Here is a 49,850-nt window from a genome sequence, read left to right as displayed (position 1 = left end):
GGAGGACCACTTCCTGCCGCTCGAACTGGGCGGTGCGCCGCGGGACCCGAAGAACCTCTGGCCCGAACCGCACGACGGCGACCAGAATTCCTACACCAAGGACTCCGTCGAAAACGCGGTCAAGAAGGCGGTCTGCGCGGGGAAGGCCACCCTCGCCGACGCGCAGCACGCCATGCTGACGAACTGGACCACCGCGGAGTCCGTGCTCGGCATCGAGTAAGCGGAGGTCCGTTCACCGCGCCCCGTGACGTACGTGAAGGGCTCCTTGCGGGAATCAGATTCCCGCAAGGAGCCCTTCACGGACTCCGCGGCGGATCAGCCTTCAGGCGGCCGCGAAAGCATGGCCAGCCGGGGACGTCGCGTGTCCCCCAGCCCGGGACCCGGCCGGTGGGCACGGCATACCGTGCACACGACCGCGTGGCTGACCGGCGTCCCGTCCTCCTGGACCAGCCGTCCCACGTGCACCGCCTCGCGCCCGCACTGTCCACACGGGACAGTCGCGCTTTCCGGGTCCACCAGCAGCCTGCTCATTGATGTGCTCCCTCCGGTGAGTGCGCCTCGCCCGCCCGGTTACCCGCCGGGTTCCCGGGCAAACCGGACGCTTCCGCGGTTCCGGTTTGGCCTGGCCGGAAGCGGGTAAGCCGTCGGTCAGGCGGAAGGGAGCAGGCGATGGCCGCGCACCGGCAGCCGGATCCCCACCGGGCGCTGCGGTCGATGGAACGAGAGCTTCTCGCCACCGGCGCGCTGTGGGTCCGGCGCGCCTTCGGGCAGACGGCGTGGCCGCTGCGCCGGGCGTGGCCGGTGGCGTGCTGGGCCCTCACCGCGCTCGCGGCGGGCCTGGTCGTCTGCGGGATCGTCTTTCCGCCGGAGGTGCCGCTCGCGCTGCTCGGCTTCGTGCTGGCGGCGATCGCGGTGTGCGGGCACGTCGCCCGCCAGGAGTGTCTGCGTCCGCCGACCCGCCGGACTCCTGGTCCGGGGAAAGGATTTCCATGCCGCCCGTCGTAGTCGTCACCGGGGCCAGCGCCGGAGTGGGCCGGGCCGTCGCCCGCGCTTACGGGAGCCGCGGCGCGAAAGTCGCCTTGCTCGCGCGGGGCGAAAAGGGACTCGCCGCCGCGGCGGAAGACGTCCGGGAAGCCGGGGGCACGCCGCTGGAGCTGCCGACGGACGTGGCCGATTTCGACCAGGTCGACGCCGCCGCGTCCCGCGCCGAGGAGGAACTCGGGCCGATCGACGTCTGGGTGAACGTCGCGTTCAGCTCGGTGTTCGCCCCGTTCACCGAGGTCAAACCCGACGAGTACCGCCGGGTCACCGAGGTCGCCTACCTCGGTTTCGTGCACGGCACGATGGCCGCTCTCGCCCGGATGAAGCCGCGGGACGCGGGCACGATCGTCCAGGTCGGCTCGGCCCTCGCGTATCGCGGAATCCCGCTGCAGAGCGCGTATTGCGGGGCCAAGCACGCCATTCAGGGCTTCAACGAAGCGCTGCGCTGCGAACTTCTGCACGAGCACAGCGGCGTCCGCACGACCATGGTGCAACTGCCCGCGGTCAACACGCCGCAGTTCACCTGGCTGCTGTCGCGGCTGCCGGAGCACGCCCAGCCGGTCCCGCCGATCTACCAGCCCGAACTCGCCGCCCGCGCGGTGCTGCACGCCGCCGACCACCCGCGCCGCCGCGAGTACTGGGTCGGCACGAGCACCGCCGCGACGCTGCTGGCCAACGCCGTCGCGCCCGGGCTGCTCGACCGGTACCTCGCCCGCACCGGCTTCGGCGCGCAGCAGACGGGGCAGCCGCAGCGGCCGAGCCAGCCCGCGAACCTGTGGGAACCGGCGGACGGCCCGCGCGGGTACGACTACGGCGCGCACGGAGAGTTCGATCAGCAGGCGAAAGCGCACGACGTCCAGCCGGTGCTGAGCCGCCATCACGGCGCGGTGGCGGCCGGAGCGACCGCGGCCGCGCTGGCCGCCGCGCAGCTGCTGCGCCGCACGAAGAAGTCCACAAAGGACCCTCGGTCCGCGGAGAAAGACCATTCCCCGCTCAGCCGCTATACCGGTGCCGTAGCTGCCGGTTTGCCCGTCGCCAGCAAGGTATTGAGCCGCGTCCTCAAGAAGCGCCGCAGGTGAGACCGTTCCGGAACCGTGCCGACGCGGGCACCCAGATCGCCGCCGCCTTGGCCAGGCGCGAATGGACGGATCCGGTGGTCTACGGGCTCGCCCGCGGCGGGCTTCCGGTCGCCGCGCCCGTGGCCGAAGAACTGCACGCGCCGCTGGAACTCCTGGTCGCCCGCAAGATCGGCGCCCCGGGACAGCCGGAACTCGGGCTCGGCGCCGTCGCGGCGGACGGGCCGCCGTACTTCGACCGCGCCGGGCTCCGAGCGCTCAGGCTGACGCCGGAGGACGTCGCCCGCCAGGTCGACCACGCCCGCACCGAGGCGCGCGACCAGGTCCGCCGGTACCTGGGCAGCCGAGTCCCGCACTCCCCGGCGGGCCACGACGTCGTGGTGGTCGACGACGGCGTGGCCACCGGGGGGACCGCGATCGCCGCGCTGAGAGCCCTTCGCTCGCACGCACCGCTGCGGCTGCTCTTCGCCGCCCCCGTCGGCGCGCCGTCCGCATTGGACAAGCTCGCCCGCGAGGCCGACGAGGTCGTCTGTCTCCGCGAACCAGAGGATTTCCGCGCCGTCGGCGAGTTCTACGCGGATTTCAGCCCGACCAGCGACGCGGAAGTTCTCGCCCTCGTGCCCAGGTGATCAGCCGAACGCCGACAGAAGCCAGAAGACCAGCGCCGCGACCCCCGCCGCGGCCGGGAACGTCAGCACCCAGCCCAGCACGATGTCCCGCGCGATCCCCCACCGCACCGCCGAAAGCCGCCGCGTCGCGCCCACGCCCATCACCGCGGCGGTGATGACGTGCGTGGTCGAGATCGGGGCCTTCACGGCAAAAGCGGTCAAGTACAGCACCGAAGCCCCGACCGATTCCGCGACGAACCCGTGCGGCGGATCGAGCGGAAAAACCCGGCGGCCGAGCGTTCGCATGATCCGCATGCCGCCCGAGCAGGTGCCGAGCGACAGCGCCCCGGCGCAGACCAGCGTCACCCACAGCGGCACCGAGAACGTGTCCTGTTTGCCCGCCGCGATCAGCGCCAGGACGAGCACGCCCATCCCCTTCTGCGCGTCCTGCAAACCGTGTCCGAGCGCGAGCGCCGAGGCCGACACGATCTGCATCCGGCGGAAGACCCGGCCGCTGCGGTGCGGATTCGCCCGGCGCAGCAGCCACAGCACCGCCACCATCGCCGCGTAGCCGAGCACCAGCCCGAGCAGCGGCGACGCGACCATCGGCACCAGCACCTTCTCCACGATGCCGGTCCAGTGCACCGTGCTCGCCGCGGCCAGCGCGGCCCCGACCATGCCGCCGATCAGCGAATGCGACGACGAGGACGGCAGCCCGAAATACCAGGTCACGAGGTTCCACGCGATCGCGCCGACCAGCGCGGCGAGCACCACGGTCAGCGCGCCCGGACCGGCCGGGACGTCGATGATTCCTTTCGCGACGGTCGCGGCGATCCCGGTCGACAGCAGCGCTCCGGCCAGGTTCATCACCGCGGCCAGCACGAGCGCGGTGCGCAGCGGGAGCGCCCGGGTCGACACCGCGCTGGCGATCGCGTTGGCGGCGTCGTGGAAACCGTTGGTGTAGTCGAAGAAGACCGTCAGCACCACGACGGCGACCAGCGCGGCGGTGCTGTCCACTCAGGACTCCTTGACCGCGATGGTCTGCACCACGTCCGCGACGTGCTCGAAGCCGTCGGCCGCCAGTTCGAACTGCTCGACGACTTCCTTCGCCTTGAGCACCTCGAGCGCGTCGGCTCCCGGCTGGAAGAGGTCGGCGAGCATCCGCCGGTAGGTGTGGTCCGCCTCGTTCTCCAGCGCGTTGATCTCGATCCAGTACGGCGACAGCTCGCCGACCTTCGCGAGCCCCGGCATGGATTCCGCGGTCAGCTCCGCGGCGCGGCACAGCACCCGCAGCATGCCGTCGGTCCCGGGCGGGAACTTGTCGAGCCGGTACAGCACCGCGAGGTCGGCGGCGGTGTCCAGGAAGTCCAGGACGTCGTCGATCCGCGCGGCGAGCGCCTGGATGTCCTCGCGGTCGAACGGCGTGACGAACGTGCTGTTCAGCTCGACCATGATGGTGTGCGTCAGGTCGTCGCCGGCGTGTTCGACCTCGTGCAGCCGGGCCGCGATGGCCTCCCGGTCCGGAGGAGCCGCCTCGGTGAGGTCCCGCAGGAGCGCGGTGGCGGTGACGAGGTTCGCGGCCGCGTCCGCGAGCAGCTGGAAGAACTGGCTTCCGCGAGGTTTTATGCGCATCGGAGCAGAAGCTACCCCGAATCCCCCTCGCTTACACCGGCGCGGTGTGCCGAGAGCCCGTTTTGGGTACCCGCTGGGCACCAGGGAGGAAGGAGCGCCGATGCGTCCGGTGTGGCAGGGTGCGCTGTCGTTCGGGCTGGTCAACGTCCCGGTGCGGATGTACAAGGCGGTCGAGGACCACGCCGTGCACTTCACGCAGTTCCAGCGCGGGACGCGGGACCGCATCCGCTACCGGCGGGTCAACGAGCGGACCGGCGACGAGGTGCCCTACGACGACATCGTCCGCGGCCGGGAGGTCGGCGACGACGAGTACGTGCTGGTCGAGCAGGAGGAACTCGACGAGATCGCGCCGGGCCGGTCGCGGTCGCTCGAGGTGGAGAGCTTCGTGGACCTCGAGGAAGTCGACCCGATGTACTTCGACCGCGCCTACTGGCTCGCGCCCGCCAAGGAGGAAGCGCAGCGCCCGTACGTGCTGCTGCTCGACGCGCTCGCCCGCCGCGACAAGGCAGCCGTGGCGAAGTTCGTCTTCCACGGCCGCGAACACCTCGCGCTCGCCCGCGCCGGCGACGGCGTGATCGTGCTCAACACGCTGCATTACGCCGCCGAGATGCGCAGCGCGGACGACGTGCCGCAGCTGCCGGCCAAGGCCAAGACCAACCAGAAGGAGCTGGACCTCGCGGTCAAGCTGATCGACGCGATGTCCGAGCCGTGGAAGCCGGAGCAGTTCACCGACACCTACCGCCAGCGCGTGGACGAGCTGATCGAGGCCAAACGCGCCGGGAACACCGTCACGCCCGCCGCCGAGCCGGAGCAGCCGACGAAGGTGGTCGACCTCATGGAGGCGCTGGCCAACAGCGTGCGCAGCAGCCGCAAGCCGCGCGCCGGGGGCAAGGGCAAATCCTCGGACAGTCGCACATCGAGCGGCCCGGACCTTTCCGAGCTGTCCAAGACGGAGCTGCAGAAGCTGGCGAAGGAACGCGACGTCAAGGGGCGTTCGAAGATGTCCCGCGCCGATCTGGAGGCCGCGCTCAAGGCCTCCTGAGCCTCAGTGCAACGCTCGCGCCAGCTGCGGAATCCGCCCGCCGGCCAGCAGCACGTCCACTTGGCGCGGCGACAACTGGTGCCTCGCCCGGTACTCCTCGCCCCGGGTCTGGTTGCGCACCGTGAACTCGGCCTTCTCGGCCAGCCGGTGCAGCCCGGACACGCACAGCACGTCGTCGCGCTGGATCTTGTCGCTGTCGTCCGGGTCGGCGAACTCCAGCGGCAGCACCCCGAAGTTGACCAGGTTCTGCCAGTGGATCCGCGCGAACGACCGGGCCAGCACCACGCGCAGGCCCAGGTACCGGGCGGTGATCGCGGCGTGCTCGCGCGACGAGCCCTGGCCGTAGTTCTCCCCCGCGACCACGAAATGCTCCGGGCTGTCCGCCGCGCGCTTCGGGTAGTCCTCGTCGATCCGGGTGAACGTGAACTCGGCCAGCTTCGGGATGTTCGACCGGTACGGCAGCGCGCGGGCCCCGGCGGGCGAGATCTCGTCGGTCGACACGTCGTCTCCGGCCTTCAGCAGGACCGGGCCCTCGATCTCGTCCGGCAGCGGGTCGAAGTCCGGCAGCCCGGCGACGTTCGGGCCCTTCACCAGCTCCTCCCGCAGCGCCTCGTCCTCCGGCGGCGGAGCGGCGAAGACGCGCGGATCGGCCGCGGAACGGGCCGGTCCGGAGACGCGCGGGTGCGCGAGATGGTGGACGGCGGCGTAATCGCGCGGATCGGTCAGCACGCCGGTCAGCGCCGACACCGCCGCGGTCTCCGGCGAACACAGCCAGACCGCGTCGTCCGCGGTGCCGGAGCGGCCGGGGAAGTTCCGCGGGAACGTGCGCAGCGAGTTCGTGCCGGGCGCGGGCGCCTGGCCCATCCCGATGCAGCCGAGGCAGCCCGCCTGGTGCACGCGGGCCCCGGCGGCGACGAGGTCGGTGAGGTGCCCGCTGCGGGCCAGTTCGACGAGGATCTGCCGCGACGTCGGGTTGACGTCGAAGCTGACCGAATCGGCGGTCTGCCTGCCCCGGACGGTGGCCGCGGCGACGGCGAAGTCCCGGAACCCGGGGTTGGCCGACGAGCCGATGACGACCTGCCCCACCGGCGTCCCGGACACCTCGCGCACCGGGACGACGTTGCCCGGCGACGACGGTTTTGCCACCAATGGCTCCACAGTGGACAGATCGATCTCGTCCTCGATGTCGTACGAAGCCTCGCGTCCGGCGCGCAGGTCGCGGAAGTCGTGCTCGCGCCCCTCCGCCCGCAGGAACGCGCGGATCGCCTCGTCGGCGGGGAACACCGTCGCGGTCGCGCCCAGCTCGGCGCCCATGTTCGCGATCACGTGCCGGTCCATCGCGCTCAAGCACGCGAGCCCCGGGCCGTGGTACTCGATGATCCGGTGCCGTCCGCCGCTCACGCCGTGCCGCCGCAGCATCTCCAGCACGACGTCCTTCGCCGACACCCACGGCGGCAGCTCGTTCTCCAGCCGGACGCCCCAGATCTCCGGCATCCGCAGGTAGAGCGGCTCCCCGGCGATGGCCAGCGCCACTTCGAGGCCCCCGACGCCGACGGCGAGCATGCCCAGCGCCCCCGCCGCACACGTGTGCGAATCGGATCCGGCGAGGCTCTTGCCGGGCACGCCGAACCGCTCCATGTGCGTCGGATGCGACACCCCGTTGCCCGGTTTGGAGAACCACAGCCCGAACCGGCGGCACGCCGAACGCAGGTACGCGTGGTCCTCGGCGTTCTTCTCGTCCGCCTGCAGCAGGTTGTGGTCGACGTACTGGACGCTCAGCTCGGTCCGCGCGCGGTCGAGCCCGAGCGCCTCGAGCTCCTGCATCACGAGCGTGCCCGTGGCGTCCTGGGTCAGCGTCTGGTCGACCCGCAGGCCGATTTCGGTTCCTGGTTCCAGCCGGCCGGCGACCAGGTGCTCGGCCAGCAGCCGCCCGGCGAGAGTCTGTTCGCGTCCCACTCGCGAACGAGTACCCGTTTCCCGCGCGCCGAACCGCGATGTTTCCGCCCCGTCCGCGCGGGCAACCCGGGGATCAAGAACGGCGGAAGGAGACTGGGATGCCGCAGCAGGCTTGGAGTTCGAAACGCGAACGGCAGTACCAGCACATCGAGGAGTCGCAGGAAGAGCGCGGCGCGAGCAAGAAGCGCGCGAAGGAGATCGCCGCCCGCACGGTGAACAAGAACCGGGCGCAGTCGGGCGAATCGGACCGCGCGAGCAAGTCCTCGGTGCAGGACAAGTCCCCGCAGCAGCGCGGCGGGCACCGTTCCGGCAAGCGGCTCGGCCCCGGCGGCCCGACGCGCGACCAGCTGTACAACGAGGCCAAGAAACGCAATATCCACGGCCGGTCCACGATGACCAAGAAGGAACTGGCGAAAGCGCTCGGCCGGGACTGACTCCGTCGCGATGAACCAGCGCCCGATGGAGGATTACGCCCTGCTCGGCGACCTGCACACCGCGGCGTTGGTCTCGCGGGAAGGTGCGGTCGAGTGGCTGTGCCTGCCGCGGTTCGACTCCCCCGCGTGCTTCGCCGCGCTGCTGCACGACGAACGCGCGGGGGTCTGGCAGCTCGCGCCCGCGGACGGCGGACCGGCGACGCGCCGCGGCTACGTCGGCGATTCCCTGATTCTCTCCAGCGAATGGGAAACCGCCGACGGGGTTGTCCGCGTGCTCGACTTCATGCCGCCGCGCGACGGGGCGGCCGATCTCGTCCGCATCGTCGAAGGCGTGCGCGGCCGGGTCCGGATGCGGACCTGCCTGCGGCCGCGGTTCGACTACGGGTCGGTGCGGCCGTGGATCCGGCACATCGACGGGCGGTTCGACGCGGTCGCCGGCCCGGACGCGGTCCGGCTGACCACTCCGGTCGAAGTGTCCGCCGAGGGGTCGGCCGAATTCACCGTCGCCGAGGGCGAGCGGGTGCCGTTCGTCCTGACCTACCACGCCTCCTACCACGAACGGCCCGAGCCGGCGGACCCGGAGAAAGCGCTGGCGCACACCGAGCGCTTCTGGGCGGACTGGATCGGCCGCTGCCAGTACGACGGCCGATGGCCGGACGCGGTGCGCCGCGCGCTGATCACCCTGAAAGCGCTCACGTACGAGCCGACCGGCGGCATTCTCGCCGCGCCGACGACGTCGCTGCCCGAACAGCTCGGCGGCGAACGCAACTGGGATTACCGCTACTGCTGGCTGCGCGACGCCACCTTCACCCTGCAGGCACTCGTCGGCACTGGCTATCCGGACGAGGCGCGCGCGTGGCGCGAATGGCTCGTCCGCGCGGCCGCCGGCGATCCGGCCGAACTCCAGGTCCTTTACGGACTCGACGGTTCCCGCCGCGTTCCGGAGTCCACAGTGGACTGGCTGGACGGATACGCCGGTTCCGCCCCGGTGCGCATCGGCAACGCCGCCGCGGGCCAGCTCCAGCTCGACGTCTGGGGCGAAGCGCTCGACGGCCTGCACCTCGTCCGCGAAGCCGGGCTTCCGGTGACGCATCCGGCGTGGGACCTGCAACGCGGGCTGCTCGATTTCCTCGAAGGCCATTGGGACGAACCCGACCGCAGCCTGTGGGAAATACGCGGCGAACCGCAACATTTCGTGCATTCCAAGGTAATGGCGTGGGCGGGCATCGACCGAGCCGTCCGCACCGTCGAACGCCATCGCCTCGACGGGCCGGTGGACCGCTGGCGCGCCCTGCGCGACCGCATTCACGAGGAAGTCTGCCGCAAGGGTTTCGACGCCGGCCGCAACACGTTCACCCAGTTCTACGGCTCTCGCGGCCTCGACGCGGCTTTGCTGCTCATCCCCCGCGTCGGCTTCCTTCCCGGAAGCGACCCGCGGGTGCGCGGAACCGTCGACGCGGTGCGGAACGAGCTGTCGCGAGACGGTTTCGTCCACCGTTTCGACCCGGACGCCGACTCCGATCCCAGCGAATTGCAGGGCGGCGAAGGCGCGTTCCTGCCGTGCAGTTTCTGGCTCGCCGACGCCTTGCACGGCACCGGCCGGACCGACGAAGCCATCGAGGTTTTCGAGCGGATGCTGGAGGTGCGCAACGACGTCGGACTGCTGAGCGAGGAATACGACGTGGCCGCCGGACGCCAGCTCGGGAACATGCCGCAGGCCTTCACCATGGTCGGGCTCGTCAACACCGCGCGCCATCTCGACGGCGCGGAAACCACCACCAACGCGACCGGACCCGAACAGAGGCTGCGGTGCCACGTGTAACGCCCCCGGACGCCGGGTAGCCGGGGAGGACTCAACGCACGGGAGGACTTGTCATGACCGAGACCGTCGGCGACTACCTGCTTTCGCGACTGCGTGACTGGGGCGTGGAACAGGTGTTCGCGTACCCCGGGGACGGGATCAACGGTCTCGTCGCCTCCTTCGGCAAGGCGGACAACCAGCCGCGCTTCGTCCAGGCCCGGCACGAGGAGATGGCCGCGTTCTCCGCGGTCGGCTACGCGAAGTTCAGCGGGGCCGTCGGCGTGTGCATGGCGACGTCCGGGCCGGGCGCGATCCACCTGCTGAACGGGCTTTACGACGCGAAACTCGACCACGTGCCGGTCGTCGCGATCGTCGGGCAGACCGCGCGCACCGCGATGGGCGGCAGCTACCAGCAGGAAGTCGAACTCCAGGCGCTGTACCGGGATGTCGCGAACGAGTACTGCATCGAGGTGAACGTCGCCGAGCAGCTGCCCAACGCGCTCGACCGCGCGTTCCGCGTCGCGCAGGCCTCCCGCACGCCGACCGCGCTGATCATCCCCGCGGACCTGCAGGAAGAGCCGTACGAGCCGCCGCAGCACGCGTTCAAGATGATGCCGTCGAGCCCGCCCGGGACCGCGTGGCCGAATCCGGTGCCGCCCGAACCCGCGATCAGCGAGGCGGCCGACGTGCTCAACGCCGGCGAGAAGGTCGCGATACTCGTCGGACAGGGGGCCCGGCGCGCCGCCGACGAGGTGCAGCAGGTCGCCGACCTTACCGGGGCCGGAGTGGCGAAAGCCTTGCTGGGCAAGGACGTTCTCCCCGACGACCTGCCGTACGTGACCGGCGCGATCGGGTTGCTCGGCACCCGGCCGAGCTACGAGATGATGCGCGACTGCGACACGTTGCTGATCGTCGGCTCCAATTTCCCGTACAGCCAGTTCCTGCCGGAGTTCGGCCAGGCCCGCGCGGTGCAGATCGACCTCGACGGCCGGTTCATCGGCATGCGCTACCCCACCGAGGTCAACCTCGTCGGCGACGCCGCGGCGACCCTGCGCGCGCTGCTGCCGAAGCTGAACCGGAACGAAAACCGGTCGTGGCGCGAGAAAATCGAGAAGAACGTCGCCGACTGGTGGACGACGATGGACCAGCAGGCCGGGGTCGACGCCAAACCGGTCAATCCGATGCGGATCGTGCACGAGCTGTCGAAGCAGATCCCGGGCAACGCGATGGTCACCGCCGATTCCGGCTCGTCGACCAACTGGTACGCGCGCAATCTCCGGATCCGCGAAGGGATCCGCAGCACGCTGTCGGGCACGCTCGCGACGATGGGCCCCGGCGTGCCGTACGCGATCGGCGCGAAGTTCGCGCATCCCGACCGGCCGGCGATCGCGCTCGTCGGCGACGGCGCGATGCAGATGAACGGGATGGCCGAGCTGATCACCATCGCCCGCTACCACGGGTTGTGGACGGATCCGCGGTGCATCGTCTGCGTGTTCCACAACAACGACCTCAACCAGGTCACGTGGGAGCTGCGCGCGATGGGCGGCGCGCCGAAGTTCGAGGAGTCGCAATCGCTGCCGGACGTCGACTACGCCGGGTTCGCGCGCAGTGTCGGCCTCGAAGGCGTGAACGTCGACGACCCGGGCGATCTCGCTTCGGCCTGGCGGACCGCGTTCGCCGCGGACCGGCCGACGGTGCTGGACGTGCGCTGCGACGCCGAGGTCCCGCCGATTCCGCCGCACGCGACGTTCGAGCAGATGAAATCGGTGACCGAGTCCGTGCTCAAGGGCGATCCCGAAGCGTTCCACCTGATGTTCCAGGGTGCGAAGACGAAGCTGCAGGAGTTCCTGCCCGGACGGTCGCGGTGACCGTCGCCGCCCCGCACATCGAACGGATCGACGCGCGCGCCTACCGGGTGCCGACTCCTTCGCCGGAGGCCGACGGCACGCTCTCCTGGGACTCCACCACGCTGGTGGTGGCCCGGGTGCGGGCCGGCGGCGCCGACGGACTCGGCTGGACGTACGCCGATTTCTCCTGTGTCCCGCTGATCGAAGGCAAACTGGCCGCCGCAGTCGAGGGCAAACCGGTCCTGGACCCGCCCGCGTGCTGGATCGCGATGCAGCACGCGATCCGGAACCTCGGCCGCGCCGGACTGGTCTCTTGTGCACTGTCCGCTGTGGACATCGCGATCTGGGACGCCGCCGCGCGATTGCTCGATCTTCCGCTGAGCCGCCTGCTCGGCCGGGTGCACGACGAGGTCGACGTCTACGGCAGCGGCGGATTCACCTCGCAGGACGACGACGAACTGGTCGCGCAGCTGGACCATTGGGTCCGCGAACAGCGCATTCCCCGGGTGAAGATCAAGATCGGCGAGTCGTGGGGGTCCGCGGTCGCCCGCGACATCGGCCGGGTCCGGCTGGCACGCGAGACGATCGGGGACGACGCCGCGCTGTACGTGGACGCGAACGGCGGCTATTCGGTCGGCCGGGCCCGCCGGATCGCGGACACGTTGCGGGAGTTCGGCGTGACGTGGTTCGAGGAGCCGGTGTCCAGCGACGACCTGCCCGGACTTGCGCAGCTGCGCACGCCGGACGGACCGGACATCGCCGCCGGCGAGTACGGCTACGACCTGCCGTACTTCGCCCGGATGCTGCCCTCCGTCGACTGCATCCAGGTCGATGTGACTCGCTGCGGCGGGTACACGGAATGGCGTCGCGTCGCCGCGCTGGCCGCCGCGGCGAACCGGGAGGTTTCCGCGCACTGCGCGCCGAATCTGTCCGCGCACGCGGCGGCGGCGACCCCGAACTTCCGGCACATCGAATGGTTCGCCGATCACGACCGGATCGAACGGGAACTGTTCTACGGCGGCCTCGACCCGAGCGGCGGCCGGGTCGCCCCGTCGATGTCCACCGCCGGGCACGGGCTGCGCCTGCACGCCGACGCCGCGGCCGAATATGCGGTCAAGGAGGGCCGATGAGCACCGCTGAACTCCCCAATCCCGTGGTTCGCGTGCCGGAACCGGCCGAAATCGACGCCGAAGCCCTCGCCGCGGCTTTGCGCGAGCGGATCGAGGGCGAGGTCCGCTTCGACGACGGCAGCCGCGCCGCCTACTCCACCGACGCGTCCAATTTCCGCCAGGTCCCCATCGGCGTCGTCGTGCCGCGCTCCATCGACGACGGCGTCGAAGCACTCGCGGTAGCGTGGGAATTCGGCGCGCCGGTGCTCTCGCGCGGCGGAGGGACGAGCCTCGCGGGCCAGTGCACCAACACCGCCGTGGTGCTCGACTGGTCGAAGTACTGCTCCGAGCTGGAATCCGTCGACGCCGACAACCGAACCTGCGTCGTACAGCCGGGAATCGTTCTGGACGACCTCAACCGGCAGCTCGCCGACACCGGGCTCCGGTTCGGCCCCGAACCCGCCACGCACATGAACTGCACGCTCGGCGGCATGATCGGCAACAACTCCTGCGGCGCGACCGCCCAGCGCACCGGCAAGGTCGTGGACAACATCGTCCGCCTGGAAGTCCTGCTGGCGGACGGAACCCGGTTCTGGTGCGGCAAAACCAGCGACGCCGAGTACGCCGAAATCGAGCACCACGGAGACCGCCGCGCCGCGATCTACCGGCAGCTGCGCCGGTTGCGCGACGAGTACGCCGACGAGATCCGCCGCCGTTTCCCGGACATCCCGCGCCGCGTGTCCGGCTACAACCTCGACTCGCTGCTGCCCGAACACGGCTTCGACGTCGCGGGACTGCTGGTCGGCAGCGAATCGACGCTGGTCACCGTCCTGCGCGCGGAACTGAAGCTGGTGCCGGTGCTGCCGGAGCACGCGATGGTCGTGCTCGGCTACCCGGACATCGCGACCGCCGCCGACGCGGTGCCGGACATCCTGCCGCACGAACCGATCGCGCTCGAAGGCGTCGACCACCGGCTGCTCTACGACGAACGGCTGAAGAACCTCAACGAAAAAGCCCGCGAGGAACTGCCGCGCGGCCGGGCGTTCCTGATGGTCCAGTTCGGCGCGAAGACCCTTGCGGAGGCCGACAAACAAGCTCGCGGACTGCTCGACTCCGTCGAAGGCGCCGAGGTCGCTTTCCTCGACGATCCGGCCAAGGAAGCCGAACTCTGGCAGGTCCGGGAGGCCGGGCTGGGCGCGACCGCGCACGTCCCCGGCGAGCGCGACACCTTCGAGGGCTGGGAAGATTCCGCGGTGGCGCCGGAGAAACTCGGCGACTACCTCCGCCGGCTGGAAGCGCTGTACGAGGAATTCGGCTACGCGGACGAAACCGGGCCGAGCCTGTACGGCCACTTCGGACAGGGCTGCGTGCACACGCGGATCCCGTTCGACCTCTACACCTCGTCCGGCGTCGCGACCTACCGCAAGTTCATGGAGCGGGCCGCCGACCTGGTCGCGGAGTTCGGCGGCTCGTTTTCCGGCGAGCACGGCGACGGGCAGAGCCGCGGCGAACTGCTGCCGCGCATGTTCGGCAACGACCTGGTCACCGCTTTCGGCCAGCTGAAGGCGATCTTCGACCCCGCGGACCGGATGAATCCGGGCAAGGTCGTCGCGCCGTACGCGCTGGACGAAAACCTGCGGCTCGGCGGCTCGTGGTCCCCCGCCGAGCCGCAGGACCTCTACTTCCGCTTCCCGAACGACGGCGGCTCGTTCTCCCAGGCCGCCAACCGGTGCGTCGGCGTCGGCCGCTGCCGCCAGTCCACTTCGGACAACGGGGACGTGATGTGCCCGTCGTACCAGGTCACCGGCGAGGAGGAACACTCCACGCGCGGACGCGCCCGGTTGCTGTTCGAAATGCTCAACGGGCACCACGACAGCCCGATCTCCGACGGCTGGCGCTCCACCGAGGTCCGCGAGGCGCTCGACCTGTGCCTTTCCTGCAAGGGCTGCAAATCGGACTGTCCGGCCGATGTGGACATGGCGACCTACAAAGCGGAATTCCTCGCCCACCATTACGAAGGGCGCCCCTGGAAACGGCCGCGCTCGGACTTCAGCATGGGCTGGCTGCCGCTCGTCGCCCGGCTGGTGGGGAAAACCCGCACGGCTCGGCTGGTGAACCTGCTGACCAAAACCCGTCTCGCGACGCGGGCGGCCGGGGTCGAGGACCGGGAAATCCCCCGGTTCGCCCCGAAAACGCTGCCGCGGTGGTTCGCCCGGCATCAACCCGCCGGAACCGGCGCGCGCGGCACGGTGCTGTTGTGGCCGGACACCTTCACGTCGTACTTCCATCCGCACGTCGCCGAGGCTGCGGTGCGGGTGCTGGAAGACGCGGGGTGGCGGGTGACGCTGCCGGAACCGTCCGCGTGCTGCGGCCTGACCTGGATTTCCACTGGCCAGCTGGGAGTCGCGAAGCGGGTTCTCGCGCGTACCGTGCGGACGCTGGCCCCGCACCTTCGCGACGGCGGTCTCGTGCTCGGCCTGGAACCCAGCTGCACCGCGGTCTTCCGCTCCGACGCGGCCGAGCTGTTCCCCAGCGACCAGGACGTCCGGCGGCTTCGGGACCAGACGGTGACGCTCGCGGAGCTGCTCACCCGGCACTCCCCCGGGTACCGGCCGCCGCGGATTCCGGGGCACGCGCTCGCGCAGGTGCATTGCCACCAGCACGCGGTGCTGGGCTGGGACGCGGACCGCGAGCTGCTGGAGGCGGCCGGGGTGGACGTCGAAAAACTGGATTCCGGGTGCTGCGGTCTCGCCGGGAACTTCGGCTTCGAGCGCGGGCACCTGGAAGTCAGCAAGGCCTGCGCGGAACGGGTGCTGCTGCCCCGGGTGCGCCAGGCGGACCAGCGGACGGCCGTGCTGGCGGACGGGTTCAGCTGCCGGACCCAGCTGCACGAACTGGACAGCGGCGGGCGCGAGGGCATCCATCTCGCCGAACTGCTGGCAGCCGGTCTCGACTCGGAAGACCGCTGACCGTCCGTGAAGGGCTCCTTGAGGGAATCAGATTCCCTCAAGGAGCCCTTCACGGACGGCAACTCATCCGCCCGGCATGGTCTCCCCGCCCACCGCGGCCAGCACCTCGCCGCTGTAGTACGAAGACAGCCGGTTCGAAGCCAGGAACACATACGAGGGCGCGAGATCGTCCGGATGCGCCGCCCGCTGCATCGGGGCCTGCAATCCGAACTTCTCCACCTTCTCCGGCGGGAACGTGGACGGGATCAGCGGCGTCCACACCGGACCCGGCGCGACGCAGTTCACGCGGATTCCCCGGTCGGCCAAGGCCTGCGCCATCGCGTACGTCCACGCGTGGATCGCACCCTTGGTCGCCGAGTAGTCGATGAGGCTCTTGTTGCCGCGCAAGCCGTTCACCGAACCGGTGTTGATGATGACGTCCCCGTCGCCCAGATGCGGCAGCGCGGCGGCGGTCACCCGGAAGTAGCTGTGGAGATTCACGTCGAACGTGTGCATCCACTGCTCTTCGGTCAGGTCCTCAGGACGGTCGACCGGCCATTGCGTCGCCGCGTTGTTGACTAGGATGTCCAGTCCGTCCAATTCGGACAGAGTGCGCTCGACGATGTCCCGGCACTGTTTCGCCTCGGCGAGATCGCCGGGCAGCAGCACGCATTCCCGGCCCTCGGCGCGCACCCGGTCCGCGGTGTACTCGGCGTCCTCGTGCTCGTTGAGATAGGAGATCGCGACGTCCGCGCCCTCTTTCGCGAAGGCGATCGCCACCGCGCGGCCGATTCCGGAATCGCCGCCGGTGATCAGCGCGCGCTGTCCGGCCAGCAGGCCGCGGCCCTCGTAGTCGGCCATCGAATCGCGCGGCCGGGGGTCCATGTCGGCGGTGGTGCCCGGCGGGTCCTGCTGCTGCGGAGGTCGGATGCGGTCTGCCACGGGAATCCTCCCCGGAAAGTCGGTTCTGTTCCTTTCCGGCTACCCGCTGTGCCGCGGTTCAATCACAGAAGAGGCCGCGCAACCGTCCCCCTGCGACGGTTGCGCGGCCGTCAGCCCCCTGGCCCGCACTGCGCGTGCGCACCGGTTACCCCGGTCCGCACGCGGCAAACCCGGGGACTGTCAGTAATCGTGCGACAGGGCCTCGACCAGCACCCCGGTGTCCGGATTGGGCAGCGCACGGGCGACGTCCGCCTGTGCGACGACGCCGACCAGGTCGTGGCCGTCGATCACCGGCAGCCGGCGCACCCGGTGCTGCGACATGGTCTGCAGGATCTCGGCGACGTCGTCGTCCGCGCCGATCGTCACCGCTTCGCCCTGCGCCAGCTCGCCGGCGTGCACCGCGCGCGGGTCCTTGCCCTCGGCGATCACCTTCACGACGATGTCGCGGTCGGTCAGCATTCCCTTGAGCCGGTTGTCCTCGCCGCACACCGGCAGCGCGCCCAGCTGTTCGCGCGCCATCGTCCGCGCGGCGTCGTTCACCGTGTCGGACTCCCGCACGCAGACGGCGTTCGGAGTCATCAAATCGCGGGCAGTGGTCATGAGATCGTCTCCTTCCTCCCGGTCACTCCCCGGCTACCCACGTTCCCGGCCGTTACGCCTCCGCCAGCTGTTTCTCCTTCCCGTGCCCGGGTAACCGGAGGCGCGTGGAAGGAGCCGACATGCCCGAACCGTTCCCGTCCGACCCGGTCCGCGCGGAAGGGCCGCCGCTGGTCACGGCGGGCCGGTCCGGCGCGCCCCGGCTGGTCGTGCTCGACCCGGCCGGCGCGGCCAAACACGACGGCCTGCCCGCGACCTGGCGGCCGCTCGCCGAGGACCACGAGATCCTCTGGTACCGGATCCCGGTCGAGGGCGCGTGGCGCGAGGCCGCGGAAACCCTTGCCGCGCCGGAGGCCAGCGACCTCGTCACGAGCGGGCCGCTTGCCGCCGACGCGCTGCGGCTGGCCGCCGAGCACACCGGGTCGGTCCGGTCCGTCCTGCTCGTCGACCCGGCCGCCGAAGGCGTGCTCAGCCCCGGGGACGCCGCCGTCGCGGACGAAGCCTGGCTGGTCCGGCACGACGCCGAGATCGCCGCGCTGCGCGAGTCCGGCGTCGAAGTCGAAGTGCTCGCACACAGTTCCGACGATCCGGCCGACCAGGTGCCGAGCCCGCTGCCGCTGGGCCACGAGTGGGTGGTCGACGCGCTCCGCGAAGCCCTCGCCAGGCGGTGACCGGTTTCGCCGCTCAGGAGCCGGGTACGCCTCGAAAAGGAAGGGAGGAAGCCGTGCTGGAGGAAATGAACCGGACGCCCGCGCGCGAGAAGTCGACCGCGGACCTCGCGGCCGATCTGACCGCGTCCATCAAGCGCCTGCTCCAAGACGAATTCCGCTTGGCCATGGCCGAACTTCAGGCGAAGGGCAAGCGCTTCGGCATCGGAGCCGGGCTCGTCGGTTTCGCCGGCGTTCTGGCGCTCCTCGGCGGCGCGACCCTGATCGCCGCGGCGGTGCTCGCCCTGGCGCTGGTGCTCCCGGGCTGGCTCTCCGCCCTGATCATCGGGGGCGCGCTGCTGCTCATGGCGGGGCTCGCCGCGCTGGTCGGCGGCAAGGAAGCACGCCGCGCCGGGCCGATCGTGCCGGAGGAATCCGTCGAAAGGGTCCGCGAGGACGTCGAGACGATCAAGCACGGGGGCAGCCATGACCGATCGCAAAGTTGAGCAGGCCCGGGCGGACCGGGACGTGACGCGCGAGGAACTGGCCGAGGCGCTGGACGCGCTTTCGCAGAAGCTGGACGTCCGCACGCGGGCCGGCGAAAAGGTCGACGCGACCATAAACCGGGCCGCCGAGCAGGTCGAGAAGACCATCTCGGCACCCGCCGCGGAGAAGGTACGGGCGGGCGCGCAGGCCGTCCGGAGCAACCCGCTCCCGCTGTTCGCCGCGGTCTTCGGCGGGGTGTTCGTGCTCCGCTTCCTGATCCGCCGCCGGCACGCGCACCGGAAGCAGGGTGAGGCATGCTGACCGACCGGGAACAGCGTGCCCTGAACGAAATCGAACGCGGTTTGGCCGCCGCGGATCCGCGGCTCAGCGCCAAGCTGGCCCGCGGATCCGGGCGTCCGCACCGGAGCCGCTCCGCGCTGGAGGTGCTGGCGATCCTCACCAGCGTGGTGCTGGTCGCGACCGGAGTGTTCGACTCGCGGCCGGGCATGATCGTGGCCGGAGTGGTCGGGCTGGCGGTGCTCTTGGGCGGGCCGTTCGCGGTGCGGCACTGGAAAGCCGGGCCCGTTCGCTAGATCGGGCCGTTCGCTAGATCACTGTCAGGAAAGCGTCAACGACCGCCGCGGGAACGCGTCCCGGGGGCCAGCCTGAGCGGGTGACCGCGACTCTGTTCCGCCCGGAAACTTCGCACACCGCCGACCGGCACCGGCTTTCCGTCGTCGGCGGCCTCGCCGCCCTGTCCCTCGACGCGATGGCGTCGGTCGCTTACGGCCCTGAGGCGATCGTGCTCGTCCTAGCCGTCGCGGGCGGGACAGGGCTCGGCTTCACGCTGCCGGTCACGGTCGCGATCGCCGTCCTGCTCGCCGTGCTGACACTGTCGTATCGGCAGGTCATCGCCGCCTTTCCGGACGGTGGCGGGGCCTACGGCGTCAGCCGCGCCCAGCTCGGCCGCCGCGCGTCGCTCGTCGCCGCGGCGTCGCTGATCGTCGACTACGTGCTGAACGTCGCGGTCTCGGTCGCCGCCGGGGTCGCCGCGTTGACCTCGGCGTTTCCGGCGCTGCTGCCCTACCGGCTGTGGCTCTGCCTCGGCGTGCTCGCGCTGATCACTGCCATCAACCTGCGCGGCATCGCCGAAAGCGCGCGAGCGTTCATCGTGCCGACCGCGGTGTTCGTCGGCTCGATCCTCACCGTCGTCGTGGTCGGCCTGTTCCGCAGCACGCCCGCCGCGACGGTCGCCAGCGGCCATCTCCAGAACCTCCAGACTGTCGGAATCCTGTTTCTGCTCAAGGCTTTCGCCAACGGCTGTGCGGCGTTGACCGGTGTCGAAGCGATCGCCAACGCCGTCCCGTCCTTCCGCACACCGCGCGTGCGCCGGGCGCAGCGAGCGGAAGTCGCGCTCGGCGGACTGCTCGCGGTGATGCTGCTCGGGATCGCCGTGCTGATCGGGAAGTTCTCGATTCACCCGGTGGACGGCGTGACCGTGCTGTCGCAGGTGACCGCCGCGTCCCTCGGGAACGGTTTCGGTTACTACGTCGTGCAATTCTCCACCGTCGTCCTGCTGGCGCTGGCCGCGAACACGTCCTTCGGCGGACTTCCGGTGCTGGCCCAATTGCTCGCGAAACACCACAATCTTCCGCACGTTTTCGCGCTGCGCGCCGAACGCCAGGTGTACCGCTACGGTGTCGGTTTCCTCGCGCTCGCTTCGGCCTTGTTGCTGGTCCTCGCGAATGGCGACATGAACACCCTGGTGCCGTTGTTCGCGATCGGAGTGTTCGTCGGGTTCACGTTGTCGCAAACCGGAATGGTGCGGCATTGGTTCCGTTCCCGTCCGCGCGGCTGGCGCGGAAAAGCCGCGCTCAACGGTTTCGGCGCGCTGCTGACCGGACTCGCCGCGATCGTGGTCACCGCGACGAAGTTCGGCGAAGGCGGCTGGCTGATCGTCGTCGCGCTGCCGGTGCTCGTGCTGCTGATGGAATGGGTCCACCGCAATTACCGCCGCATCGGCGACCGCCTCGGACTCGGGCGCGTCCCGCCCCCGCCGCGCCCCAACCGGTCGCTGGTCGTCGTCCCGGTCCACGCGGTCTCCCGGCTGACCCGCGACGCGCTCGCCGCCGCGCTTTCGCTCGGCGAACACGTCGAGGCTGTCCACGTGACGCATCCCGAGGAGGAAGCGTCCGCGCGCGAGTTCGTCGAAGCGTGGGAACGGTGGCATCCGGACGTCCCGCTGGTCCAGGTGTACGACGAACGCCGCCGCCTCGGCGAGCCGATCGTGGAGCACCTTCGCCGGCACGACGGCTGCCATGTTTTCGTCCTGATCGCCGAAGTCGAACCGGAACACGTGTGGCAACGCGTCCTGCAGAACCGCCGCGGCGCGGTGCTGGCCCGGGTGCTGCGCCGCCGTTCCGACGCGGTCGTCTGCCGGATGCGTTTCCGGATCAGGGCTTAACGGCGCCCGTTTCCGCGGCGCCGCCGGCGAATTGCCCGGTAGTACTTTCGGCCGACGTCCGCAGGGCGAAAACCCGCCGAAAGGCGTGGGCCATCCCGGGGTTCTTTGCCTCGCCGCGGTTTCCGCGCCCAAGATCGTCTTAGGGTGGCGGTACTTGGTGATCTTGAAACCGGAATGAGGGGCCCATGCGAAAACGGACCAGGATTCTCGGCAGAACGCTCGCCGCGGCGGGCGCCCTCGCGGCGCTGACGGTGGCCACGGCCGTCCCGGCGACCGCGGCGCCGCAGGCGAAGGCGGCCGAGCCGACGTCGGTCGAGCAGGACATCGCGCAGCTCTACCAGGACGTCGAAGACCTCTACAACGGGCTGCCCGCGAACGCGCTGCGCGGCGTCGACCCGCTGTTCGACTCGCCGGTCAAGCGGCCGGGCCAGCAGGCGCACGCCGCACAGGGCCCCATCCCGGGCTGCACCGAAGGATCGCTGCTGACCTACGCGAACAAGCTCGCGTCCTCGCTGACCCCGACCGAAGGCAAGGCGCTCAGCGCGCTGAGCGCGATCGGCCAGCTCTACACCCAGGCTGTGGCCAGCGACAAGACGCCGCAGGTCTTCGGCACCGACGGCCAGTACACGCCGCGCGCCGGCGCGACGATCGACAAGCTGCGCGGGTTCTGGGACATCGAGAGCTGGAACATCCAGCTGGTCGCTTGGAAGGGCACCGACCTGGGCAGCCAGGAACGCACGACGCAGACGTTCAAGCTCGGCCTCGACCCGAAGCGGGCCGCCGCGGCGGGCGCGCTCGCGACCAAGGTGCTCTACGAGGTCCCGGCCCTGCAGGGCGGCCGCCACCCGCTGCTGACCCTGAACGCGTTCTCCGCCCCGGCCGACAGCCTCGGCGGCAAGCGCATCATGCTCGGCGACGGCCTGCTCGACGTGGTCAACCACCTCGGCTTCGACGACGTCTCGGTGGAAGCGGTCGTCGGCCACGAGTACGGCCACCAGGTCGACTTCGCGCACGACAACTACCCGCGCAACGAATCCGGCGAAATGGGCCCGGACGCCTACGGCGGCTACTTTGCCGCGCACGCCAAGGGCGAGGCGTACAACGCCCGCACGCAGCAGGAGGTCACCTACCTCGACGCCTCGATCGGCGACTGCTACCACAGCCACGGGACGCCTGACCAGCGCAAGGCCGCCAGCGCGTGGGGCGAGAAGCAGGCCGTGAACCAGAACAACCCGAACCGGATCATCCCGTCCGCGAAGATGATCGAGAAGTTCCAGAAGGAATACCCGAAGCTGATGCCGCCCGCCCCGGCGGCACTGGCCGCGGCGCACTGATCTCCGCCTTGGGCCCCGCCTTCCTTCGGGAGGCGGGGCCCCTTTCGCGTAATTCGACCCCGGTTCGCCGTCGCCGTCCGATAGGTTGACCCGCGTGGAGTTCGCGATCGCCGAGGACGAGGTGTGGTTCTCCGCTTTCGACGTCTTCCCCCGGACGGAAGCGACGCCGGGCGACGACTTCGTGCGGGGTATCGGGATCCCGCTCTCCGAAACCGAGGAACTCCACGTCAGCTGGGACGTGCGCCACCACAGCGTCCGGATCCGGTACCAGCGGGGGCCGGGTGTCGTCGTCGATGTCTTCCGCGAACTCGTGACCGTGCTGACGGTCGAGAGCCGCGAGACCGGGCCCGTCATCGCGATGGAGTACCGCGCGGAAGGCTGCGGCGGCAGGACGTGCGTGGAAACCCGGCCCGCCTTCTCCCTGACGGATGTCCTCCTTCAAACCTGACGGACCGCTGACCCGCCCGCGCGCCGTCGCGTTAGAACCTCTCACTCTTCCTATTGACGTTCACTGACGCCTGTCGATAGGGTTTCACCATAGTTAATGGTATTAACCGCAGAGGAGAGGCTCATGCGCGCCACCCACCGGACCAGTCTGCGGACAGCCCTGCTCGCGGTCCCGCTGACGATCGCCAGCGCCCTGAGCGCGGCCCCCGCCCATGCCGCCGCTTCCCCTGACTCCTTGACCTGCCAAGGAAAAGGCGTCGACACCGGCGCGAAAGCCCGCCACCGGGCCGAGATCCTCATCCACGCGCCGCTGCACACGATCCGGGGGCTTCAGACCGATGTCGAGGCCTGGACGTCCTGGCAGAAACCCGCCGCTCCGATGACCGTGCGACGCCTGGATCCCGGTCCGCTGCGCAGGCATTCGCGGTTCCGGGCGACCGTCCACGCGCCCACGAGCACGGTCGTCATCAGCTCCACCGTCCAGCAGCTCCAGCGCGGCAAATGCCTCCGCTGGACAGGCCCCGCCGACGGAACCGGGTACCACATCGACGGCGTCCACGTCTGGACCTTCCATCCCGTCCGCGGCGGGGTCCTCGTCCGCACCGAGGAAAGCCACTCCGGCCCGCAAGCCGACCCCGGCTCCGACATGGGCCTCGAAACCTGGCTCGCCGACCTCAAAACCGCTGCCGAAACCGGCCCGGCGTAGCGGCAATCACCGCATCCGGCGAACCAAGGCGCACGGCGTCAGGTCGACCACCGGCGGTGGCCGTGAGGAGGCCGGTTCGGCCGAAGCGCGCCCGCCGGGCAGACGTCACCGGCAGCGACGACGAACACCTCAGCGAGACGAAGCGAGCACGGCGGCGGGCAGCCCGGTCCCCGCAGCAGGAACCGCCCCGTGCGCGAGGAACGCCCGCAACGTCCGTAGCTTCCCGCAGCAGGAATCACTCCCCGCCGAGCACCAGCCGCAACCTCCGCAACGTCCCACAGCAGGAACCGCCCCGCGCCGAGCAACGTCCGCAGCTTCCCGCGACAGAAACCACTCCCCGCCGAGCACCGCCCCCACCATCCGCAACTTCCCGCGGCAGGAATCACTCCGCGTCGAGCACCAGCCGCAACATCCGCAGCCTCCCGCGACATGAACCACTCCCCGCCGAGCACCAGCCGCAACCTCCGCAACGTCTCGCAGCAGGAATCACTCCGCGTCGAGCACCGCCCGCAATGTCCGCAACAGCGGATCGGCCTCGGCGCCGAACATCTCCACGTCCACCCGTTCCACCGCGGTCACCGCCTGCCCCGCCAGGTCGCGGCCCTTTTCCGTCAACCGCACCAGTTTCGCGCGCGTGTCGCCGGCGTCGACCGTCCGCGTGACCAGCCCGGCCGTCTCCAGCCGGGCGATCACCTGGGATGTCATCTTGATGTCGGTGCCCGCCCGCGCGGCCAGTTCCTGCTGCCGCGGCGGCGCGCCGTGCGTTTCCATCCACCAGCAGCACGCGAGCAGCACGAACTGGACGTGCGTGAGGCCGAGCGGTTCGAGCGTCTGCCGGATCCGCCGCTGCCACGCCAAAGTCACGTGCCACAGCAGGAAACCCGGACTGTCCCCCGGTCCCGCGAACTGCGTCATCGCGCCGACCGCTCCGCACTCGCCAGCAAATCGCTCATGGCGACCGGGAAATCCTCGCTGATCTGCGGCCCGAGTTCCGGACCCGCGTCCCCCTCGATCTCCAGGCGATGCGTGACGCGCGTGCCGCCGTCCGCGAGCGAGGCGAGCGCGTGCCGGAACCGCAGCACCGTGTCGCCGAAACGCGTTTCGTCCTCGTAGACCTCGTTCTCGATCAGCTCCGTGATGCGCGAACGGAACGTGTCCTGCCCTTGCGGGGTGACCGACAGCTCGGTCCCCTTCTCGAACGGCCCGTGCAGTTCGAACCGGTCGCTGCGCTCGCTCAGCGGCGTTCCGCTGTGCAGGTCCCGCAACGCCGCCCACACCGCCTCCGGGCTCGCCGAGGTCTCCGCGCTGTAGTCAGTGGTCCACATGATCGTTCCTCCCAGTTGGTCTGCGCAGAGACTATCTGCGCGCAGACTAAATGGCAAGACCGTCACTCCGGCCAGGCGCTGCCCTTGATCAGCTCCACGAAGTCGGTCCGCTCGAACCGCGGATCGAAATAGGCGAGCACGTCGTCGTTCATGGTGCCGAACGTCGTGTCCGGGCGGTCGGCCATGCCGTCGCGGAACGCGCGCAGGATCCGGTTCTTGAAGTCCGGCCGCGGATGCGCCGCGACGACCTCCGCGCGCTGGTCGTCGGTGATCTCGGCCAGGTCGAGGCCGAGCACGTCGGTTTCCACGCCCAGCGTCACCACCGCCACCTCCGGGGCCAGCCGCAGCGGGACCTCCGGCGTCGTGTGCAAGGCGATCGCCAGCCAGACGTTCCGCGCGTCCTCCTCCGAGCGGCCGTGGTCGAGCAGGAAACTCCGGGCCGCCTCGGCGCCGTCGAGTTCGAAACGGCGGTCGGCGGTCCGGTACGCCTTGGTGAGCCCGAGGTCGTGGAACAGCCCGCCGACATAAGCCAATTCCGGATCCACCGCCAGCCCCCGCGCCGCGGCTTTCAGCGAACCCCACAGGAACACTCGCCGCGAATGGTGGAACAACGTGTCGTCGGCAACGTCGCGCACCAGCGCGGTCGCCTCGCGCACCAACACTGTCCCGGGAATCTCGATCCCGGCGATCACCTCGGACACCACAGACCTCCTCGCGAAAAACGACCTTGCCCCGAGTCTGGCCCGGCCAGGTCCGCGGCCCCACCGCGAAAACCGACCGCGGGTCCACAGATCCGGACACGAACGCGCGAAATCGCCCGACTTTCGGTCCTACAAGCGGACGCACCGGCCGCCCTACCGTGGTGTGGTCTAGACCTCTCAGGAGAGGAACAGTGCGATGAAGTTTTCCCGCTCCGCCGCGAAAGTCGCGATCCTCACCGCCGTGCTCGGCACCGTCTCGGTGTTCACCGCCGTCCCCGCCCTCGCGCACGGCTCGATGGGCAATCCGATCAGCCGGATCATGCAGTGTTTCCAGGAGGGTCCGGAGAATCCGCAGTCCGCCGCGTGCAAGGCCGCCGTCGCGGTGGGCGACAGCTGGCCGCTCTACGACTGGGACGAGGTCAACATCGGCGACGCCAGCGGCCGCAGCCGCGAGATCATCCCGGACGGCAAGCTGTGCAGCGCCGGCCGCGACAAGTACAAGGGGCTCGACCTGGCCCGCGACGACTGGCCGGCGACCACGCTGCCGGGCAGCGGCCCGTACACCTTCCAGTACCAGCTGACCGCCGCGCACGAGGGCACCTTCGAGCTGTACGTCACCAAACCGGGCTACGACCCGACGAAGCCGCTCAAGTGGTCCGACCTGGAAGACACCCCGTTCTACAAGCAGGACAACCCGCCGATCGCCGGCAACGCCTACCAGCTGCGGGCGAACCTGCCCGGCGGGCGCAGCGGCAGGCACCTGATCTACTCGATCTGGCAACGCCACTGGCCCGACTCCGGCGAGGCCTTCTACTCCTGCTCGGACGTGATCTTCCCCTGATCTCCCCCGGCCCGGCGGGGACCCGCTGTCTCCGCCGGGCCCCGCGAACGCGGCTCCCGCTCATTCGGCCAGGAGCGCCGTCGTCTCGAACCGGGCGCGGTACTGGCTCGGCGAAATCCCCAGGCGCGCCACGAAAACGCGCCGCATCGTCTCGGAACTGCCGAATCCGGAGCTGCGCGCGGTTTCCGCGACGCCATGCCCCGCGGCGAGAAGCGCTTTCGCGTGGTCCAGCCGCACCTGTTCGACGTACTTCGCCGGCGTCGTGTCCAGCTCGCTCGCGAACAGCCGCGCGAGATGCCGCGCGCTGACTCTCGCCCGCGACGCCATCGCGGCGGCGCTGTGGTCGAGCGCGGGTTGCGCCGAAACCAGGTCGGTCACCTCGCGGAGCGTCGGCGTGTTCGGCCGCGGCATCCGCAGCGGGGCGGAGAACTGCGACTGGCCGCCGGGCCGCTGCATGAACATCACGAGGCTGCGGGCGACCGTGCGCGCGAGATCGGGGCCGTGGTCCTGTTCGACCAGAGCGAGCGCCAGGTCGATGCCCGCCGACACTCCCGCCGAGGTGAAAATGTCGCCGTCCCGCACGAAAAGCGCGTCGGGGAGCACCTCGATGTCCGGATACGCGCGAGCGAGCCGCGCCGCGTGCCGCCAATGCGTGGTGGCGCGCCGTCCGGACAGCACACCCGCCTTGGCCAGCGCGAAGGACCCAGTGCAGATCGACACCAACCGACCCGCGCGCGGCGCGATTCCCCGGATCGCGTCGACCAGCTCGACCGGCACGCCGCGGTCCACCAGCCCGTCCCCTCCGGCCACCACGACAAGATCCGGCTCCGCCGCCTCGGCGACCGGCCCGTCCACCGGCAGGCGAACCCCCACCGACGTCGCCACGCCCGCCCCGGACGGCGACCGGTAACTGATCGAGTACCCGGCCCCGGACCGATTAGCCTCGGCGAACACCTCGGCGGGCCCGGTCACGTCGAGCATCTTCACGCCGTCGAACACGACGAAAACCACGCTCGCGCCCATGCACCCGACCTCCGGCGCCCAGCATGGCAGACGGTCAGGCGGAGTCGAACCGGAGCACTGCCGCGTCGTACTTCGGGCGAGCCGGGAACGCCCGAACGAATCCCAGACGACCGAGCCCTCGGTCCCGGCCACACGCGCCAGCAGCGGCCAGCGACCTCATGGTTCGCACGCGCAGCTGCGCTTTGGCTGCGTCCATGTCGAGGCCGTGGAAGTGCTCAGTCGTCGTGACGCTGAAGCCGGACCTGCTCAGTTCGCAGGTCCGCGGCTCACGCCGGGCTCTCGTCCGCCTCCCTCCGCTCAGCCAGAATCTCCGTCACCCGCTCCCCCGGCAGCGCGTTCCGCAGCGCCAACGCCATCACGACCGCGGTCAGCACCAGCGACGCGACCGCCCCCAGCGCGAAGTCCAGCACTCCCAGGTTCCCGGCGTGCTTGGAAGCCTCCGGATACGTGCCCAGGTAGCTGATCACCGCGAGCCCGGCGAACCACACCAGCACCCACCAGCCGTGCCGGAAGTCCAGTTTCGGCGACTTCTTCGCGAAGGCCTGGTGCAGCGCGAGCAGAAGGTAGCCGAAGACGATCACCACGAACAGTTTCCAGTTCGTGTCCCAGCCGGTCCAGTAGATGATCAGGTTGGTGGAGAACAGCGCCAGGAACGCGACCGCCCACGTGAAGCCGCGGCCGAGGCGGAACGGGCGGGTGTGGCGCGGCAGCTGGCTGCGCATCGCCAGCAGCACCAGCGGCCCGGAGCCGAACGACAGCACGGTGCTGTTCGTGACGAACGAGACGAGTTTGTTCCATCCGGGGAACGGCAGGAAGAAGAAGCAGCCGACGACGAACGCCAGGATCAGGCTCACCCACGGCACGCCCGCGGAGTTGACCTTCGCGAGCCCGGACGGCGCGTTTCCGTTGCGCCCCATGGCATACGAGATGCGCGCGGTGACACCGGTGTAGATCAGGCCGGTGTCGCCGGGCGAGATGATCGCGTCGGCGTACAGCAGCGTGGCCAGCCAGCCGATGCCGAGCACGCTCGAGATCGCGGCGAGCGGGCCGAAGGTCGCCAGCACGTCGCTGCCCGCGGTGAAGTTGGCGCCGACGTGTTCCCAGCCCTGTTTGCCGATCGCGTCGGACGGGGCCGCGCCGATGAACGCGATCTGCAGCAGCACGTAAAGGATTCCGGTGAGCACGACCGAACCGATGAGCGTGAGCGGCACGTTGCGTTTCGGGTTCGCGGTCTCCCCCGCCAGTTCGACGCCTTGCCGGAAACCGAAAAATGAGAACGCGATTCCGGCGCTCGCGACCGCGGAGAAGATCCCGTGCGTGCCGTACGGGGCGAATCCGCCGTAATCCGTGAAATGCCCGGGGTGGAACGCGGTCGCCAGGAACACGACGATCACCAAAGCGATGACGGCGAGTTTCCACCACACGAGCACGTTGTTGATCCGGGAGAACCAGCGCACGCCGAAGAAGTTCACCAGCACGAAGAACGCCAGCAACAGAATCGAGATCCCGGTGCCCGCCGGGGTGAGCACGGCGTTGCGGTCGGCGTCGAGTTTCTCCAGCCAGGGCAGGTAATTCGTGGCGTACTGGACGACCGCGAGCACCTCGATCGGCGACACCGCGGCCGCCGCGATCCAGGTGACCCAGCCCATCGAAAAGCTCGCGAACGAGCCGAACGAATAGTGCGGGAACCGCGCGACGCCGCCCGAATGCGGGAACATCGTGCCCAATTCGGCGTAGGTCATCCCGATCAGCACGAACATTACCGCGCCGATCCCCCACGACACGATCGCCGCGGGCCCGGCGAGTTCCGCCGCGTTGAGCGCGCCGAACAGCCATCCCGACCCGATGATCGACCCCACCGCGGTGAACAGCAGCCCGATCGGGCCGAAATGCTTCTTGAGCCGCTGGTCGTCGCCCGCGACGACGAGCGGGGACGGGTGCTCGGTCGTTCCGGCTGTGTCCATGGCGCGGCCTCCTGCCGGGTCGGCGGTCCGCTTCCACTGTCCTCCCGCGGCGGAGCGCGCAGAATAAGCGGACATAAAATTGTTACCTTGTGCACCAGTTGGCGCAGGGCCGCGATCCTGCTCCGCGTTCCGTTGCCGCACAACGGTATTCGCGAGCTATGTCCGGATTTCCCGCGCTGGGCTACCAGGTCGCGCGGAGAATCCCGGTCACGTCCGCCGCCGAGACCTCGCGCGGGGCGTTCGCCAGCACCCCGTCCGCCAGGGTGTCGGCCGCCAAGTCCGGCAAATCTCCTTCGCCGATGCCGAATTCGCGCAACCGGCCGGCCAGTTCGACCTCCGCGACCAGGCGTTCGACCGCTTCGATCGCCGCGTCCGCGTTGTGCGCGGCCGATTTCCGGGCATCGGCGACGCCCAGCGGTTCCGCCAAGCGCGCCAGCCGCCCTTCCCGCACCGCACGGTTGAACCGCAGGCATTCGACGAACACCAAGGCCAACGCCTGGCCGTGCGGCAGGTCGAACCGGCCGCCCAGCGAGTGGCCGATGCCGTGCACTACGCCGAGTCCGGTCGTCCGCATCGCCAGGCCTGCCGTGTGCGCGGCGAGCATCAGGTTCGCCCGCGCCGCCAGGTCATCGCCGACGGAGACCGCGCGCCGCAGATTCGCCGCGACCAAGCGCACGACCTGCAGGTCCAGACCATCGGCCCACGGATTCGGCCGGGCGGAAAGAAAGGACTCCACGGCGTGGGTCAGGCAGTCGATCCCGGCGGCCGCGGTCGCGCGCGGCGGCAGGCTCAGAGTGAGCACCGGGTCGAGAAGTGCGTACCGGGCAAGGCAAGCCGGTCCGCCCAGGTAGCACTTGCGCTGCTGCCGAGGGTCGGTGATGACGCCGAGGTCATTGCACTCCGAACCGGTGCCGGAAGTCGTCGGGATCGCCACGATCGGCAACGCGGGCGCCAGCTCCGCCGAAGCCTCGGTGCTCCAGGTCAGTTCAGCGGCCGGACGGTCGTTGACGGCCGCCAGCGCGATCGCCTTCGCCGCGTCCAAAGCGGACCCGCCGCCCAGCGAGATCACCGCTTCCGCCTCGGCGGCACGCACGAAAGCACCGCCCGCGTCGACGTCCTCGGTGGTCGGATTCGGGTGCACTTCAGCGAAAACCTCGACCGCTAGCCCGTTTTGCCGCAACAACTGGGCCGCCTGCTCCGGCAACGGGGTCGCAGCCAGCCCGCGATCACTGACCAGCACAGTCTTCCGCGCACCGATCGTCCGTACCAATCGCGGCAGCTGTTCGACCGCCCCGGCAGCGAAAGCGGCGGCCGGGTACGGGCCGATGTCGATGGCCGGGATCTGCGTCTCCGTCATGGCTTCCTCCCGAACCGTTCCTCGTCGACCGCGACGCCCAGCCCGGGCGCGGACGGCACGTGCAGCAGGCCGTCCGCGTCGATGTCCAGCGGGGCGGAAAGCAGGAAATCGCGCCGCTGCGGCGTCCACACCGGCGGGTCGTAGGGGAATTCGAGGTACGGTCCCCCGCCGACGCCCGCGGTCACGTGCAGGTTCGCGAGCAGGCCGAGGCCGTTGGACCAGGTGTGCGGTGTGAAGAGCCGGTTGCGCGCCAGCACCAGCTCGGCGAGCGTGCGGGCGCGCAGCATCCCGGCGGCGAGCGCGACGTCCGGCTGGTAGACGTCGAGCGCGTCCGATTCGACCAGGTCCAGCAGCTCGCTGAAGGTCCGGACCATCTCTCCCCCGGCGACGCGAACCCCGGCGTCCCGCACCGCGCGCAGGCCGGGACGGTCGTCCAGCGGCAGCGGTTCCTCAAGCCAGAAAACGTCCAGCTCGCGCAGCGCCGCCGCGAAGCGCCGGGCCGCCGCCGGGTCGAGCGAAGGCCGCACGTCGCCGGGCATCCGCCAAGCCTGGTTCAGGTCGGCCATCAGCGCCATATCCGGCCCGACCGCCTCCCGGACCGCCCGCATGGTGCGGATTCCCCCGGCAAAATCGTCCGCGGCCAGCCGGATCTTCGCCGCCCGGAACCCCTGGTCGCGCATCCTGAGCGTCACTTCGGCCCGCTGTTCGGCGGGCAGGATCCGGCCGGTCGACGCGTACGCCGGGATGGCGTCCGCCGCACCGCCGAACAGCGTCGCGACCGGGACGCCGAGCACCTTCCCGACGACGTCCCACAGCGCGATCTCCAGCGGCCAGTAGCGCCCGGCGTGGAACGCGATCGTCTCCAGCGCCCGGACGTGCCGGCTGATCGCCATCGGATCCTGGCCGAGGAACAGCTCCGCGTACGGCTCGAAGCCCGCCATCGTGTCGCCGGAGCCGCACCCGACCACGCCCTCGTCCGTCACGACCTTGACCACCGTCGCGTCGAACCGCGTGCGCGGAACCGGATCCCACGCGGCGTCGAACGGCGGATCGAGCGGCAGCGTCCCCGGCAGCAGCTGGATGTCGGCGATCCTCACTCCCCGGACGGTAACCGCGGATTGACCCCTGCCCAATCGTTGTTGCACAGTCCTCAACATGGCGAACCAGCGCACCTACGGTTCGGGCCTGGTCCGCGACGTCGACCTGCTCGAAGCCCTCGCCCTGCCGGAGGCGCGCGACGGACTCGGCGTGTCCCGCGTCGCCGAACTGTCCGGCCGGGACAAGGCGCAGGTCTCGCGCGCCCTCGCGACGCTCGCCGACGCCGGTCTGGTGTCGCGCGACGAGCACACGCGGGCGTACCGGCCGGGCTGGCGGCTCTTCGCTCTGGCCACGCACGCCACCGAAACGCATCTCGCGCACCTCGCCGCGCCCTTTCTGCGCACGATCGTGGCGCGGTTGAACGAAACGACGCATTTGTGCGTCCTGCGCGCCGGTCAGGTGTTCACCCTCCGGAGCGAACTCGCGTCCCACGCTTTTCGCGGGCTCGGCTGGGAAGGCGTCGGCGTCGACCCGTTCACGACCTCCCCCGGACGGGTGTTATTGAGCGAATGGGACGAGGAAACCGTCGGGCACTGGTGGCGGACCTTCGCCGCCGCTCACCCGCTCCCCCACCTCCCCGGGCCCGCCGAGGAACCACCCCCGCTCACCCTCGACCAGCTGCTCGGGAAGCTCGCCGGGATCCGGGAACGCGGCTACGAAACCGTGGACGAGGAGTTCGAGCCCGGGCTGGTCGGCGTGTCCGCGCCGGTGTACGGCTTCCGGGGCGACATCGTCGCGGCAGTCAACGTTTCCGCCCCGAAAGCGCGCCTCGGCGAGCGGCTTCCCGCGGCGGGCCGGTTCGCCCGCACGGTCGCCGACCGGATCTCCGCCGCGCTCGGCGCGCCGGGATGACGTTCATTTATGCTTCGCCGAACCTTCGTTTTCCCGGCAGGTGGTCGCCATGTACGAAATCCCGCCCACGGCGGCCATGCAACGCTGGTCGGTCTCGGTCGACGGCTCCCGCGCGATCTTCGCCTGCGCGCCGTGGCTCGAAGACCCCACCGCGGACCGGGTGCTGCCGCGCCTGTGGCCGGGCCGCGGGCTGGGCGTCAGCGACACCGACGCCGCCGGATTCGCCGCCGCGATCGCCGAGACGATGAAAGCGCCGAACTACTGGATCGCCAGCCACGCCGCCGCGCGCGCCTGGCAGGACCAGCCGTGGTCCCCCGCCCGCCGCGACCACGACGACGGGTTCGTGTACTTCGCCGGACCGTGCGGGGAGCCGAGCGTCGCGGTGGGGTACCGCCCGGCCTACGACCTGCCGCTAGCACTGCGCGACCTGCGCGGACTGCGGATCCGGCTGGCGGCGTACCTGCGCGGGGCGCGGGTTCCGAGCTGACCGCGCCGCCGAAACGGCCGCCGACCCGGGTTTCGGGCGCTGCTGACGGTGCCGAGCGCAAGCTCCGGGCCGACTTCGCACAGGCGAAACGGCGACCAGGCGCTCTTGCCGGGCGCTCAAGCCATGCATAATCCCCGCCCAGCCCGCAGCCACCCGCAACCGTCCGCGAACCCACCCGGCCCGCAGCCGTCCGCGAACCCCTCCCAGCCCGCAACCGTCCCCGAGCCGCCGCCCCTCAAGCGGGCAGCCCGAACTCCTGCCGCCCGATCAACCCGCGCATCACCTCGGTGGTCCCGCCGCCGATCGTCTCCAGGACGGACTGCCGCCACAGGAACTCCGTGTCCGTCCCGGCCACCGCCGCCTCCGCGCCGCCGAGTTCGATTCCGGCGCGGGCGATGTCCTGGGCCAGCACCGTGCCCGCCAGCTTGTGGTACGCCGCCGGGACCGCGGCCGGTTCGCCTCGGATCACTTCGCCGAGCAGGGCCAGCGCCAGCGCGTCGACCTCGGCCAGTCGGACCGACAGCTCTCCGAGCCGCCGCGCCGCCACCGGGTCGTCGGCGACCCCGGCCGAGTCCAGCGCGGCCATCAGGTCGTGCAGGTCCCGGCGCAGCCGCTTCGGCGGGAACTGCACGTGCCGCTCCACCGCGAGCGCCGACGCGACCACCTGCCAGCCCTCGTTCTCCGCCCCGACCCGATCCTCGACCGGGACCCGGACGCCGTCGAAGCGGACCTCGTTCAGCCGTCCGCCGTCGAGGGTCGGGATCGGCGACACGGTGATCCCGGGGCTGTCCAGCGGCACGATCAGCACGCTCAACCCCCGCGACCGGCTGTCCGCCGCCCCGGTCCGGCACAGCAGCCAGACGCAGTCCGACCAGTGCGCGTTCGACGTCCAGCACTTCGCGCCGTCGACCACGTAATGGCCGCCCTCGCGCCGAGCCTTCGTGCGCACCGCCGCGAGGTCCGAGCCCGCGTCGGGTTCGGAATAGCCGAGGCAGAAGTTGAGCCGGCCGCGTCGCAGATCGGCGAGGTAGCGCTCGCGCTGGGCGTCGGTGCCGTGCGTCATCAGCGCTTTCGCCACCAGGCCCGGCCCCATCGGCGGACGCGCCACCCGGGCGTAGGCCATCTCGTCCCAGAGGATGAACTCGTACGCGGGCGAACGGCCCCCGCCGCCGAACTCGACCGGCCACGACAGCGACAGCCAGCCCCGGTCGCCGAGCGCGCGGTAGACGCGGCGGACACCGTCGGCGGTGTCCTTGCCGCGGTGGAAGTAGCCGTCGGTGTCGCGGTATTCCCAGAGGAACTCGAGGACCTCCGCGCGGAACGCCTCTTCCTCCGGGGTGAAGCCGAAGTCCATCTCACTGCTCCCCGTCGGCGCCGGTCGTCCACCGCGGCTCGCGGCCTTCGGCGAACGCGCGCGGCCCTTCCTTCGCGTCCGGGTGCGCCCAGTGCATGCGCAGCAGCGACCAGCCGTACTCGCACGCCTGCCCGTATCCCATTTCCAGCGAGTTCCAGACCGCCTGCTTCGACAGCGACACCGCCGCCGGCGAGTTGCGCGCGATCGCCTGCGCCATCTCCTCGGCGTCGGCCATCAGATCGTCCGAAGTGGACAGTTCGTCGACGAGCCCGAGCTGGTACGCGCGCTGGGCGGGCATCCGGTAGCTCTTGCCCATCAGCGTCATCCGCAGCGCCGAGCCGAGCGGAAGCCGTTTCGCCAGGCCGATGTTCTCCATCGCGCCGACGAGGCCGACGTTCACGTGCGTGTCCATGAAGGCGGCGTGGTCGGCCGCGAGCACGATGTCCGCGTCGACCACGAAGTGCAGCCCGGCCCCGGCGACCAGCCCGTTGACCGCGCTGATCACCGGTTTCCACACCCGGTTCTGCCGCGGCGACCAGAACACCTCGTCGGTCAGCGGTCCGTTGCCGGTGCTCATCCCGCCGCGCCCGGCGACCGCGTGCACGTCGGCGCCGGTGCAGAAATGCTTCTCGCCCGCGCCGATCACGATCGCCGCGCGGATCCACGGATCGTCGCGAACCTCGGCCCACATCTCGCGGATCACCGGCATCATCGACCCGGTCAGCGAGTTGCCCCGATGCGGGCGGTTGAGCGTGAGGCAGGCGACGTGGTCGCGCTTTTCGAACAGCACCTCAGGCGCCTCGCTCATCGTTCCCGGCCTTTCCGGCGGTAATTCGCCGCCACTTTGTCCGCACACCCCGGCCGCGAGGCCTGGTGCCTGATCCGCTGCGAAAGCGGCCCGATCGGTCCTTCGACGGAGTACCCGATCGCGCCGAACGTCTGGTGCGCGACTTCCGCCGCCTCGACCGCCGCCCGCCCGCCCGAGCACCGGGCCGCGGCCGCCAGCGCGGTTCCGTCGGGATGCCCGTCGTCGAGCGCGAGCGCCGCCATCGTGGTGAGCTTTTCCGCCGCGGTGAGCGAAAGCCCGGAGTTCACGAGGGGATGCGCGACCGCTTGGAAAGTCCCGATCGGACGTCCGAATTGGACTCGAACCCGGGCGTGCTCGACCGCGAGGTTCAGCAACCGTCGTCCCGCACCACTGAGATATGCCGCGGCCGCGATGTCCGAAAGCGCCGTCGCCGCCTCGACGCGTTCCAACGGCTGGACCCGGGTCAGCGCGACGCGGCCCCACTGCTCTCCGCCCAGCACCTCGACCGGCTCGACGGAATCGGCCTCGGCGAGCCAGACACTGTCGCCGTCCGTCTCCACGAAAACGCCCGCCGCCGGCGCCCACGGCAGCAGGGGCGGCGCACCGGCCGAGGCCACGCAACTCCCGTCCGCGACCTGGGCGGACAGCTCCGACGGCAACACGTGTGTCGCGAACACCGTCGCGGCCCACGGCCCGGGCGCGGCAGCCCGGCCCAGCTCCGCGCCGGCGGCCGCGATGTCGCCCGCTCCCCCGCCTTCGCCCGGCACCGCCAGCGAGAGCACCCCCAACTCGGCCAGTCCTCGCCAGAACTCCGCCGGGAACGCACCGGAGCGCCACACCTCGTCGGGACAGTGCGTCCGGCAGAAACTCCGGACCACCTCGGCCAGTGCCCGCTGCTCTTCGGTGAGCGTCAACGCGACGCTCATACCGTCGCCCAACGAGCCTCGGCGACCGCCCGGCTCGGCGTCCGCCAGCTGCCCAGTTCCGCGCGCACCGCTTGCAGCCGCAGCGTCCAGAGGTGCAGGTCGTGTTCCGCAGTCAGCCCGATCGCGCCCATGATCTGGTGAGTCTCCCTGGTCACGCGGCCGAGCGCGGACATCGTATGCGTCGCGGCGACTGCGGCGGCTTCGGCCGGAGCCCCCGCGAACGCGGCCTCGTAGACCAGCCAGCGCGCGCCCTCCACGGCCACGTTCACCTCGGCGAGCCGGTGCTGCAACGCCTGAAACGACCCCAGCGAGCGGCGGAACACCTTGCGGTCCTTGGCATAGGCGACCGCGATGCCGACGGCCCGCCGCATCATGCCCACGGCCTCGGCAGACGCGCCGACCCGCCACCAGTTCACCATCGTCGCGGCACTTCCGGGGGCCAGTTCCTCCCGGTCCGCAGCGACAACGCGGGCCAGCGGGTAGCCGTAAGCCGACGGAACCCGTTCCGCCGCCCCGGGTTCGAGGGCGACGGCGAAGCACCGGTCTCCCTCGGCGAGAAGCATCCGCGCCGCCTCGCCGCCGTAGCGCACCGGTCCCGGCTCGCCCGTCGCGAGCACCACCGGCCCGGCTGGCCCGTCAAGCCCGAGCGCGGGCAGCACCAGCAGCTGCGGCACCGCGCTGACCGCGCCGAGTTCGGCGGCGATCGCCTCGACCGCCAGGGTCGCGTCGAGCGGACCGGCGTCGTCGGAAGCGAAGAGGTCGAGAAAACCGTCGCGCCGCAACGCTTCCTCGAGGGTCCAGTCGTACTCGCCGCGAGCGGCCAGCTCCCGGCTGCGTTCCGGTCCGGCGTGCCGGGCCAGCAGGGCGCCCAGCGCGTCGAGCACCGCGCGCTGGGTCGAGGTCGGTTCGAAATCCACGGCTAGTCCTTCGGCAGTTCGAGGATGAGACGGCTGATCAGGTTGAGCTGCACCTCGTAGCTGCCCGCGGCGATGCCCGCGCCGAGCGAGTTGCGGAACTGCGCGTCGCCCAGCGCTCCTTCGACGAGCGCTTCGCCGCCCAGCACGTCCAGCGCGAGGTCGCCCACCGCGCGTTCGGCCTGCACCATCGCGGCACGGGCCTGATACGCCCTCGGCGAGGGTTCCTTCGCCTTCGCCCGCTCGTCGATCACCCGGTACACGAGCACGCGCGCCGCCTCGCACGCCGCCCGGGCGCGGCCGAACTGCTCCTGGATCCCCGGATCGGCGAGTTTCCCCGACGCGCCCGCCTCGGCGGCCAGCCGGTCCAGCACCAGCGCCGCCCGGGCGTACCGGGGCGCGCCGACGCGTTCGTAGGCGAGCGTGCGCCGGACGATCTCCCATCCCTTGTTCTCCTCCCCCAGCAGGCAGTCCGCCGGGATCCGGGCGTCGGTCAGGAAGAGCTCGTTGAACGAATGATCGCCCACGAACCCCGGGATCCGCCGGACCTCGGTCCCCGGGGTGTCCAGCGGGAGCAGGAAGACCGAGATGCCGTCGCGGCCGTCGGCGGCCGACCCGGTGCGCGCGAGCAGGAAGCAGTAGTCGGCGACGTTCGCGTAGGACGTCCAGATCTTCTGTCCGTTGAGGACGTAGCTGTCGCCGTCGCGCACCGCCTTCGTCCGCAGTGCGGCCAGGTCCGTGCCCGCCTCGGGTTCGGAGAAGCCCTGGCACCAGAAGACCTCGCCGCGCGCGATCGGCGGCAGCAGCTCGCGCCGCTGGTCCTCGGTGCCGTACTTGATGATCGCCGGGCCGACCCAGTTGACGTTCATGTACTGCGGCCCGCGCGGTTCCCCGCGCCGCCACATCTCCTCGCCGAGCACGAAATGCTGCCACGCGCCCTGCCCGCCGCCGCCGTACTCGCGCGGCCAGTGCGGCGTGAGCCAGCCCTTTTCGGCGAGCTTGCCGACGAACCCGCGCGAAAACTCGCTGTAGACGGCGCTGCCGAGGCCGGTCTCGGACCGGTCCCACCCCGCCAGCTCGCGATCGAGGAAATCCCCCAGCTCGCCCCGGAACGCGACGTCGGCCTGATCCCACGCGAACTCCATCAGCGTCCCTCCGGCCCGAGTCGGCCCCGGTGCTCGTCCAGTCGGTGCACGTCGCCGGCTCCTTCCACCTTGTGCGATGAATAAAGGATACTCAATTAGTTCCGCTACGCAAGCATGCACGGGTCACACCGTCGCTGCCTTTGAGCAAAAAGCCCGGTCACAGCGGCGATAACGGAATCGCATCCGGATCGCGCACCTCTTGCACTCCGCCGGCCTATCAGTATCCTCAACTCGGTCGCCCACCGCCCCCATTCCCGGAGGTCCCGATGGTCTCGCCAGAACCCCAGCCGCCCGCCCCCGGCGGCGGCGCCGCGTCCCCCGAACTGCGCAAGGTGACGATGTCCAGCCTGCTGGGCACCGTGATCGAGTACTACGACTTCCTCATCTACAGCTCGATCGCCGCGCTCGTGTTCGGGCCGCTGTTCTTCCCGTCGCTGAACTCCACGACGTCCACCATCGCGTCGTTCGGCACGCTCGCCGCCGGGTACGTCGCGCGGCCGCTCGGCGGGCTCGTCTTCGGCCACTTCGGCGACCGGCTCGGCCGGAAATCGATGCTGATGGTGACGATGACGCTGATGGGCGTGGCCAGTTTCCTCATCGGCGTGCTGCCGACCTACGCCACCATCGGCATCGCCGCGCCGCTGCTGCTCGTCTTCCTCCGCGTGGTGCAAGGGATCGCGGTCGGCGGCGAATGGGGCGGCGCCGCGCTGATGGTCGTCGAGCACGCGAGCGCGCGCCGGCGCGGCCTGTGGGCGGGCATCATGCAGCTCGGGTCCCCGCTGGGGTCGTTCCTGGCCACGCTCGTGTTCGCGCTGGTGAGCCTGCTGCCGAAACCCGCGCTGTTCTCGTGGGGCTGGCGGCTGCCGTTCCTGCTGAGCGCCCTGCTGCTGATCGTCGGCCTGTACGTGCGGCTGCGGGTGTCGGAAAGCCCGGTCTTCCGCGAGCAGGCGGCCAAGTCCGTCGACCGGAAGCCCGCCGTCCCGGTGCTGCAGGTGCTGCGCCGCCCGCGTGCGCTCGTCCTCGCCTGCGCGGCCGGGATCGGGCCGTTCGCGCTCACCGCGCTGATCAGCTCGCACAGCATCGCCTACGCCAAAACCCTCGGCTACGACGTGTCCGACGTGGCCCGCGCGCTCCTGTTCGTCGCGGGCGTCGGGATCGTCTGCATCCCGGCCTTCTCCGCGTGGTCGGACCGCGTCGGGCGGCGGGTGGTCAGCCTGATCGGGGCTGTCGGCACGATCCTGTACGCGATTCCGTTGTACGCCTTGGTCAACAGCGGCTCGGTGCTGTTGCTGACGCTCGGGCTGATGGGCGCGCAGATGCTGCAGAACCTGATGTACGCGCCGCTCGCGCCGATGCTGTCGGAGATGTTCGGCACCGGCGTGCGCTACACCGGGGTTTCGCTGGGCTACCAGCTGGCGAGCCTGCTCGGGGCCGGGTTCACGCCGCTGCTCGCGAGCAGCCTGGTCGCCGGGTTCGGCGGGTCGAGCCTGCCGCTGAGCGCGATCGCGGGCGTCGGGGCGGTGATCACGATCGTGGCGATCTGGCGGATCTCCGAGACCCGCGGCAGCGACCTGACCGGCTCGCCCGAGGCCGTCTCCCCCGAACCGGCCGCTCGATGGTCCTGAGCATCGCCGAAGCCGCGGTGGCCCTCCGTGCCGGGAGGACCACCGCGGTGGCGTTGGCCGAGTCCGCTATCGCCGCCGCGGACGAGCTCGACGCCGCGCTCGGCTTCTACCTCGCGCGGTTCGACGGACCGGCGCGGGCGGCCGCGGCGCGAGCGGACGCCGAACTGGCGGCCGGGATCGATCGCGGGCCGCTGCACGGGATCCCGGTGGCGGTCAAGGATCTGCTGGCTGCCGACGAGGGCGAGACGACCGCGCAGAGCCTGGTGCTCGATCGCGCCTGGGGTCTCCCCGGCGACGGCCCGGCGGTCGCCCGGTTGCGCGCGGCGGGGGCGGTGCTCACCGGGAAGACGACCACCATGGAATTCGGGATCGGCGCGCCGGACCGGACGAAACCGTTCCCGCTGCCGCGCAACCCGTGGCGTCCCACGCACTACGCCGGCGGCTCCAGCTCAGGCAGCGCGAGCGCGGTCGCCGCCGGCCTCGTGTTTGGCAGTCTCGGCACCGACACCGCGGGCAGCATCCGGTATCCCGCCGCGTTGTGCGGGGTCACCGGGCTCAAGCCGACGTACGGCCGGGTGCCGAAGAACGGCTGCGTCCCGCTCGCACCCGGTTTCGACCACGTCGGCCCGCTCGCTCGCAGCGCCGAGGACTGCGCGCTCCTGCTGACCGTGCTCGCCGGGCCGGACCCCGGCGATCCTTCCTCGGCCGACCGGCCGGTCGAGGACTACCGCGGCGGGTTGACCGGGTCGCTGTCCGGGTTGCGGATCGGGGTGGTGCCGCACGAGGATCGCGTTTTCGAGCAGGCGGTGGCTGTTCTGCGCGACGCGGGCGCGCGCACGATGCCGGTCGAACTGCCGTACTACGCGGAACTGAAGACAGTGACCAAGTTCGGTCTCGCGGCGGAAGCTTTCGCTTGGCACCGAACGAATCTCCAGCGGCGATGGTCCGATTACGGTGCGTCCACGCGGATGGCGATCGCGAAGGGCGCGCTGGTCTCCGCCGCTGACTACGTGCAGCTGCAGCGGGTTCGACGGGCTGGGCAGCGGAAGCTCGCGCGGCTCTTCACCGAAGTCGACTTGGTGGTGACGCCGACCGCCACCAGCGGCGCGCCCGAGATCGCTGCGCTGAGCACGTCCGGGATGGCCGAAACCGCGCTCACCTCCTACTGGAACGCCGTCGGCAACCCGGCGCTGTCCGTCCCGATGGGTTTCACCGGCGACGGCCTGCCGCTCGGCCTGCAGATCGCCGGACGGCCGTTCGACGAGGCCACCGTGCTCGCCGCCGGACACGCCTACCAGCAACGGACCAGCTGGCACCGGCAGACGCCAACGGTGACCGTCGCGGCCGGGCTGTCCCTGCCTCCAGCCGAGACAGCCCAGCCCGAGGCGGATTACCCCGGCTGGGCGGCCGAGCTGTCCGCGTTGGACGAGGCACTATACGAGGAGCCCGCCCCGGTCTTCCGGGCGGAGCCGTGAAGGAGGAACGAGTGGGCAACGACCTGACGCTGCCGAACTGGCTGCGGACGATCGGCGACCAGCCGCACGGCGCGCACCGGCGAGCGCTGGCCGACGAGCACGGCGAGCTGACCTTCGCCGAACTGGTCGCCGCCATGGACGCGACCGCCGCCGCGCTGCGCGAGTCCGGGGCCGAGCCGGGCGACCGGATCGTCACCGCGATGGAACCGTCGATCCCGCACACCGTCGCGATCCTCGGCGCGCTCGCCGCGGGAATGGTGGCCGCACCGCTCAACGTCCGGCTGACCGCGCCGGAAGCTCGCGCGTACCTGAGCGCGCTCGAACCCGCGGCGCTGCTCGCCGACCCCACCTACGCGCAGCTAGCCCGAGACACCGGCTACCGCGTCCTCGAACTCCCCGCCGCGAACCAGCCCGGGCCGGTCGCCGAACGGCTGGCCCCGCTGCAGCACCCCGGCGGCGACCGGACCTCCCCGGACGAGGACGCGTTCGCGATCGTCTTCGGCACCGGCGGCACCACCGGCAGCCCGAAGGGCGCGGTGCACACCCACCGCAGCCTGTGGCTGTGGCTGAACACCTGCGCCCACGGCAACCCGCGCGTCCCGTCGGACGTCGAACTGTTCTTCTCCCCGTTCTTCCACATCACGCTCGGCACGAACCTGCTGACGCCGCTGTTCGCCGGCGGCGAGGCCTGGATCCACCGGCGCTTCGACCCGGCGGCCGCGCTCGCCGCGATCGACCAGGGGGCCAGCAGGCTCATGGGCGCGCCGACGATGTTCGCCGCCCTGCGCGCCCGGCCCGAGTACGCGACGACGCGGCGGGAGAACGTCACCGCGATCCGGTTCGGCTCCGCGCCGTCCACCGGCGATTTCGTGCGGGACCTGCTGCGCGATTTCCCGAACGCCCGCATCCGGGCCGGGTTCGGCGCGACCGAATTCGGGTCGGTCATGGGATTCGACCACGACGACCTGCTGGCCGGCCGGTTCGCCGGGGTCGGACGGCCGCTGCCGGGCGCGACCGTGCGCATCCTCGACGCCGACGGTCGCGAGGCCGCCCCGGGCGTGGTCGGCGACCTGGTGGTGTCGTGTCCCTGGCAAACCCACGGCTACTACGGCCTTCCCGAGGAGACGGCGGCGACCTTCCAGGCCGACGGCGTCCACATTGGAGACCTCGCGTCGCGGAGCGAAGACGGCTGGGTGACGATCGCGGGCCGCCGCAAGGAAATGATCATCAGCGGCGGGGAGAACGTCTATCCGCGCGAGGTGGAGGAGGTCGTGCTCCGGCATCCGGACGTGGCAGACGCGATCGTGTACGGGATGCCGGACGAGCGCTGGGGAGAACGGGTGGAGGCGAGCGTGGTCGCGGTGGCGGGCCGGACGGTCGAGCCGGCCGCGCTGCGGGAGTACTGCCGCGCCGAACTGGCGGGCTACAAGATCCCGAAGACGGTCCGGGTGATCGCCGCGGTGCCGCTCACCGCGAACAACAAACCGGACCGCCGCCGAGCACGGGCGGACGCTCTCGGGCAGAGCTGAGAGCGGTTACGCCAGCTTGCGCAGCTCCGCCTTGCGGATCTTGCCGGTGGACGTCTTCGGCAGCTCGGCGAACCGGAGGTCCCGGGGCACCTTGAAATGCGCCAGCCGTTCCCGCAGCCACTCGATCAAGTCCGCCTCGGACACTTCGGCTCCGTCGCGCAGCCGCACGAACGCGACCGGCACCTCGCCCCACCGCGGATCGGCCTTCGCGACCACCGCCGCTTCCGCGACCGCCTCGTGGCCCAGCAAGGCGTTCTCGACCTCGATCGACGCGATATTCTCCCCGCCACTGATGATCACGTCCTTGAGCCGGTCCCGGACCTCGACGTACCCGTCCGGATGCCGCACCGCGACGTCGCCGGTGTGCAGCCAGCCGCCGGCGAAAGCCGCCTCTGTTGCCTCCGGGTTGTCGAGGTAGCCCGCCATCACGGTGTTCGACCGGATCATCAGCTCGCCGAGCGTCTCCCCGTCCGCGGGAACGTCCTCGAACTCCGGGGTCACCACCCGCGCGGATTCGACGTTGACCGTCCGAACCCCTTGCCGCGCCATCATTTTCGCCCGCCCAGCCGGATCAAGCTCCTGCCATTCCGGCCGCGGGACACACATCAGCGAAGGCCCGTACGTCTCCGTCATCCCGTACAGGTGCGTCACCTCGATGCCGATGCCGGACATCGCCGCGATCGCGGCGGGCGACGGCGGCGCTCCCCCGACCGCGAACTGCACCCGCTGCGTGAACCGCGCGCCGCCGCTCGCCTGCACCAGCAGGTCGAGCACGACCGGAGCGCCGCTGAGGTGCGTCACCGCTTCCTGCTCGATGAGTTCGAACGCCCGCACGGCGTCCATCTTTCGCAGCGTGACGTGTCGAGCGCCCGCCGCGGTGACCGCCCAGGTGTAGCACCAGCCGTTGCAATGGAACATCGGCAGCGTCCAGAGATAGCGCGAACTTGCTTGCAGCCCAGTGGAAACGACCTGGCCGAGCGCGTTGAGGTACGCCCCGCGGTGCGTATAGACCACGCCTTTCGGGCCAGCCGTGGTGCCGGAGGTGAAGTTGACCGCCAGCGGCTGCCGTTCGTCGCCGGGCAGCCGCAACGGCACCGGATCCGCAGTGCGCAGCCAATTTTCGTAATCCTCGCCGAGCACCAGGATCGCCCGCAGCTCCGGCGTCCGCTCCGGCACCTGCGCGACCAGCGACTGATCGACGATGAGCGCTTTCGCGCCGGAAAGCCGCAGCAGCTGCGCGTATTCGTCTTTCGAGAGGCGCGTATTCAGCGCCACCAAAGCACATCCGGCTCCCGGCACGCCGTAATGCGCTTCCAGCAACGGCACGCCATTAGGCGCCAGCACCGCGACCCGGTCGCCCTCGCCGAGCCCCAGTTCGCGCAGGCGTCCGGCCAGCCGCTCCGCCCGGTCCGCGAACCGCGCCCACGACATCCGTTCCCCGGTGTCGGTGACCACGCCGATCCCGTCGCCGTCGAGGTCGACCGTGCGCCGCAGGAAACTCAGCGGGCTGAGCGGCACGTCGTTGGCGAATTCCATCCCGGCTCCCTTCAGACGACCGCGATCGGGCGCAACGGCGAACCGGTCCCGCCGCGCAGCGTCAGCGGCAGCGCGACGAAGAGGAACGTGACGACGCCGTCCGCCGCCAGGTCCTCGCAGTTCACCCACTCCATGATGTGCACGCCGTGCCGCTGCAGCAAAAGCACGTGCACCGGCAGCGGATTGCCCGGCACCGGCGACGGCCGGACCTCGAACGACATGGTGTCCGCGCCGACGTACCGCACGCCCTTCGACACGAGCCATTCCGCCCCGTCCACGCCGACGCCGCTGCCCCCGCTCTCCTCGGCGATCCGCGTGGTGTCCGGCCAGAACTTCATCTGGCCGGTCCGCACGAGCACGATGTCCGATCCGGTGATCGTGACGCCGCCCGCTTCGGCTGCCTGCCGGAGATGGTCTTCCCCGACAGCGAAATGCGGTGGCAGGACGTCGAGCCCGAGCACTTTGGGGATGTCGAGCAGCACTCCGCGGCCGATGATCGGACCCAGTTCCGACGCGTCGCCGCGCAGCGCTCCGTAGTCGCCGAGCGCGCTGTTCGCGGAGATTCCGCCGTGCCACTCGTCCTCGCTGCCGCAGGTGACGTGGCACAGCGCGTCGATGTGCGTTCCGGTGTGCAGGCTGCCGGAGACCAGTTCGGACACATACCCGAATTCGACGTCGTTCGTGCCGGGCGAGTCGAACGGGAACCGGCCCTCGGCGCGCTGGCCCCGCGGGGAGTTGTAGGTGACGACTTCGAGCTGCGGGTTGCCCGCGAACGTCGGCATGTGCCGCCACCAACCGGTCGACAGGTCGTACACGGAGCCGGTCGCGGGCAGGCCGAGGCTGCGCACGAGGCCGGCGTCGGGCGGGGTGCTCCGGGAACTCATGAACACTTCCTTGTGTCCGAAGGGCAAGGGGCAGAAGAAAACTCAGACGGTCACCGACAGCCCGGCGTCCACCGGGACGACCGCGCCGGTGATCCCCGCCGCCAGCGGGGACGCCAGGAACAACACCGCCGCGGCGACCTCGGCGGGCTGCACGGCCCGCCCGCGCGGCGTCCGGCCCACCATGCGCCGGCCGGTCTCCGAAGGCAAGAACTCCTTCATCCGCGGCGTTTCGACCAGGCCGGGCGCGACCGCGTTCGCCCGCACGCCGAACGGCGCTTCGGCGGCGAGATACCGGGTGTAGCCGAGCACTCCGGCTTTCGCCGCGGAATACCAGCTCACGCCGCCGCCGATCACAGTTCCCGCGATGGACGCGACGTTCACGACGGATTCCGCCCGCTCCCGCACCCGGTCGAGCCAGGACGTGGTGACCAGTTCGACGAGCCCGAGCACGCCGACCACTCCGTCCGCGAACGGCCGCGGCCGCTGGCTCGACGGACCCGCATTGTTGACCAGCATGCCCGGCGTGCGCCAGGCCAGCGTGCGGTCGAGCGCCGCGGCGACCGAATCCGGATCGGCGGCGTCGGCCTCGACGGGCAGCACCTTTCCGCCGGATTCCTCGACGAGACCGGCCAATGCCGCCGGGTCGAGGTCCCACGCGGCGACCGCCGCCCCCGCCTCGACGGCCCCGAGCGCGACCGCCCGGCCGATCCCGCTCCCCGCGCCGGTGACCAGGACGCAGCTTCCGGCGTCATAACCCATCGTGGTCGGCATCAATACAGGATACTCTTTTGCCGGACCTGACACCAGATGCTGTGCCCAGGAGGAGAAAGAGTGTACTCTGCGAGAGGGATCAGGCTTCCGGGCGCAGCAACGCGGCGATGGCCTGCAGATGCCGGCGCATCCGGTGCTGGCCCAGCGGCGCGTCCCCGGCGACGAGGGCGGCCACGATCGCTTCGTGCGCCTCGTGCGATTCGCGGGCGGCGTCGCGGTGTTCGCCGCCGGAGTCTTCCGCGTCCCATTCCCGCTGCACGATGTCCTGATCGAGTTGCGCGAGGACTTCCACGAACAATGTGATCGCGGGGTTTCCGGCGAGTTCGGCGATAACGCGGTGGAGATTGCGCGCGTGCCCTCGGGTGAATCCCCGCTCGATGAGTTCGCGTTCGGATTCGAGTGCTTCTTTCAGCCGGACGATTCCCGATTCCGTGAGGTTTTCCGCGGCGAGCGCGATGCCCGCGACCTCGAGCGCGGTCCGGGCCTCCATCAGCTGCTGCCTGCTCACCTCCGCGTGCCGCAGGTACACCCGCGCCGCGTTGCGCACGACGCCCGGATCCGGTTCCGTCACCACGAGTCCGCCGCCGGGACCGCGCCGCATCGCCGCCATCTGCTGGTGCTCGACCAGCCGCACCGCCTCGCGGAAGACCGCCCGGCTGACCCCGTACCGCTCGATCAGCTCCGTTTCCGAGCCCAGCACCGATCCGACGCGCCAGCCCGCGTCGATGATGTCTTTTTCGATCTGCTCGGACACCTTTTCCGCCAGCCGCCGAGTGCCGCCTTTTTCGCCAGCCTGCGTGGCGTTCTGCTTGCTGGTCATCGGTCGACCCCTGTCGGTGCGATAGCGGCGGCGCGGTAAATCACGTGGCCGCGCCAGTCTATACCACTCGGGATTTCCGGCGGGGCCGCGCCGGACCGCATTTCCCGGACGGCTCGGTTCGCGTCGTTCAGCGGAGATACGGCCCCAGCAGCACCCCGGTCATCCGGCGCGCCGTCGCCGCCGCGTGCGCGGAATCGCCTTCGACCAGGCCGAGCAGCGGGTCCAGTCCCTCGACGTGCGGGGCCAGCGCCAGGTGCGGCAAGACGAGCAGCAGCAACGACAACACGATCTCGACGTCGGTGTCCGCGCGCAGCTGGCCCGCCGCCACCGCCCGCTCGATCAGCGGACGCAGCACCGCCAGGTAATGGCGGTTGACCGCCTCGCGCACCGGCGTGCGGGCGGTCGGATCCGGTTCGAGGTTGGCCGCCGCGGTCATCGCGCGCTCGAGCGGATGGTCGTAGAAATACCGCACCCACGCGTCGAGCAGCCGGTCGAGCGCACCCGCGAAGTCGTTGTCCCACGGGAGTTCCGCGATCTCGGCCTCCATGGCCGCGCGGATCCGCACGCTCGCCAGTTCGGCGAGGTGGACGTACATGTCGGCCTTGTCGGCGAAGTACTGGAACAGACTGCCCTTCGACACGCCGGCCTCGCGGCAGATCGTGTTGAGGCTGCCGCCGCTGAACCCACGCGCCGCGAACTCCGCCTCGGCCGCCGCCAGCACCGCCGCCCGCCGCTTCTCCGGCAGCCGTTCCCACGTTCCCGTCGGCACCGCCGACCTCCTCTTCTTGACTCTCCCCGCGCTCCGATCGTACTCTATGACCGCTGGTCATATGACCACTGGTCACAAGAAGGAGAACGCATGTCCGCGAACAGCTTCCGGGTCTGCGTCGTCGGCGCGGGCTCGTCCGGGATCGCCGCGGTGAAGGTGCTCGCCGAGCGCGGCGTCGAGGTGGACTGCTACGAACTGTCCGACCGGGTCGGCGGGAACTGGGTGTGGGGCAACCGCAACGGGGTGTCGGCCGCCTACCGGTCCCTGCACATCAACACCTCGCGGCACCGGATGGAATTCAGCGACTTCCCGATGCCGCGGAACCTGCCCGACTTCGCCCGGCACGACCAGATCGCCGACTATTTCGCCGCGTATACGGAGCACTTCGGGTTCGGCGACCGCATCCGGTTCGGCACCGGGGTCGCGCACGTCGAGCCGAAGCCGGACGGCAGCTTCGCCGTGACACTGTCCACAGGGGACACTGAACGGTACGACGCGGTGCTCGTCGCGAACGGCCACCATTGGGATCCGCGGATGCCGGAGCCGATGTTCCCCGGAGTCGAAGGATTCCGCGGCGAGGTCATGCATTCGCATTCCTACACCGAGGAAGAACAGCTGGCCGGACGGCGCGTCGTGGTGGTCGGCATGGGCAACTCCGCGATGGACATCGCCGTGGACGCCTCGTATCACGCCGCCGAAACGTATCTTTCCGCGCGGCGCGGGGTGCACGTCATCCCGAAATACGTGTGGGGCAGGCCGTACGACCAGATCGCCGGGAAGGAATGGCTGCCCTCGGCGCTGCGCTGGCCGCTCGCGCGCCGGTTGATGGCCGCCGCGACCGGGCCGATGACGCGGTACGGGCTGCCCGAACCGGACCACAAGTTCGCGCAAGCGCATCCGACGATGTCCAGCCGCGTTCTCGACCGGCTCGCGCACGGGGCGATCACGCCGGTGCCGAACATCGAGCGGTTCGACGGCGACGACGTCGTGTTCACCGACGGCCGCCGGGTCGCCGCGGACCTGGTGGTGTTCTGCACCGGGTACAAAATCAGCTTCCCGTTCTTCGACCGCGCTTTCCTCGATCCTTCCGGCGACAACGAGATCCGGTTGTACCGGCGGGTTTTCCACCCGAGCGTGCCCGGATTGTATTTCGTCGGGCTGGTGCAGCCGCTCGGCGCGATCATGCCGATCGCGGAACGGCAGGCGCTGCTGATCGCCGATCATCTGCAAGGCCGCTACCACCTGCCCGGCGCGGCCGAGATGGAACGCGAAATCGACCGGCACCGGCGACGGATCGCGCGGCGGTACGTCGCGTCCAAACGGCACACCATCCAGGTTGACTACGACGACTACATGCGCGACCTTCGGCTCGAACGCCGACGCGGGGCCCGCCGTCCGGCAGGCCGCACTCCCGCCGACCGTCCCGTCGCCAGCGCCGCCGCCCGAGAGGAGATCCCGGCATGAACGTGACTTTCCCGGTCGACGGCGACCGGTGCGCGGCCACGCTTTACCTGCCCGCCAACGAAAAACCGCCGATCATCGTGATGGCCCACGGCCTCGGCGCGGTCCGCGAGATGGGCCTCGCCGCGTATGCCGAGCGTTTCACCGCCGCCGGATACGCGTGTCTCGTTTTCGATTACCGGCATTTCGGCGACAGCGAAGGCACTCCGCGCCACCTGCTGTCCCCGCGGAAACAACTCGCCGACTGGACCGCCGCGCTCGCCTACGCCCGTACGCTCCCCCAGGTGGACGGCGAGCGCGTCGTCGCTTGGGGCACGTCCTTCGGCGGCGGGCACGTGCTCAGCACCGCGGCGAGCCGTCCGGCCGGGCTCGTCGCCGCGATCGCGCAATGCCCGTTCACCGACGGCATCTCCTCCGCGCTCGCCATGCACCCGGCCAGTTCGGTCAAGGCGACCTTCGCCGCGGTCCGGGACGTGGTCGGGCACCGGCTCGGACGGCCGCCGCACCTGATCGCCACGGCCGGCCCCGAGCGAGGCACCGCGCTGATGACCGCACCGGACGCGGAGCCGGGGTATCTCGCGCTGGTGCCGCCGGGCAGCGGTTTCCGCAACGAGGTGGCGGCCCGGGTGGTGTTCGACATCCTGCGGTACCGACCGGGTCGCGGGGCCGGCCGAATCGAGGTGCCGACGTTGTTCGCGGTGTGCGAGAAGGATTCCGTCGCTCCCTCCGGGCCGACGCTGCGGTACGCCGCCCGTGCGCCGCGCGGCGAGATCCGGACCTACCCGGACGGGCATTTCGCCATCTACCAGGGCGAGCCGTTCGAGCGAGTGATCGCGGACCAGCTCGATTTCCTCCGCAGGCACGTGCCGGTGCCGGCATGACCGGCCGTCTCGTGGTGTTCGGCGCGACCGGCTACACCGGCGGCCTGGTCACGGAATCGCTGGTACGGCACGGGGTGCGCCCGGTTCTGGCCGGACGGAACCGATCCGCGCTGGAGGCTCTGGCCGCGACGCACGGCGATCTGGAGACTGCGGTCGCGGATGTCCGCGACCCGGCGAGCCTCCGCTC

At 70.6% G+C, this 49,850-nt stretch carries 49 protein-coding genes and 1 pseudogene (1 of these 50 cut by a window edge); 27 read left to right on the top strand and 23 right to left on the bottom strand.

Annotation, left to right across the window (positions count from 1 at the left end):
- A pseudogene (locus SSMG_RS15270) lies at positions 1 to 220 on the top strand (hypothetical protein); the annotation flags it as partial.
- A 95-nt stretch (positions 221 to 315) separates the two neighbouring features.
- On the opposite strand, the gene SSMG_RS45375 reads toward SSMG_RS15270, so the two are convergent.
- Complete coding sequence (locus SSMG_RS45375; protein ID WP_158688035.1) at positions 316 to 531, bottom strand: hypothetical protein; 216 nt, start codon at positions 529 to 531, stop codon at positions 316 to 318.
- Between the two features lie 138 nt (positions 532 to 669).
- Between SSMG_RS45375 and SSMG_RS15265 the strand changes: the two genes are divergently transcribed.
- From SSMG_RS15265 to SSMG_RS15255, 3 genes are read left to right on the top strand one after another with little or no spacing between them, the layout of a single operon-like run.
- Positions 670 to 1,005: a DUF3040 domain-containing protein gene (locus SSMG_RS15265; RefSeq protein WP_009077236.1), complete on the top strand. Its 336-nt coding sequence runs from the start codon at positions 670 to 672 to the stop codon at positions 1,003 to 1,005.
- Positions 990 to 2,120: an SDR family oxidoreductase gene (locus SSMG_RS15260; RefSeq protein WP_009077234.1), complete on the top strand. Its 1,131-nt coding sequence runs from the start codon at positions 990 to 992 to the stop codon at positions 2,118 to 2,120. The genes SSMG_RS15265 and SSMG_RS15260 overlap by 16 nt, the downstream gene beginning before the upstream one ends.
- Positions 2,117 to 2,746, top strand: coding sequence for a phosphoribosyltransferase (locus SSMG_RS15255; RefSeq protein WP_009077232.1), 630 nt, complete (start codon positions 2,117 to 2,119; stop codon positions 2,744 to 2,746). Before SSMG_RS15260 ends, SSMG_RS15255 begins: the two co-directional genes overlap by 4 nt.
- Here the strand turns inward: SSMG_RS15255 and SSMG_RS15250 are convergent, their stop codons facing one another.
- Positions 2,747 to 3,742: an inorganic phosphate transporter gene (locus SSMG_RS15250; RefSeq protein WP_009077230.1), complete on the bottom strand. Its 996-nt coding sequence runs from the start codon at positions 3,740 to 3,742 to the stop codon at positions 2,747 to 2,749.
- Positions 3,743 to 4,357 carry a DUF47 domain-containing protein gene (locus SSMG_RS15245; protein ID WP_009077228.1) on the bottom strand — a complete coding sequence of 205 codons (615 nt, stop codon included), beginning with the start codon at positions 4,355 to 4,357 and terminating at the stop codon, positions 3,743 to 3,745. It abuts the gene before it with no gap.
- 100 nt (positions 4,358 to 4,457) lie between these two features.
- Here SSMG_RS15245 and SSMG_RS15240 point away from each other — a divergent pair, with 100 nt between their 5' ends.
- Positions 4,458 to 5,399: a Ku protein gene (locus SSMG_RS15240; RefSeq protein WP_009077226.1), complete on the top strand. Its 942-nt coding sequence runs from the start codon at positions 4,458 to 4,460 to the stop codon at positions 5,397 to 5,399.
- Positions 5,400 to 5,402: 3 nt separating this feature from the next.
- On the opposite strand, the gene SSMG_RS15235 is transcribed toward SSMG_RS15240, so the two are convergent.
- Entirely contained in the window at positions 5,403 to 7,355 is a 1,953-nt protein-coding gene (locus SSMG_RS15235; RefSeq protein WP_009077225.1) for an aconitate hydratase, read from the bottom strand.
- A 98-nt stretch (positions 7,356 to 7,453) separates the two neighbouring features.
- On the opposite strand from SSMG_RS15235, the gene SSMG_RS15230 reads away from it, so the two are divergent.
- The 5 genes from SSMG_RS15230 to SSMG_RS15210 are packed head-to-tail and all read left to right on the top strand — an operon-like array spanning position 7,454 to position 15,515.
- Positions 7,454 to 7,789, top strand: a complete 336-nt coding sequence (locus SSMG_RS15230; RefSeq protein ID WP_009077224.1) for a hypothetical protein — start codon at positions 7,454 to 7,456, stop codon at positions 7,787 to 7,789.
- Between the two features lie 10 nt (positions 7,790 to 7,799).
- A complete protein-coding gene (locus SSMG_RS15225; protein WP_009077222.1) occupies positions 7,800 to 9,611 on the top strand; it encodes a glycoside hydrolase family 15 protein in 1,812 nt (603 codons plus the stop codon).
- 53 nt (positions 9,612 to 9,664) lie between these two features.
- Positions 9,665 to 11,458 (top strand): thiamine pyrophosphate-requiring protein, encoded by a 1,794-nt coding sequence (locus SSMG_RS15220; RefSeq protein ID WP_009077220.1) that lies wholly within the window; start codon positions 9,665 to 9,667, stop codon positions 11,456 to 11,458.
- On the top strand, positions 11,455 to 12,567 hold the full coding sequence (locus SSMG_RS15215) for an enolase C-terminal domain-like protein (RefSeq protein ID WP_009077218.1): 1,113 nt from the start codon (positions 11,455 to 11,457) through the stop codon (positions 12,565 to 12,567). Before SSMG_RS15220 ends, SSMG_RS15215 begins: the two co-directional genes overlap by 4 nt.
- Positions 12,564 to 15,515, top strand: a complete 2,952-nt coding sequence (locus SSMG_RS15210) for an FAD-binding and (Fe-S)-binding domain-containing protein (protein ID WP_037713749.1) — start codon at positions 12,564 to 12,566, stop codon at positions 15,513 to 15,515. The genes SSMG_RS15215 and SSMG_RS15210 overlap by 4 nt, the downstream gene beginning before the upstream one ends.
- Before the next feature lie 63 nt (positions 15,516 to 15,578).
- Here SSMG_RS15210 and SSMG_RS15205 read toward each other — a convergent pair whose 3' ends face one another.
- Both SSMG_RS15205 and SSMG_RS15200 read right to left on the bottom strand, forming a co-directional pair.
- On the bottom strand, positions 15,579 to 16,436 hold the full coding sequence (locus SSMG_RS15205) for an SDR family oxidoreductase (RefSeq protein ID WP_009077215.1): 858 nt from the start codon (positions 16,434 to 16,436) through the stop codon (positions 15,579 to 15,581).
- Between the two features lie 180 nt (positions 16,437 to 16,616).
- Entirely contained in the window at positions 16,617 to 17,036 is a 420-nt protein-coding gene (locus SSMG_RS15200; RefSeq protein WP_009077214.1) for a CBS domain-containing protein, read from the bottom strand.
- A 119-nt stretch (positions 17,037 to 17,155) separates the two neighbouring features.
- Between SSMG_RS15200 and SSMG_RS15195 the strand changes: the two genes are divergently transcribed.
- The 8 genes from SSMG_RS15195 to SSMG_RS15160 all read left to right on the top strand — a co-directional run bounded on the left by SSMG_RS15195 (position 17,156) and on the right by SSMG_RS15160 (position 23,117).
- Positions 17,156 to 17,704, top strand: a complete 549-nt coding sequence (locus SSMG_RS15195; protein WP_009077212.1) for a hypothetical protein — start codon at positions 17,156 to 17,158, stop codon at positions 17,702 to 17,704.
- 53 nt (positions 17,705 to 17,757) lie between these two features.
- Positions 17,758 to 18,186: a phage holin family protein gene (locus tag SSMG_RS15190; RefSeq protein ID WP_037713747.1), complete on the top strand. Its 429-nt coding sequence runs from the start codon at positions 17,758 to 17,760 to the stop codon at positions 18,184 to 18,186.
- Positions 18,167 to 18,487: a DUF3618 domain-containing protein gene (locus SSMG_RS15185; RefSeq protein WP_009077208.1), complete on the top strand. Its 321-nt coding sequence runs from the start codon at positions 18,167 to 18,169 to the stop codon at positions 18,485 to 18,487. The genes SSMG_RS15190 and SSMG_RS15185 overlap by 20 nt, the downstream gene beginning before the upstream one ends.
- On the top strand, positions 18,481 to 18,759 hold the full coding sequence (locus SSMG_RS15180; RefSeq protein WP_009077206.1) for a DUF3040 domain-containing protein: 279 nt from the start codon (positions 18,481 to 18,483) through the stop codon (positions 18,757 to 18,759). The genes SSMG_RS15185 and SSMG_RS15180 overlap by 7 nt, the downstream gene beginning before the upstream one ends.
- Before the next feature lie 80 nt (positions 18,760 to 18,839).
- Complete coding sequence (locus SSMG_RS15175) at positions 18,840 to 20,630, top strand: APC family permease (RefSeq protein WP_009077205.1); 1,791 nt, start codon at positions 18,840 to 18,842, stop codon at positions 20,628 to 20,630.
- Between the two features lie 185 nt (positions 20,631 to 20,815).
- Positions 20,816 to 21,964 (top strand): M48 family metalloprotease, encoded by a 1,149-nt coding sequence (locus SSMG_RS15170; RefSeq protein WP_009077203.1) that lies wholly within the window; start codon positions 20,816 to 20,818, stop codon positions 21,962 to 21,964.
- A gap of 94 nt (positions 21,965 to 22,058) precedes the next feature.
- The gene (locus SSMG_RS15165) at positions 22,059 to 22,412 is read left to right on the top strand and encodes a hypothetical protein (RefSeq protein ID WP_100266795.1); all 354 of its coding nucleotides are present in this window, start codon (positions 22,059 to 22,061) and stop codon (positions 22,410 to 22,412) included.
- A gap of 123 nt (positions 22,413 to 22,535) precedes the next feature.
- Positions 22,536 to 23,117, top strand: a complete 582-nt coding sequence (locus SSMG_RS15160; protein WP_009077199.1) for an SRPBCC family protein — start codon at positions 22,536 to 22,538, stop codon at positions 23,115 to 23,117.
- Positions 23,118 to 23,603: 486 nt separating this feature from the next.
- Here the strand turns inward: SSMG_RS15160 and SSMG_RS15155 are convergent, their stop codons facing one another.
- From SSMG_RS15155 to SSMG_RS15145, 3 genes are all read right to left on the bottom strand, one after another.
- Positions 23,604 to 24,032 (bottom strand): MarR family winged helix-turn-helix transcriptional regulator, encoded by a 429-nt coding sequence (locus SSMG_RS15155; RefSeq protein WP_009077195.1) that lies wholly within the window; start codon positions 24,030 to 24,032, stop codon positions 23,604 to 23,606.
- On the bottom strand, positions 24,029 to 24,442 hold the full coding sequence (locus SSMG_RS15150) for an SRPBCC family protein (protein ID WP_009077193.1): 414 nt from the start codon (positions 24,440 to 24,442) through the stop codon (positions 24,029 to 24,031). The genes SSMG_RS15155 and SSMG_RS15150 overlap by 4 nt, the downstream gene beginning before the upstream one ends.
- A gap of 62 nt (positions 24,443 to 24,504) precedes the next feature.
- The gene (locus SSMG_RS15145; protein ID WP_037713744.1) at positions 24,505 to 25,143 is read right to left on the bottom strand and encodes an HD domain-containing protein; all 639 of its coding nucleotides are present in this window, start codon (positions 25,141 to 25,143) and stop codon (positions 24,505 to 24,507) included.
- A gap of 196 nt (positions 25,144 to 25,339) precedes the next feature.
- Here SSMG_RS15145 and SSMG_RS15140 point away from each other — a divergent pair, with 196 nt between their 5' ends.
- On the top strand, positions 25,340 to 25,984 hold the full coding sequence (locus SSMG_RS15140) for a lytic polysaccharide monooxygenase (protein WP_009077189.1): 645 nt from the start codon (positions 25,340 to 25,342) through the stop codon (positions 25,982 to 25,984).
- Positions 25,985 to 26,044: 60 nt separating this feature from the next.
- Here SSMG_RS15140 and SSMG_RS15135 read toward each other — a convergent pair whose 3' ends face one another.
- The 4 genes from SSMG_RS15135 to SSMG_RS15120 all read right to left on the bottom strand — a co-directional run bounded on the left by SSMG_RS15135 (position 26,045) and on the right by SSMG_RS15120 (position 31,425).
- Positions 26,045 to 27,007 (bottom strand): GlxA family transcriptional regulator, encoded by a 963-nt coding sequence (locus SSMG_RS15135; protein ID WP_009077188.1) that lies wholly within the window; start codon positions 27,005 to 27,007, stop codon positions 26,045 to 26,047.
- Between the two features lie 266 nt (positions 27,008 to 27,273).
- Positions 27,274 to 28,971 (bottom strand): APC family permease, encoded by a 1,698-nt coding sequence (locus SSMG_RS15130; RefSeq protein ID WP_009077185.1) that lies wholly within the window; start codon positions 28,969 to 28,971, stop codon positions 27,274 to 27,276.
- 181 nt (positions 28,972 to 29,152) lie between these two features.
- On the bottom strand, positions 29,153 to 30,328 hold the full coding sequence (locus tag SSMG_RS15125; RefSeq protein ID WP_009077183.1) for an iron-containing alcohol dehydrogenase: 1,176 nt from the start codon (positions 30,326 to 30,328) through the stop codon (positions 29,153 to 29,155).
- A complete protein-coding gene (locus SSMG_RS15120) occupies positions 30,325 to 31,425 on the bottom strand; it encodes a mandelate racemase/muconate lactonizing enzyme family protein (RefSeq protein WP_037713742.1) in 1,101 nt (366 codons plus the stop codon). The genes SSMG_RS15125 and SSMG_RS15120 overlap by 4 nt, the downstream gene beginning before the upstream one ends.
- 58 nt (positions 31,426 to 31,483) lie before the next feature.
- Here SSMG_RS15120 and SSMG_RS15115 point away from each other — a divergent pair, with 58 nt between their 5' ends.
- A complete protein-coding gene (locus SSMG_RS15115) occupies positions 31,484 to 32,278 on the top strand; it encodes an IclR family transcriptional regulator (protein ID WP_009077178.1) in 795 nt (264 codons plus the stop codon).
- 49 nt (positions 32,279 to 32,327) lie between these two features.
- On the top strand, positions 32,328 to 32,765 hold the full coding sequence (locus SSMG_RS15110; RefSeq protein WP_100266794.1) for a hypothetical protein: 438 nt from the start codon (positions 32,328 to 32,330) through the stop codon (positions 32,763 to 32,765).
- A 235-nt stretch (positions 32,766 to 33,000) separates the two neighbouring features.
- Here the strand turns inward: SSMG_RS15110 and SSMG_RS15105 are convergent, their stop codons facing one another.
- Genes SSMG_RS15105 through SSMG_RS15085 form a run of 5 tightly spaced genes read right to left on the bottom strand, consistent with a single transcriptional unit; the run spans position 33,001 to position 37,912 of the window.
- Complete coding sequence (locus SSMG_RS15105; RefSeq protein ID WP_009077174.1) at positions 33,001 to 34,119, bottom strand: acyl-CoA dehydrogenase family protein; 1,119 nt, start codon at positions 34,117 to 34,119, stop codon at positions 33,001 to 33,003.
- Position 34,120: 1 nt separating this feature from the next.
- On the bottom strand, positions 34,121 to 34,927 hold the full coding sequence (locus SSMG_RS15100) for an enoyl-CoA hydratase/isomerase family protein (RefSeq protein WP_009077172.1): 807 nt from the start codon (positions 34,925 to 34,927) through the stop codon (positions 34,121 to 34,123).
- Positions 34,924 to 35,853, bottom strand: a complete 930-nt coding sequence (locus SSMG_RS15095) for an acyl-CoA dehydrogenase family protein (RefSeq protein WP_009077171.1) — start codon at positions 35,851 to 35,853, stop codon at positions 34,924 to 34,926. Before SSMG_RS15095 ends, SSMG_RS15100 begins: the two co-directional genes overlap by 4 nt.
- Positions 35,850 to 36,770, bottom strand: coding sequence for an acyl-CoA dehydrogenase (locus tag SSMG_RS15090; protein ID WP_009077169.1), 921 nt, complete (start codon positions 36,768 to 36,770; stop codon positions 35,850 to 35,852). The genes SSMG_RS15095 and SSMG_RS15090 overlap by 4 nt, the downstream gene beginning before the upstream one ends.
- Before the next feature lie 2 nt (positions 36,771 to 36,772).
- The gene (locus tag SSMG_RS15085; RefSeq protein WP_009077163.1) at positions 36,773 to 37,912 is read right to left on the bottom strand and encodes an acyl-CoA dehydrogenase family protein; all 1,140 of its coding nucleotides are present in this window, start codon (positions 37,910 to 37,912) and stop codon (positions 36,773 to 36,775) included.
- Positions 37,913 to 38,178: 266 nt separating this feature from the next.
- Here SSMG_RS15085 and SSMG_RS15080 point away from each other — a divergent pair, with 266 nt between their 5' ends.
- The 3 genes from SSMG_RS15080 to SSMG_RS15070 are packed head-to-tail and all read left to right on the top strand — an operon-like array spanning position 38,179 to position 42,541.
- Complete coding sequence (locus SSMG_RS15080) at positions 38,179 to 39,537, top strand: MFS transporter (protein WP_009077161.1); 1,359 nt, start codon at positions 38,179 to 38,181, stop codon at positions 39,535 to 39,537.
- The gene (locus SSMG_RS15075; protein ID WP_009077159.1) at positions 39,528 to 41,012 is read left to right on the top strand and encodes an amidase; all 1,485 of its coding nucleotides are present in this window, start codon (positions 39,528 to 39,530) and stop codon (positions 41,010 to 41,012) included. The genes SSMG_RS15080 and SSMG_RS15075 overlap by 10 nt, the downstream gene beginning before the upstream one ends.
- 11 nt (positions 41,013 to 41,023) lie before the next feature.
- Positions 41,024 to 42,541: a class I adenylate-forming enzyme family protein gene (locus tag SSMG_RS15070; RefSeq protein WP_037717213.1), complete on the top strand. Its 1,518-nt coding sequence runs from the start codon at positions 41,024 to 41,026 to the stop codon at positions 42,539 to 42,541.
- Positions 42,542 to 42,547: 6 nt separating this feature from the next.
- On the opposite strand, the gene SSMG_RS15065 is transcribed toward SSMG_RS15070, so the two are convergent.
- The 5 genes from SSMG_RS15065 to SSMG_RS15045 form a co-directional block, all read right to left on the bottom strand.
- Positions 42,548 to 44,077, bottom strand: coding sequence for an AMP-binding protein (locus SSMG_RS15065; RefSeq protein WP_009077156.1), 1,530 nt, complete (start codon positions 44,075 to 44,077; stop codon positions 42,548 to 42,550).
- Between the two features lie 11 nt (positions 44,078 to 44,088).
- Positions 44,089 to 44,961: a cyclase family protein gene (locus SSMG_RS15060; RefSeq protein WP_037713738.1), complete on the bottom strand. Its 873-nt coding sequence runs from the start codon at positions 44,959 to 44,961 to the stop codon at positions 44,089 to 44,091.
- A 42-nt stretch (positions 44,962 to 45,003) separates the two neighbouring features.
- Positions 45,004 to 45,732 (bottom strand): SDR family NAD(P)-dependent oxidoreductase, encoded by a 729-nt coding sequence (locus SSMG_RS15055; protein ID WP_050788191.1) that lies wholly within the window; start codon positions 45,730 to 45,732, stop codon positions 45,004 to 45,006.
- 79 nt (positions 45,733 to 45,811) lie between these two features.
- Positions 45,812 to 46,552, bottom strand: coding sequence for a FadR/GntR family transcriptional regulator (locus SSMG_RS15050; RefSeq protein WP_009077153.1), 741 nt, complete (start codon positions 46,550 to 46,552; stop codon positions 45,812 to 45,814).
- 127 nt (positions 46,553 to 46,679) lie between these two features.
- Entirely contained in the window at positions 46,680 to 47,321 is a 642-nt protein-coding gene (locus SSMG_RS15045; RefSeq protein ID WP_009077152.1) for a TetR/AcrR family transcriptional regulator, read from the bottom strand.
- 90 nt (positions 47,322 to 47,411) lie between these two features.
- Here SSMG_RS15045 and SSMG_RS15040 point away from each other — a divergent pair, with 90 nt between their 5' ends.
- The 3 genes in view from SSMG_RS15040 to SSMG_RS15030 are tightly spaced (each overlapping or abutting the next) and all read left to right on the top strand, a layout consistent with a single transcriptional unit that may run on beyond the window.
- On the top strand, positions 47,412 to 48,785 hold the full coding sequence (locus SSMG_RS15040) for an NAD(P)/FAD-dependent oxidoreductase (protein WP_009077150.1): 1,374 nt from the start codon (positions 47,412 to 47,414) through the stop codon (positions 48,783 to 48,785).
- The gene (locus tag SSMG_RS15035) at positions 48,782 to 49,663 is read left to right on the top strand and encodes an alpha/beta hydrolase (RefSeq protein ID WP_009077148.1); all 882 of its coding nucleotides are present in this window, start codon (positions 48,782 to 48,784) and stop codon (positions 49,661 to 49,663) included. The genes SSMG_RS15040 and SSMG_RS15035 overlap by 4 nt, the downstream gene beginning before the upstream one ends.
- Positions 49,660 to 49,850, top strand: partial view of a trans-acting enoyl reductase family protein gene (locus SSMG_RS15030; RefSeq protein WP_009077147.1) — the 5' portion only. Its footprint extends 880 nt past the window's final position; 191 of the gene's 1,071 nt are visible here — the first part of the coding sequence; it begins with the start codon at positions 49,660 to 49,662; its stop codon lies beyond the right edge, outside the window. The genes SSMG_RS15035 and SSMG_RS15030 overlap by 4 nt, the downstream gene beginning before the upstream one ends.

The sequence above is a fragment of the Streptomyces sp. AA4 genome (assembly GCF_000158875.1).
Lineage (GTDB): Bacteria > Actinomycetota > Actinomycetes > Mycobacteriales > Pseudonocardiaceae > Amycolatopsis.
This window is presented reverse-complemented; position numbering and strand designations above follow the sequence as displayed.

What these genes read in the sequence shown, in the direction of transcription:
- SSMG_RS45375 (WP_158688035.1), bottom strand. Translation starts at nt 531, where the DNA reads ATGAGCAGGCTGCTGGTGGACCCGGAAAGCGCGACTGTCCCGTGTGGA.
- SSMG_RS15265 (WP_009077236.1), top strand. Translation starts at nt 670, where the DNA reads ATGGCCGCGCACCGGCAGCCGGATCCCCACCGGGCGCTGCGGTCGATG.
- SSMG_RS15260 (WP_009077234.1), top strand. Translation starts at nt 990, where the DNA reads ATGCCGCCCGTCGTAGTCGTCACCGGGGCCAGCGCCGGAGTGGGCCGG.
- SSMG_RS15245 (WP_009077228.1), bottom strand. Translation starts at nt 4,357, where the DNA reads ATGCGCATAAAACCTCGCGGAAGCCAGTTCTTCCAGCTGCTCGCGGAC.
- SSMG_RS15240 (WP_009077226.1), top strand. Translation starts at nt 4,458, where the DNA reads ATGCGTCCGGTGTGGCAGGGTGCGCTGTCGTTCGGGCTGGTCAACGTC.
- SSMG_RS15230 (WP_009077224.1), top strand. Translation starts at nt 7,454, where the DNA reads ATGCCGCAGCAGGCTTGGAGTTCGAAACGCGAACGGCAGTACCAGCAC.
- SSMG_RS15225 (WP_009077222.1), top strand. Translation starts at nt 7,800, where the DNA reads ATGAACCAGCGCCCGATGGAGGATTACGCCCTGCTCGGCGACCTGCAC.
- SSMG_RS15220 (WP_009077220.1), top strand. Translation starts at nt 9,665, where the DNA reads ATGACCGAGACCGTCGGCGACTACCTGCTTTCGCGACTGCGTGACTGG.
- SSMG_RS15210 (WP_037713749.1), top strand. Translation starts at nt 12,564, where the DNA reads ATGAGCACCGCTGAACTCCCCAATCCCGTGGTTCGCGTGCCGGAACCG.
- SSMG_RS15200 (WP_009077214.1), bottom strand. Translation starts at nt 17,036, where the DNA reads ATGACCACTGCCCGCGATTTGATGACTCCGAACGCCGTCTGCGTGCGG.
- SSMG_RS15195 (WP_009077212.1), top strand. Translation starts at nt 17,156, where the DNA reads ATGCCCGAACCGTTCCCGTCCGACCCGGTCCGCGCGGAAGGGCCGCCG.
- SSMG_RS15185 (WP_009077208.1), top strand. Translation starts at nt 18,167, where the DNA reads ATGACCGATCGCAAAGTTGAGCAGGCCCGGGCGGACCGGGACGTGACG.
- SSMG_RS15180 (WP_009077206.1), top strand. Translation starts at nt 18,481, where the DNA reads ATGCTGACCGACCGGGAACAGCGTGCCCTGAACGAAATCGAACGCGGT.
- SSMG_RS15170 (WP_009077203.1), top strand. Translation starts at nt 20,816, where the DNA reads ATGCGAAAACGGACCAGGATTCTCGGCAGAACGCTCGCCGCGGCGGGC.
- SSMG_RS15160 (WP_009077199.1), top strand. Translation starts at nt 22,536, where the DNA reads ATGCGCGCCACCCACCGGACCAGTCTGCGGACAGCCCTGCTCGCGGTC.
- SSMG_RS15155 (WP_009077195.1), bottom strand. Translation starts at nt 24,032, where the DNA reads ATGACGCAGTTCGCGGGACCGGGGGACAGTCCGGGTTTCCTGCTGTGG.
- SSMG_RS15150 (WP_009077193.1), bottom strand. Translation starts at nt 24,442, where the DNA reads ATGTGGACCACTGACTACAGCGCGGAGACCTCGGCGAGCCCGGAGGCG.
- SSMG_RS15140 (WP_009077189.1), top strand. Translation starts at nt 25,340, where the DNA reads ATGAAGTTTTCCCGCTCCGCCGCGAAAGTCGCGATCCTCACCGCCGTG.
- SSMG_RS15135 (WP_009077188.1), bottom strand. Translation starts at nt 27,007, where the DNA reads ATGGGCGCGAGCGTGGTTTTCGTCGTGTTCGACGGCGTGAAGATGCTC.
- SSMG_RS15130 (WP_009077185.1), bottom strand. Translation starts at nt 28,971, where the DNA reads ATGGACACAGCCGGAACGACCGAGCACCCGTCCCCGCTCGTCGTCGCG.
- SSMG_RS15125 (WP_009077183.1), bottom strand. Translation starts at nt 30,328, where the DNA reads ATGACGGAGACGCAGATCCCGGCCATCGACATCGGCCCGTACCCGGCC.
- SSMG_RS15115 (WP_009077178.1), top strand. Translation starts at nt 31,484, where the DNA reads ATGGCGAACCAGCGCACCTACGGTTCGGGCCTGGTCCGCGACGTCGAC.
- SSMG_RS15110 (WP_100266794.1), top strand. Translation starts at nt 32,328, where the DNA reads ATGTACGAAATCCCGCCCACGGCGGCCATGCAACGCTGGTCGGTCTCG.
- SSMG_RS15105 (WP_009077174.1), bottom strand. Translation starts at nt 34,119, where the DNA reads ATGGACTTCGGCTTCACCCCGGAGGAAGAGGCGTTCCGCGCGGAGGTC.
- SSMG_RS15100 (WP_009077172.1), bottom strand. Translation starts at nt 34,927, where the DNA reads ATGAGCGAGGCGCCTGAGGTGCTGTTCGAAAAGCGCGACCACGTCGCC.
- SSMG_RS15095 (WP_009077171.1), bottom strand. Translation starts at nt 35,853, where the DNA reads ATGAGCGTCGCGTTGACGCTCACCGAAGAGCAGCGGGCACTGGCCGAG.
- SSMG_RS15085 (WP_009077163.1), bottom strand. Translation starts at nt 37,912, where the DNA reads ATGGAGTTCGCGTGGGATCAGGCCGACGTCGCGTTCCGGGGCGAGCTG.
- SSMG_RS15080 (WP_009077161.1), top strand. Translation starts at nt 38,179, where the DNA reads ATGGTCTCGCCAGAACCCCAGCCGCCCGCCCCCGGCGGCGGCGCCGCG.
- SSMG_RS15075 (WP_009077159.1), top strand. Translation starts at nt 39,528, where the DNA reads ATGGTCCTGAGCATCGCCGAAGCCGCGGTGGCCCTCCGTGCCGGGAGG.
- SSMG_RS15065 (WP_009077156.1), bottom strand. Translation starts at nt 44,077, where the DNA reads ATGGAATTCGCCAACGACGTGCCGCTCAGCCCGCTGAGTTTCCTGCGG.
- SSMG_RS15060 (WP_037713738.1), bottom strand. Translation starts at nt 44,961, where the DNA reads ATGAGTTCCCGGAGCACCCCGCCCGACGCCGGCCTCGTGCGCAGCCTC.
- SSMG_RS15055 (WP_050788191.1), bottom strand. Translation starts at nt 45,732, where the DNA reads ATGCCGACCACGATGGGTTATGACGCCGGAAGCTGCGTCCTGGTCACC.
- SSMG_RS15050 (WP_009077153.1), bottom strand. Translation starts at nt 46,552, where the DNA reads ATGACCAGCAAGCAGAACGCCACGCAGGCTGGCGAAAAAGGCGGCACT.
- SSMG_RS15040 (WP_009077150.1), top strand. Translation starts at nt 47,412, where the DNA reads ATGTCCGCGAACAGCTTCCGGGTCTGCGTCGTCGGCGCGGGCTCGTCC.
- SSMG_RS15035 (WP_009077148.1), top strand. Translation starts at nt 48,782, where the DNA reads ATGAACGTGACTTTCCCGGTCGACGGCGACCGGTGCGCGGCCACGCTT.